Below are 57671 nucleotides of genomic sequence, written 5' to 3' on the forward strand. Positions count from 1 at the left end.
TCAGGTTGGCGTCCAAATGACGGCGCCTTTAGATCAGGTTCAGGTTCGTAATGCCTACCGGCAGTCACTGGTCAGTTATCAGCAGCAACGACGCGCCTACATGTTGCTGGAAGATCAAGTCAAATATGACATTCGGACCAGTTGGCGACAATTAAAAGTGAACGCGCAGAATTTTGAGACCACCCGGAAAATCCTGCGCCAAGCAGCGCTTCAGTTGGACATTAACGTTGCCAACAACCTGAATCCGAAATCAGTAACAGCGGGTCAAGGTGGTACCACGAACTTGGGAACAACCGGTTTGAACCTGCTCAATGCGGTCAGCGCAGTCTTAAATGCACAGAACAATTTGATCCAAATCTGGGCTTCATACGAGCGAAACAGGATTAACATCTACCGCGATATGGATATCATGGAGATCGACGAACGCGGAGTCTGGGTTGACCCATTGTACCAGAACATGGATCCCCCTGACCCTCCATCAAACTCCAGCGAGTCCGACAATGCCATCCCTCCCCAACCAGCTCCCGCCAAAAACGACAGTGCCGCAACACCCCGCGGAAAACGAAGTTCATTCCCCGGCATCGTCCGCCTCAACAGCACCGCGCCAGTTGGGACGGCGAAAGCCGACGTGGAAGAGCGGCGCAGTGATCGCCGGTCTGGCCCTGGGGGGCGTGCTGGCGTGGCCTCATCTCAGATACGGTTGGTCTCAGATTTCGACGGCGCTGACGAGGACTCCGGATCAGACGGAGGGTCTGGTGACGGAGACCGCGAAGAGGGGGACGTTCCAGATTACGGTCGTCGAGAGGGGGGCTCTCGACAGTATGCGAAACGCCGTCTTGACGAGTAAGGTCGAAGGGTCCACGACGATCATTTCGATCGTGCCCGAAGGGACCAGCGTCAAGGAAGGTGATCTTGTCTGCGAACTCGATTCGTCACTCCTCAGTGACCGTGAGACCCAGCAAGAGATCCTCGCCGCAAAAGCCGAGACTGCTTACAACCAGGGGCGCGAAGATCTGTTGATTCAAGAGATCTTGAATAAGAGCGAAACCGAAGCCGCTGATCTGCGACTGGTACTCGCCGAGATCGACCTAGAGAAGTTCGAACTCGGTGACCTCGTTCAACAAAAGGACGAGTTGCAAAACCAGAAGAAGCTCGCCGAAGTCAATCTCTCGCGCGCTCAAGAAAGCTATGACTACGTCAAACGACTCGCGCGAAATGGATACCGCACGCAGAACGATCTGGAATCAGAACGCATCGCCGTCGAAACCCAGGTCATCGCCATGAAACTGGTCGAAGGCCAGATCAAGGTTCTGAAGGATTACACCGAGAATCGGACGTTGGTGGAACTGAGAGCCAAAGTCGACGAGTGCAAACGGGAAATTCAACGGACCGAAAGCCGAACGCGATCCGCTCTGATTCAGAAGAAAGACGAGCTGCACGCACGTAAGCTGACTTACGAAGTCGAGCACAACAAGCACGAACGGCTGCAGGCTCAAATCAAGGCTTGCAAGATCTTCGCAACTCAGGATGGTCAAGTCGTCTACGCGAACACGCGCGATGGCCGTTCCTCTGAGCAAGTGTTGATCGAAGTGGGGTCCGCCGTTCGGGAACGGCAACCAATCATCAACCTGCCTGACCTCGATCAAATGAAGGTCAACGCCAAGATTCATGAATCCCGGATCAGCATGGTCCGCCCGGGCATGACGGCCGTCATCCGCGTCGATGCCTATTCCGATGAAACGTTTCACGGCCGTGTCGATTCGGTCGCCTCCGTCCCCAGCTCAACCGGTGGCTTCAGCAGCAATATCAAGGAGTACGATGCGGTCATCAAGATCATGGATGAATCCGACAAGGTGAATAAGCTTCGCCCTGGTCTAACGGCCAGTACGGAAATCCTGGTTGAACGCCGCGAAGACGTGTTGCAGATCCCTCTGCAAGCCAATGTTACGATTGGCAGCAAGCAGTTTGTCTTTGTCGTCATTGGAAAACAGGTCGAAGCACGCGCGATCAAAGTTGGCAAAACCAACGCAAACTTCATCGAGATTCTCGAAGGGCTCGTCGATGGCGACGAAGTCGTCATGAATCCACATTCGCGCTTCCAGAAGGAAATTTCAGACCTGGAAGAAGCTCAGGCGAAGGAACAGGCGAAAGAAGCACCAAAGTCACCAGACGTCGTGCCGCTCAGTTCGCCCGCCGCTGTGACAAATGAATTGGCGGCGGTGAAACCCGGCGAGGGGAACCCTGCGGGTGGACCTGGTGGTCGCCGTCGTCGTTCGGGTGGTGAAGACGGCGCTGCGGGCGGTCCCGCGGGCGAAGGCCGTCCACAGGGTGGATTTGATCCTGAAGCTCGATTTACGCAGATGGACAAAGATCACGATGGCAAGGTCACCAAAGACGAGGCCGATGAACGCATCGCGCAAAACTTTGAACGCTTCGACACCGATTCGGACGGAAGCGTCACGAAGGAAGAGTTCCTGGCGGCCATTGCCAAGTTTCGTGGAAACGGCGGACGCCCACGCCCCCCCGCAGCGGATGGCGGAAACTAGCACGTGTCACGGATCAGCGTCAGCGGCTCGTCGCGGTTGATCGAAGGCCCCAGCCTGCCACTGGCGTTCCCGAAAACCCGATGCCAGTGGCTCCAGAACAATTCGCCGACAAACCACACTGAAGCATCGAGCATCCGCGAGGGAGGCGTCTTTGACCTCCGTCGCTCACTGGTATGGGTAGACTTCGCATGGGAATGGCGGCGCAACTGATTAATCTGACTAAGTTTTACCAACTGGGTGAAAACACGGTCCGTGCTCTTCGGGGCGTGTCGGCAGACTTCCCGCTGGGTGATTTCGTCGCAATTATGGGGTCGTCTGGAAGCGGCAAGAGTACGCTCTTGAACCTGCTGGGAGCTCTCGATCGTCCTACCAGTGGGCAGTATATCCTCTCGAATTACGACGTCAGTACTCTGAATGACGATCAATTGTCAGAGATTCGCAACCGCCTGATCGGCTTTATATTTCAGTCGTACAATCTGATTGCTCAGTATACGGTGCTCGAGAATATCCAAGTGCCGTTTCATTATCGCTCGGATCGCCGGACGATTGGATCGGTGGAAATGAATCGCACCATCGACTTGGCCGCCAAAGTTGGGTTGTCGGATCGACTCGACCACCGCCCGTTTCAGCTGTCGGGCGGTCAGCAGCAACGTGTCGCAATCGCCCGTGCCCTGGTCAATGACCCCGAGATCATCCTGGCGGACGAACCCACGGGGAATCTCGATTCGACGACGGAAAAAGAGATCATGGAACTTTTAACCGGCCTGAATCGCGAAGGCCGGACCATTATCATGGTGACTCACGAAAATTCCGTCGCCCGTCGTGCGCGTCGACAGATCGTCATGAAAGACGGTGTGATCGCCAGCGAAGGCTTGTTTTCACAAGAAGCCGATTCGAAGTAAGGCCTCGGCCAGCGGCACAAAAGCAACAAGGCCCGCTGAAACGGGCCTTTGAAGTCGCATCGAGTTGGTTGTCCGGTCGCTGGCTGTCTGGGCCACGCGACCGAAGAACGTTCAGTGCCTTACGCACTCGCGGGTGGTACTGGCAGATGCTCGAGAATGTGATCGATCAGCCCATATCCCTTGGCCTCTTCGGCCGACATGAAGTTGTCGCGATCAGTGTCTTCCTCGATCTTTTCCAGGGTCTGGCCAGTGTGCTTCAGCATCAATTCGTTCATACGACGCTTCGTACGAAGAACTTCCTTGGCGTGAATCTCAAGCTCCACTGCCGTTCCCTGCATCCCGGCCAGCGGCTGGTGAATCATGATCCGGCTGTTCGGCAACGCATATCGCTTGCCCTTGGTCCCGGCGGTCAACAACATTGCGCCCATGCTGGCACACTGTCCGAGGCAATAGGTGGCCACGTCACAGGCGATGAACTGCATGGTGTCGTAGATCGCCATCCCTGATGTGATCGATCCACCAGGGCTATTGATGTACATGTGGATGTCGGCTTTGCTGTCTTCGAACTGAAGATACAGCAACTGAGCCACAATGCTGTTGGAAACGTCGTCGTTGATCGCGCTTCCCAGCAGAATGATCCGGTCACGCAGTAACCGACTGTAAATATCCATCGCCCGCTCATCGCGGCCGTTTTTTTCGATGACGTAGGGCACGAGTGAAGTCATGGCAGAAACTCGCTGAACGAAGGTGACTGATCGAAACAGACGGCGCGGGTTACGTCGCGCTCGCGAAGGGGACGAATCAGGTCGTCGCGGCAGCTTTCAACTTGGGATTCATCAGAATCTCGTCGATCAGACCGTACTCTTTGGCCGCGGTGGCGGTCAGGTAGCGATCGCGACCGGTGTCCTTGGCAATCCGTTCCACGGGTTGTCCCGTGTGGCTGGCCAGAATCTCGTTCAGGACGTGTCGTGTGACAAGAATCTCTTCAGCTTGAATCTCGATATCCGAGACTTGTCCCGACACTTCGCCATAAGGCTGATGAATCATCATTTTCGCGTGCGGCAGGATGAAGCGCTTGCCCTTCGTTCCGCCGGCAACGAGGATGGCGCCACCACTGGCCGCAAGTCCGACGCAATACGTCGCGACACTACACTGCAGGAACTGCATCGTGTCGTAAATGGCCATTGTCGCCGTGACCGAACCACCTGGCGAATTGATGTAGAAGTGCACGTCCTGATGCTTGTTTTCGGACTGCAAGTACAACAGTTTCATGACAATGAGATTGGCGCTGGCATCATGAATCGGACCGTCCAGGAAGACGATGCGATTTTCCAGCAACAGATCGCCAATCCCCATTTGACGCTGCCGCGAATAATCGCGAGCGGCGTTCAACTGCGGAGAGACTGAGCCACGAAACGAGTCGAGCATGCGACACCCTTCCAGAAATTGAGACGAACCGGGGGAGACCGTCGTTTACTCCCCTCTGTGTATTGCTCTTCGCTGGAAGAGTAGGAAGCAACCCGCTCTCAGGCAAGGCTGGTCCTCGCGAATTTTGCCCCGTGGGTGTGCAGAGTGGCAGCAAATTCGCTGTGAAACGGAATCGCGGCAAATCTTGGTCGATTTGCCGCGCACCGCGATCCAGAAGTTGATCATCAGCCCAGGTTGACCAGCAACGGCTTACTCTTCGTCGTCGGCAGGATTGACCACGACGGTGGATGTACCGCAAACCGAAATCGACAATGCCTGGACATCGTCCGCCTTGGCAACGGGAGCTGGCACGTCTTCGAAGACGGCCGACTTCAGCACAACGTCGACGGCCTTGCGTTCGCGAATCTGTGCTTCGAGATTCTCGATCACACCGCTCTTGACCAGACGAGCTCGCACGCGCCGTGGGTTTTCGCCGCGTTGAATCGCCATCATATGGATTTCGGCATCGATATCCGTTGGCGTCACTTCCACTTTTTCTTGTTCGGCAATCTTGTCGAGCACAAAGTGCTCTTTCAGGGCCTGACGCGTAGAAGTAATGGCGTTCTGTCGGAGTTCGTTTTCGCGTGCCATGATCTGCTGAGTGGTGAAGCCGGCTTGCTCCATCTCCAGGATTTCACGACGCAAAGCGTTCTCAGTTTGCTTGCGAACGAGTTGTTCCGGCAAATCCCATGTCGCTGATTCGGTGATCTTTTCGATCACTTGCTTACGAACCGCTTGTCGCTGTTCGTAGACAACTTGACGTTCGAGCATTCCGCGAACTTCGGTTCGCAGGGCTTCAACGTCGGAGTATCCGATTCGATCGAGGAATCCGCCGCCAAGGTCTGGCATCTTGACTCGCAGGACTTCGCCGACCAGGATCGTGGCGTTCAGCTTTTCGCCGCGCATTTCGACCTGTTCCGCTTCCTGCGAAATCGTCACTTCGACCTGCTTTTCCGTTCCCGGAACTGCGCCGGCCATCAGCTTGTCAAAGCCTTGCACTTCTGCATCGCGGAATCGGACGATTGGCTTCAGTTGAAGCTCGATGGACGAAATCTTGCGGAACGGTTGGCCGTCGCGGGTGAATTCGACCGAAGCAACCACGAAATCGTTGGCTTCGGCTGGGCCATCGTGCGATTCATTGGTGGCATACTGAGCGCGGAATTTTTCGAGGTACGCGTCGACGTCGGCGTCGGTGACTTCTCGCGAAGGACGCTCGATCTTCAATCCATCGTACTTGGGCAGATCGAACGAGGGGCGAACTTCGACGTCGAACTCGTATTCGAAATCACCCTGTTCTGGGATCGCCAGGCTCTCGACATCGAAGTCCGGTTCGTTGATCGGGTCGAGCGTGTTTTCGTCGGCGAGCTGTTCCAGGCTCTGCATCAACACGCGCTGACGGACCGAATTCGAGATTTCGGTCTTGAAGCGCTTCTGAGCGAGGCTGGCTGGAACGCGACCCTTACGGAATCCGGGGACAGCCGCCGTGTCGACGATCTCTTTGACCGCTTCTTCCGAGAAGTGATCGATGTCCGCGCGCGGAACGGTCACGCGAACATGCTTACGGCACGGGCCGACGTTCTCGATATCCACCTTGAGGGACAGCTTGTATTTCTGTTCCGAATCCGCCTCTGCAACAGCATCCGAGACAGTGTTTGCGGCTTCACTCACAGATAGTCGTCCTTACCTTGGAACCGAAGAGTTTAAAACCGATATGTGTCGTGATGGCTCGCGATTTACCAATTCGACACAATCACACGGGAACATTCGACGTCGTTTCGCCTGCTATCTTGCGGCCTGATCATTGACCGCGACGAAACGTGGAACAATCCCCATCTTTCCGCCGCGGCAAGAGTCTGGCTCCAGACAACAGACTGCGGGCGGCCTCAACATCTTATTGAGAGCGGGTGATGGGACTCGAACCCACGACAACCACGTTGGCAACGTGGTACTCTACCAACTGAGTTACACCCGCCAGCCTTGCTAGCAGGGACGAATTATCCAAGTTCGCCCCGCCCCGTCAAGCGAAACGAATCGTCACTAACGATCGTTCTGCTCGACTTCTCTTACTTTTCGACGCCCGGTCGGCGTTGCCGCCTTCCGTTGCCGTAGATCAACATCGCATCCCCGTGATGAAGGTGCGCCCATAAGTTGTGTGTGTTAAACATCTTACAGCAACGTTTTCTCGGTGGGTCTCTGCCGCGTGTTGTTATCGGTCAACATCGTCGTTGGCTCGCGAAATCCCCCGACGGCGTTCAAAACATTTTTGAAAATAATCCCTAAGCCTCTGAATCGTCGACAGTTGGGACCTTTGCATCGACAGAAGTGTCAAGAAACTTGAACAGTTCGTCACATTTGGCATTCAGGCTGCTTTACACCTGACCATCATCCGAAACGCAACGTTCAGCAAACTGAACGCTGGGCCAAACAACACAGCAGTCTCCAGAAAGGACCGCGAAACATGTCAGCTCTCTTCAACAGCCTGATGAACGACGAAGCCGGTTTCATTATCTCTGCCGAATTGGTTCTTGTCGCCAGTATTGCGGTCCTCGCCATGATCGTCGGCCTTTCCGAAGTCGCCTTGAACGTGGCCAATGAACTCGAAGACGTCGGTTCCTCGTTCGGTTCGGTGACTCAAAGTTATTACGTCAACGGTCTGACCGGACACATGGGAAACACTGGTGGTAGCTGCTTCACCGACAAGGTCGACTTCTGCGACAACACCTGTGACGTCTGTGGCAGCAACGATCGCACCGGTGAAGGTGCACTGGCTCACTGATCTCAAGCCTTGAATCACCCGGCACTGAGCTCCCTGTTTCTGATTTCAAGCGGCTGTTCGCCGCTTCGCAATGAATTCTTGATTCGACACTGACAAACACAACTTCCAAAACGCTGATAACACAACATAAGAAAGACCTAACATGAACGCACTTTTCGCCAACCTGATGAACGATGAAGCCGGTTTCATTATCTCTGCCGAATTGGTCCTGGTCGCCAGCATCGCCGTCCTCGCCATGATCGTTGGACTCTCGGAAGTCGCCTTGAATGTTGCCAACGAGCTTGAAGACGTCGGTTCCTCGTTCGGTTCAGTGACGCAAAGCTACTACGTCAACGGACTGACCGGACACATGGGAAACACCGGTGGTAGCAGCTTCACCGACAAGGTCGACTTCTGTGACAACACCTGCGACGTCTGTGCCAACAACGATCGCACCGGTGAAGGTGCTCTGGCTCACTAAGCCGAACTCGATCAGCAACGCTGAACTTGAATGATCACCAGACAGCCCGGCTCAACCCGGGCTGATTTTTTTCTTTGACCCGTTTTCTGTGTTTCCGTGCCTCCCTCACCACCACTGGACCCACATGGACGTCTTGCGTACATCGGGTGCATGCTGGTAGCAAGGGAGGCACAGAGGCACGGAGACACAGAGTTAAAACAATTGCAATTTTTGTTAGTGCTTGCGGGCCGGCAATACGGACTTTGGTAGCTTGCATACCATGGTGTAGGCGGGGTCGAACATATTGCCCAGGTCGTAACGCACACACTGGCTCAACAGCAGATTTGCGCCGACGGCGTCCAGGCCATAGTCCTGTTCCAGCCACCGTAGCATCTCGGTGGTCGCATGTTGCAGGCACTGATCCAGCGGACGTGCATTACCGACCGTAAAAATGAAATCCTGATTCTCGCCCCGCGGCCAGCCGATCGTCTTTGTCTTCAACACGCTCAGCGTCACGGTGACAGACATCGAGATTTCGATCCCTGTTCCGGCAATCTCCCCGTCTCCCTGTGCCGCATGTCCGTCGCCCAGGAAGAACAAGGCGCCCGGTTCGAAGACTGGAAAGTAGACCGTCGTCCCGGCAACGAAACCCCGGTAATCCATGTTGCCGCCATGTTCACCCGACGTCGCGGTGAAGATCGCCTGCTGACGAAATGGAGCCACCCCGAAGCAGCCGAGCATCGGTTCGAGCGGAATTGTCAGTCGTCCGATTGTCGAAGTTGGTGCGATCAGTGTTGCCGTGCCGTCGTCGTGGTTGATGGCCCATTCGGCCAGAGGCGTTTCTGGCAACTGTTTGACGTAGGTCGGATCAACGACATTCGGAGCCACCACCGAACGTGCCCATCCCGTCGGGCGATTGGGGCGGATTTGATCGAGCCGCACCACCAGCGTGTCGCCCGGTTCCGCCCCCTCAACATGGAACGGCCCTGTTTGCGGATTGCCGCGCGGAGTTACGGTTACGCCGTGCTCATCACCCCCGGCCGCATCGACCGTGGTGGTGGTGAGTGTGTCACCGCTTTTCAGCCGCAGCACCGGTTCATAAGGGCCCAGTGCCCGGTAATACTGAGTTGGCACAAACTGGTGATGCATGATCCCTCACGCGGTCAGTCGGTCGAGGCGTCCTGTGCTGTCACCGATCTGCTCAATTCCCTCGCCCACGCCCATGCGATCGAGCATTGACAGGAACAGGTTATTCATCGGGGTATTCTCGGGGTAAACGAGATGTCGGTTCGCGACAATCGAGCCCGAACCGGTCCCCGCGAGCAGAATCGGTAGTTCGTTGTGGTTGTGCGCATCTCCATCGGAAATGGCGGAACCGTAAACGATCATCGAATGATCGAGAATGCTGCCATCGCCTTCGGGCGTGTTCTTCAATCGCTCGAGGAATCGCGCGAAGTGCGAGACCAAATAGGCATCGATCTTTCTGAGTCCCGCGAGCCAGTCTTCCTTTTTCTGATGATGCGACAGATGGTGATGCCCGTCGTTGACGCCGACCATCGGATAGCTGCGATTGCTGCCTTCATTGGCAAGCATGAATGTGGCGACGCGCGTCGTATCCGTCTCAAACGCGAGCGCCAGCAGGTCAAACATCAGCCGGATATGTTCGTCGAGATCCTTCGGAACGCTGGTGGGCAGGGCGATCTGAGGCACCTTTTGTTCGGTCTGATCGGCACGAGACCGAGCGATCCGGACTTCGATTTCACGCACGCTGGTGAAGTACTCATCCAGCTTGCGGCGATCGGTCTGACCCAACTTCGTTGACAGTTTTGCCGCGTCATCGCCGACTGCGTCGAGGATGCTTTTGCGATAGAAATCTCGCTTCTGCTGGTTCTTGACCGACTCGCGATCACGGGCGGAACCAAACAAGCGCTCGAACACCAGCTTGGGGTTGATCTCTTTCGACATCGGCGTGGTCGGCGTCTTCCAAGAAATGTTGTTGGAGTACGCGCAGCTATAGCCCGAATCGCATTGTCCTGCGTTCCGGCCGCCTTCCGTGCCGATTTCCAGCGACGGCAACTTTGTCATCGCTCCGATGCGTTCAGCGGCAACCTGATCGATCGAGATCCCCGCGCGAATGTCCGCTCCGTCGGTTTTCACCGGATGAGCGCCCGTCAGAAACGCGGCCGCGGATCGTGCGTGGTCGCCGGGGCCATCGCCCTTCGGGTGTGCGTTGTCCTGAGCCAGGCCGCTCATCACACACAAGCGATCTTTGACATTTTCCAGCGATTGCAGTGTGGGCGAAAGCTGCCAGTCCGTTCCGTCACTCGTCGGTTTCCAATCGGGGATGACCACCCCGTTCGGAACGAACACAAACGCCATGCGAGTCGGAGCATTCGTGGCCCCCGCAGCCCAGCCGTTGGAGGGCATCATGCCATTCAGCAGCGGCAAGCCAAGCGTGACACCAGTGCCTTTGAGAAACAGACGTCGTGGAAGTTTGGGTTGATCGCTCAAAGTATCCCTCTGCATCACAAGTACGCTCAAACGGTGAAACGCTCTATCACATCAAAGATAATCGATTTAACAACTTCTGGAAATCAGTAGGAATGACACACGGACCTGAATTCTTGGACAATTCGGAAGGCCGACGGGGACTCGATGTCAAAAAACGAAAAGCGAATCAGCGGTTAGTTCTACCGAATGCCGTGGCAGGAAAAACAGGCGGATCTTATTTGCCGAAAATAGTTTACGTAATTCATTGCCAACGACCGTTCTCCCTGAGAAGGGGGCTGTCGTTGCGCATTCCGGCCTGGTCTTATGAAGCAGATGTTCAGGTTCGCGTGTTGCCGGCGGTGCCAACAGCACGCGAGTCCTGAATTCCGGATGATTAATTACTCGGCAACGTCACCATCTTTGCGGCGATCAAGGCGCTTTCCGCGTTGGTCGTCGAAGACTTGGCGTTTGTTCTTTCGCTTTGCACCGCCACTTGCTGCACCGCCGAAGCGTTGCCCGCCACCGGCACCACCGCCGTAGCCGCCACCACTGAACTGGCCGCCTTGAGCACCGCCACCATAGCCACCACCACCGGCGGCGTCGCGATTGCCGTAGCCGCCGCCACCGGTATTGCCACCTTCAGTCGAACCGAATTGGCGTCGTGGGGGTCGGCTGTAGCTACCGTACTGGCCGCCGCCACCGCCGCCTCCGCCATATTGGCCTTGGCCACCGCCACCATATTGTCCGCCACCACCACCGCCGTACTGGCCACCCTGTTGTCCGCCATACTGACCCCCGCCTTCGGGGAATCGTTGACGAGGACGGTATTCCGTTGGACCACCCTGTTGATCGGCCTGGAAAGGCCGACGAGGTGGTCGCGAGTACTGTTCGCGCTGGCCAGCGTCTTCTGCGGGGGCAGGGGCCGGGGCCGGTACTTTGGCGAACTCCGTCCGTGCCTTCTGCTGCTGCACGGCAGGGGCGTCTTGTCCGCGCAGCCAGTTTGCCACGGCGTCACGCAGGAAACGCCATTCCCCGCCGATATTCTTCCCGGGCAGGTTCTGTTCCTTGATGACACGGCGAGCCGCTGCCGGAGAAACCTTCAGGTATTCCGCAAGCTCTTCCAGCGTCAAAACGTCCAAGGGGTCGAGTCCGAAAATGTCGTTCGGCGTCAGATCCCCATCGAGCGACTCTTCATCGTCGTCGCTGTCGACGAATTCTTCCGAGCTCATTCCCTCGCCATCATCCATCAGTTCATCATCGCTCTCGCCTTCGTACGACGCTTCTTCGAGCGCCGCGTTGACCACAGCGGAATCATCTTCAATCAGGTTGTCGTTTTCTTCTGTCACTCGAAATCCTTCGTGTTTGCAGCGGATTGCTGCGAGTTCGCGCGGCCCGGATCGAGCCGGCTTGAGCGCTGTAAAGGCTGTACATTTCTGTCGTTCCATCATGGACGCGGATGTCGCATCAATGATGGAAACAGGAGACAGCGCGGCCTGTGTACGATGCCCTTGTGCGATGTCTGTCCAGTCCGATCGCGATCATGCAATCGATACGCGTTACTTGGCGTCCTCGCCCCGTCGCATGCGGAACGGTTCACTCTTGGCAATTTCTGTGACCAGCACAGAAAATTTGAAGTCGCGTCCTTTCAGAGATTCCACAATCTTAGCCGTCGTGCAGCGATCATAATACTCAAGACCCCGACCTAATGCGTACGTCAACATTTTTTCCGTCAGAGAATCTGCAAATTCGGCCTGTTTCCCACGTAAAACGTGCGTCAGCTCGAGGGGCCCTTGAAAGGTACGGCCCCCCGGCAATTCACCGCGGGTGTCCAATGCCTGGTTGCCATCTGTGTCCCGCCAGCGACCAATTGCATCAAAGTTCTCGATTCCGAACCCCAACTGATCCATCACGCGATGGCATGACGCACACGAAGCATTGCTGCGATGCAGTTCCAATTGCTGCCGTAATGTCAAATCAGGCTGTGCCTGAGCCGTCGCCTTCAATTCCGGCACATTTGGTGGTGGTGGCGGTGGTGGCTGGTTCAATAGAACCTCCATCACCCATTTGCCTCGTTTCACGGGGGAAGTTCGGTCCGGGTTGGATGTCAGTGTCAGCACACTGGCCTGCGTCAACAGACCTGCACGATTTTTCCCCGCAAGTGGCACCTGCCGGAATTCTGCACCCGATACGCCGTCGATCCCATAGTGCTTCGCCAGGCGATCGTTCACGAAGGTGTAGCTTGCATCGAGAAAATCGAGAATCGAAAGATCTTCACGCATGATGTGTGCGAAGAAATGGCTCGTTTCGCGCTTCATGTCCTCCCGCAGTTCCCCGTTGAATTCGGGAAACGCTTTGGGGTCGGGCGTGATCTCATTCAAGATTCGCAGTTGCAACCATTGTTCTGCAAAGTTGTCGACCAGCGCCTGCGACTTCGGATCTTTCAACATTCGCCGAATCTGCGTTTCAATGACCGCGTCGGTATGCAGATCTCCCGCGTCGGCGTGGGTCATCAATTCTTGATCTGGCAGACTGCTCCATAAGAAATACGACAGACGCGTAGCCAGTTCATGATCGTTGATGGCGTGTCGCTCGCTGGCGTCGTTCGGATTCTTGTCGGTTTCCACGCGAAATAGAAATTCGGGCGAGACCAGCACGCCGGTGACGGCGACCTGCATCGCGGTCACAAACGATTCACCGGTGGCGGCAACTCGTTCGGCGAGGCCCACAAACCGATTGACTTCGTCGTCGGTGACCGGACGGCGAAACGCGCGGCGCAGGAATGGCTTTAAGTCATCGCGTGCCGCGTCAGCCACGGACTTCCCTTCGCCGGGCATCGATGTCAGGAACGCATGTTGAAACGCAGGATACTCGTTCTGGTCAACGGCCGTGGGGCCGACGATCTGCAGGTCACGGACGATCAGATTGCGATCACGGCGATTCTTGTCTTCGGCCGTCTCGTTGAAGAAGTCATTGAGAAACGCGATCGAAAATTTGTGGCGACCGCGATCGACGTGCAACGCGAATTGATAATGCTCAAACTTCGGATCGACGTCCTTCACGATAAACTGTTGCACCGGTTTGTCGTCCAGGCGAAACTCCATTTTCGAGTGTTCGTCGCCCGCGGGCTGCTCGCCGGCCGAAACCTTCAGAATGTACTGGCCGGATCGTGGGAAATCGTATTCGACAAACACGTCGCCATACGACACCAGGATGATCAGGTCCTCGCGCAGGGGATGCGCCACGTTGCTGCGATGCAGTTGCTCGCGAGGAAACTCTTGAACCGGTGCGCTGGCGGGATCGATCACCAACAACGCCTCGTGAGCGACCTTTTCGGCAGCGCTCAGATACTTCTCCATCAGCAGCGGCGGCAGTGACAGCACGTCGCCAATGTTGTCGAATCCATACCCCACGTCGTCCGACGGAAAGTCTTCTGCTGGTTTGAACGTGATCCCAAACAAGTCGCGGACCGTGTTGTTGTATTCGGCGCGATTCAAGCGGCGGATCGTCACGCGCCCCGGGTCGGACATCGTCGTGCAATCGATCCGGTGCAGTTTGTCATCCAGGTAACCAATCAGCTTCGCTTTCTCATCGGGTGTCGGCTGCGCCTCATCGGCTGGCGGCATGCTTCCCGCCTTCAGCACGTTGAAGATTTTTTCCCAGGTTCGTCGATCCTTGAGCATCGATTTCTCGTCGGCATATTTGGCAAACGAGACTCCTGCCTGTGCGTCATCCCCTTCATGGCACTGCGCACAGTACTTCTTGGCGAACGGAGTGACCTCCGCGGGATAACGATCGTCGTCCGCACGCAATTGCCCGGTGAAACTGGCGAGCGACAGAATCAAAGCGGCAAACCAGGTGAAGTGGCTGTGGTGGCGACGAGCCGGAATACAGGCAATGCACTTCGCGCCGCGGCGGCAAGACATAGGACAGACCAGCATGGCAGACTCGCGGATACGTTGGCGGGATCGGTCAACAAGGCGGGCAAGAGCGAGGCATCCGGCAGACTTTTTCGTCGGCGCGAGTATAAACCGCTGAAATCACTGAAGTCCAATCCTGATTGTTTACCGTTTGATGCGGGGACTTTCATCTTGAGTTTTTGGATCTGGTGAACAACGAGCACACCTTGCTTCGTTCTGAAATTTTTTGATCGCCTTGATTCTCTTGACCGACTTGCCTTGCAATCGGTTGTTGCGAATGGAGTTGCGGAAATTCGTTGAATTGAGCATGTTGAGTGAATTGAACATCTTGGATCCTGCGTCAATCAGGCGTTTCGTCGCGTTTCGGCTGGCTTGATGCATCTCTCGATCCTCCGGGGATGTGTCGCACACGTCGAGCACGCTCCTCTCCATGCAGTGCAGTTCAGTCTTGTTTTCGGACAGCGCCCTGTCAGCGCCGCGTGACCTGGAAACAGGATACGAATTCCTGCCGATCTGTCTTGATGAATCTCGTGTTTGTTTCCAAAGGTTTGGAAGGTGGGTGTTTTGCGACGCGTGCGGAATTGCGGACTCTTGCTCGATCACAGGACGGTGACCGATGCTGGACCGGAAAAACTCAAGGCATTCGCGAGTCTGAGTTCTCTGTGGTCGACAAATTCAGAACGACCTCTGAAGGTCGCGGGAAGGAAATGTCGCGACTTAATCGCCTCAGTCTGGCGGATACGGATATTACTGACAGATCCGGTGTCTCGCGGGCCGTCAAAAGCGGATTGACAAGCCGCTGCCAGTGAAGAGCGTGTTGATGTCGCCCCCCAGTCGTTCGCCGATCCGCGCGTCGAGTTGCACGTTGGGAGTGAGGTAGATGAACACCCCCATATCGCCAAAGTTTGATGCGCGATTATCCGATGCGTTGTTGCTGAAGAATGCGAACCACTCAACGAACGCCCCAACGCGTTTGGTGGCCTGAATCAACAGTGATGCGGACTGGTGCCATTGCGAACTGGAGTCTTCCCCGAGCACCGCCAACGGTCCTTCTTGAAGTGATCCGTCGATAATCCGCGTGGCGTCACGGGATTTGACGAAATCGACTCCGGTACTCGCCTTCAGATAGAGCCAGCGGCGAAAGCCCCATCCGACGACCAGGTTGGCGGATGGTTGCACTGCATTGGCCGAGATCCCTCCCGTTCCCGTGGGAAGTGCTGCTCCGCCGACGAATGTGAGCATCGGCCGCCAATCGTCCTGCTGTAGCAGTTCATACTTGAAGCCCAGTTGCAGATCATCGCCGCCGAATGTGGACGTCTTCAGGTTGGTTGACACGTCCGAAATATCGGTCATCACGTAGCCGTTCCACTTGATGCGAAACTCAAGTTCGTCCGTGATTCCAATGCGGGTCAACACTTCCGGAAGTTGGCGACGGGTGAGATGCAGGTCGTCAGCCGAAGTTTGTCGGAATGTGTACCCGCTTTCGATCACCGTCACGCCCTTGCCAACCGAATAGGCGGCATCGGTAAAGTCGGGACGATCGGTGTTGACCAGATTGTAAAAATCCCATTCATCTGGGACCTCTTGTCCGAACAAGTTCGGTCGCATGTTGTCCCACAGGCTGCCCGGCTGATGATAATCGAGCACGCGAATCCGTGGAAAATCGGCGGGATCACTGATGACGATTTGCCCATTTCCGTCAGGAAAATACCGGATCGGCTTCTCGGCCCCGGAAGCACCTTCGCCCGATGCGTACGAACTGACCTTGTCGCTGTATCCAGGCGTGGAGATCAGATTGTATTGAACGTCTTGGATCACAGGACTCGATGACATCGCGAACGACGGAAAGTCCTGATCAGCTGAGTGAGCAATCCCCGTCAGAATCACGAAAGCGATGACGATCATCCCAATCTGGAACGATCGAATGACAACGAACAAAGTCGGCATGGTAGACTCGCAATGAGACGGGCGCATGTCGTGCGCGGAATGAAACGAACTCGACGTGAGTTTGTGACATCCGTCTAGATGCGGAACAGGCAGGCCGACTTGTGCAACGAGGGTATCCCGGCGACGGTGCGACTTCTCTGCGGGGTGACACGCGTCCCACGAACCGCAAGGCATGAGGAAACGTGCCGCGATGCCAGCGCGACGTATGTGCCTGCGTGCGAGATTCGAGTGGCGGATTGGCTGCGTAGAACGAACGTGCCTTCATCGGATTGATCCAGCATCCGAATCGACGTGGCGGAATCGGGTTCGTGGACGTCGAGCGTGAGTTTCATGCCAGACGTCGCCAACAGCAGCAGAACGGCGATGACGCTCAAAACAGCGCGATACGCACGAATGAATCTGCTGATGGAAGACATGACTGGGCGACCTTCGTCGTTCGCAATGAAGCTGTTTGGACCTGTTGAAAGAATTGGGGCTGGCACCCTCGCTATTCAAGTTGCCACAACGCGTTTGGATCGACGCAGCGACCGTCTTCGCGATTTCAACAGGTGTTCGACGCACGGACGGTACTAAGGGGGCTATTGTCTGCCAAGACCAGTTTGAGAATCGCGTGAGACAGAAAATGCCCCATCAAGTGAGAAGAGAGGTCCATCGGCAAACCCCGCCGCAGCAGCGAACGTTGCGAAATTTGACGTCGTGCAGGCCGCCATATCAAAAGACACGTGCGGGCGGGAAAGGATGTCGAATTCCACGCGCTGATTGACGTTTCTCACGCAGCCCGATTCGGCTGTGTCATCGCGTGCAAAGACCAAGCACGCGATGCGTCAGAATTTGTGTCTCTTAAGGACGGACGGGTGATTGCATCACCGTTGAGATCACTTGATCAGCGCTCGCAAGTGTCTTCACACTCATTACATTCTGAGTGTGAATCATATCACGTTCGTAACACATCGAGCAGTCAGTCGAGCCTGTTGAAGTCAGGGGGACAGGCACTTTGGCGTTGACGATGTCATGGCATTTTTTAATCTGGCCGGAGCCAGTCCCCGTTGCTTCAACAGACTGCTCGGGTTCGCACGCAATTCAGTGTGTTGAGAGGCTCTCACAGGACTCGGTATGCTGCCCGACTATTGAAACAGGGTGGACATATCACCGCAAAGCGGGCGTGTTCATGGGTTCACTGTGGCGTGTGAGTTCGTGAGAGTTGAGTGGGTATGTCAATCTCGCAATGACGATAAATCCTTGCGGATTACCACAGCAATTATCACATAAATCTTTACTTCTCTATTGCATCCGAGTCAGGAGGATGTAAATATTGTTCAGGTGTTATTCATGTGTGTATCGCGTGAGCAATTTAGCATCCTGTTAATTCCAAGGTGTCATGCACCTGGTCACAAGCGGGCTTATCAGCCATGTTGAATTCATGGGGATTGGCTCCGTGGTACCGCAATATCACGATGATTATAGATCTGGTCGGACCAAGTCTCCGTTACTTCAAAAGGCCGATGAGGAGTTCCTGACCTTCGTAGCCGCTCCTTCCATGAGGCGCCGTCGGTCTAAATTCTATAGGGAATCCGCAGTGCGAGGCGGCGATCCGTTCAAATGGAAGCCGCAATTAGCGCGCTGAGATAGGATCATGTTCCGCTCGTAACGGCGTTCATGAGTTGTCGCAATCCAGGCGACCGGAACGCTGACGTAAATGTTTCTGGTCCACGATACTGAGAAAAAAAGCACCTTACGTTGGTAACGATACGTCCAACATCAATATCTGCCAGAAGCGATTCAACATGATTGCACTGGTGGCATGCAAAAACGTCTCAATTTCCCGCCTTCAATCCCTCCCTCCATCCTTGTCAAAGGAGCCTCTCTCTATGACGTCACCATCATCGGGTCGTCGATCTTCACAGCGTGGATTCACACTGATTGAACTGCTGGTCGTCATCGCGATCATCGCCGTGCTCATCGCTCTTTTGCTTCCAGCCGTGCAACAGGCCCGCGAGGCCGCTCGTCGCACGCAATGTCGCAACAATCTCAAGCAGTTGGCTTTGGCGCTGCACAACTACTATGACATCAGTCAGGTGTTTCCGCCGGGTCACATGTGGGCGAGCCAGTCTCTCGATCTGGCTTCGGCAACGTTCTACGGTGCGGGAACCGGTTTCTCGTGGGGTGCCTTCATCCTGCCTCAGATCGATGCGGCGAACGTTTATAATCAACTCGATTTTAACTCAAACTGCTGCATGCAGACTCCCACCACGCCCGGCGAAACGGCCAACACGGCGACTGTCAAGATGCCGCTGTCTTTCGTGCGATGTCCGTCCGATCTGGGGCCGAATGCCGCAGCAACGCTCGCACTTGATGGAATCGTCCAGATGGCCGTGACCAGTTACGCGGGCAATGGTGGCTCATTCGACAACAGCCACAACAATGATCTGGGCGCGCAGGGATCGAACGGGATCTTCATGCGAGCCCGTCATCCGTCGATTACGACCGCGACGAAGACCACCCGACGCATCGAAGATATCACCGACGGCACCACGAACACCGTCCTGTTGATGGAGACCGCCTGGGAGATTTCGAAAAGCGATGAAGGGGGCGGTGTCGGCATCGTGGGTCGCAAACGCTGGTATGGATCACAAACCGGCTCGAACCGGTTGATCAACGAAGCGGTCGCGGGTCTCAATCCGCCGAATACGGCGACTGCGGCCACGATTCGCCGGTCGGCGTCGAGTATGCACGAAGGAGGCGTGATGTTTGCCATGGCCGATGGCAGCGTTCGGTTTATCAGTGAGACGATCCAGCACACGGGACGTCTGTGGGCCGATCGCAATTCGCCGAACCCCAACGACCCGTTCGACAACGTTCGCGGGGGGCAGGCGTATGGCCTGTATCAACGGCTGTGGTCGATCGCCGATGGATTGCCGCTGGGTGACTTCTGACGGAGTGGGGGACGCCCAGACGCAAGTCGAGAGCCCTGCGCGTGGACTTTGGGGGACTGAATGTTTCTCGATTCTCATTCGCTCGTACCGCGTCTCCAAGCTCCCGCTTGGTAACGCCACTTGCATGCTCGATTTTTGCCGAGCCGCAAAGTGGCCTGGGAACCTTGTACCCATTTCTGAGATGTCGGAAGCGTTACCAAGCGGGAGCTTGGTAACGAGGATCGTAAGGACGAGCTTCGCAAGAACGAGGGCCTTCCCGTCACTTTCATCCGCTCGGTTGTTAACGCCGCCCGACTTGCCTGGGGCGGTTTTGTTCTGTGTCTCAACATGTTTCAAACAGCATTGTTTTTCTGCTCGGGAGAGCGGTTCATGGTTTCGAGAAACGAATTTTCATTGGTTTGCCATTCCGTACGCACTGGGTTGATGCTTGTCGTCGGCGGTTTCGGATTGGCCGCCATCGGCTGCGGTGCAAAGTCCACCAAGGAAGGGTTTGTTCCCGCCTTCGGAACGGTGAAGCTGGACGATAAGCCACTTCAAAACGCGGAGATTGTGTTCGAGACCGACAAGGGACGCAGTACCGGTCGGACAGACTGTTATGGAAAGTATCATGCTGAATACAGCCGTACGCTGCATGGGGTCGGCACGGGCACTGCCCGGGTGAAGATCAGCACCAAGGTGATTTTCCCGGACGAGAATCTGGCTGACTATCAGTTTGATCCGAAAACGGGCGAACATTCGAAGCCGGAGCTTGTCCCTCCGAAGTACAATACGAAAACCGAATTGAAGGTCGAAATCAAAGACGGTGGTGCGCCGTATGACTTCGCGCTCGATTCAAAAGATTCCAAATGAGGTGTGAAGGACGCTCGACGTTTCTTGCCTCAACGGCACGTCCCTGCTGAATCCCCGTCTCGTGATTCACACAAATCGCGCAGTTCTGGAGATTGCGGAGAAAGTTGAGTGATGACGACGATGACGCCGATTGACGTTGTTGGACTGTTTCCAGAGATCACACTCAGGTTGCTCGAGCTTTTGCGGTCGCTGACTTCTGAAGAGTGGCAGCTGCCGACGGTGAGTTCTCGCCGTACGGTCAAAGACATTGCGAGCCACTTGCTGGATGGAAGCCTGAGGCGACTGTCGATGCAGCGGGATGGCTATTATCCGGCAGACGGCAATAGCCAACCACGAGTTGGCGAGCTTCTGATGGAGTTTCTGAATCGGTTGAATGACGAGTGGGAAGTTGCGACCCGGCGACTTAGCCCGACGGTGTTGATCACACTGATCGAGTGGGCCGATGACGGCCTTGCGACGCTCTTTCGATCGCTCGATCCTGCAGGGCCTGCCATTTTTTCCGTCGCGTGGGCCGGTGAACAGAAATCGAAAAACTGGATGGATGTCGCTCGGGACTACACCGAGAAATGGCATCACACGCAGCAGATCTTCATCGCCACAAAACGCCCCAGCACCATCCTGACGCGGGAACTGGCATACCCGTGCCTCGACATTTTCATGCGTGCGCTGCCCTACACCTTTCGCGATGTTCAAGCGGATGTCGGCAGTCTGATCGAAGTTGTGGTGACCGACGACGCAGGCGGCCGCTGGTTTGTGGAGCGAACAGAATCCGGCTGGGAACAGATTGCGAAGACATCCCGCCGACCCACGTCCACCGTCACGATGAATCTCGACACGGCGTGGAGGCTGCTGACAAAGCGCCGCACACTCGAAGCTGTCCAGCAGCAGTTTCCCGACATTAACATCACCGGAGATACACCACTTGGGCGACATGCCCTGACGATGGTGTCGGTGATGGCGTAAGTCCGTGCCCGGCGATGCAGGGATCTTTCTCACAGCGTCTTGAGGGTGCCTTCTCAGCAGTCGTTTCGATTGACGATTCAGACAGTTGATGCCAAAGCCCCGTCACCCGTGCGCGATGCAATTGCATCCCATGGCGTACCACCCTTTCACGACAGTGACGTTTCCCCATGTCGCAAAGACGAGGATCAGCACGAAGGGAATGGCGTCAAGGAGATTGAGTGCAGTCCAATTTTCCTAGCATCCGCAGGCCTACCGCAACCGGGATCGTTGTAATGAGTGAGACCCCGATTGCGGGCAATATGCCGAAAGTAACCGCCACGAACAACAGTTCGAGCATACAAATCACAATGTAGCCGACGATGGCATACCCAAAATATTGCGCGTTCCGCTTCATCCGAGTTCACCTTCTGGAAAAGGAGAGGCGTGCCATTTTGACTATGTAAAACGTCCGCTTTCAATCGTTCTTCATCGCTTGTTCATTCGGCATACACATCGATGCTCAGAATCTCTTGAATCACGGGGACTCGCCCCGAAGGTGCCTGCCCCCGTGATTTCAACAGGTTGCGAATGCGTGCTCAACCCTTGTGGCGTCGGTCGCGAGCCGATTTGCTTGTGACCCTTTAACCGGGGCGGCTGCCGGATGAGGCGCATGGAGATTCTTCAGGGAGACCGAAAATGCGTTGGGTGATGATGATCGTGTGTGTCGTGTCGTTCACCTCTCCCTGTTCCGCCTGGTGGGAAAGTGGGCATCATCTGATTTCGCTCTTGGCGTACGAGCAGTTGTCCGATGAAGAACAAGAAACATTCCGGACAGTGCTTGCCGCACACCCGCGGTTTGCGGTCGATTTTGTGCTGCCCGCCAACGTGAATGGCGAATTTGAAGCGATGGAATGGCGAATCGGCCGGGCAGGGTACTGGCCGGATGTTGCACGTTCACAACCCGCCTTTGATCGACCGTCCTGGCACTATCAACTCGGCGCGACGCTGGTTGTCGGGACGGTTGAGAACGTGCCGCCCAATCCGGGACCCCTTCCCGAAGGGGCGACATTGGACTCGGCGAATCTGCATCTTGCACAAGCGGTTGCCTTATCGCGAAACGTCTTACACGACAAGACCCAACCGGCGGCGGATCGAGCCGTTGCTCTGTGTTGGTTGATTCACCTGGCGGGTGACGCACATCAGCCGTGTCACGCCGGTAGTCTTTATCGACCGGTCGTGTTTCCCAATGGCGACCGCGGGGCAAATTGGATTCCGACCAAACAAGTCGGCAACCTGCATGCTCTTTGGGATTCACTGCTCGGGCAGCAGTTCGATGCGGGCGATATTCGGCGGCGAGTTCGAGAGATTCAGATTGATCAGCCGTTGGTGGAAAGCGCTCAGATTGCGACGAATGATCCCGATGGATTGGATCCATTGCGATGGCTGAAAGAGAGTGCGGAATTTGGTCGCAGCCATGTCTATACGGAGGAAGTCCTGGCGGCAGTGGAAGCCGCGGTGACGCGCGAAGGTCATCGTCTGGAGATGATTGATCTTCCCGAACAGTACCTGAAGGCGGCGGGGCGTGTCGCACGGCAGCGCGCCGCGTTCGCGGGGTTTCGGTTGGCCGCGATGTTGAAGAAAGACCTGTGAGGCACACGTGGTGAAGGATTTTGAGACGAGCAAAGTTTTTGTCCTTCGTTCCCGCATCTTCCCTCGTTACCAAGCTCCCGCTTGGCAACGCCTCTTGCGATCTCGATTTCTGCCGCACAGGAACATGTCCTCGGATCGACGGACACATTTCTGATGTGTCGGAATCGTTGTCAAGCGGGAGCTTGGCAACGAGGGGAATTGGAAACCCACCGCGTTGTGACGCGAATCCGGACGGAGATCGCGCGTACAACTCGCTTCCTGCGGGGTGTACCGTTCAACTCTTAATGTCGATCGTAATCGGGTCGCTCTCGTCGCTGACGTTCACCGAAAGTCCGTCGGGGCGAGCGACATTGTAGCGCGGGGGAAGTCGTTGGCGGACTTGATTGATCTGGCCCTGGTCGGTGGGACGGACTTCTTCCAGATCGACGAGCACCACCTTGCACGTTCCGACGACCGCACCATTTCGGCCGTCGGAGGTCTTCAGAGTGAAGAAACCGCTTTCGTCGCTGACGCCCGAGGAGGTGGGAGAATTCGGGCCCGACGTCAAATCAGGATAGAATTGGACGAGGATATTCTCGGCGGGTTGACCGTTAATAGTCACGACTCCCGCTGCTGCCGCCAGCTTGAGTGGCTTCGCGCGCTGACATCCTACATCGGCGGTCAGCGTGATCAAGCCGCTCGCCAGTACGAAGGCCGTTTGAAATCGTGGAATCATTGGATCAGGTTCCTGGCGAATGGTGTGCGATGGGCGCTGCCTGGTGCTTCCTTCGTTTTCCTCATGCCCCTCGTTCCCTCGTGACCAAGCTTCCGCTTTCCCCTCGTTACCAAGCTCCCGCTTGGTAACGTCTCTTGCGGTCAGGTTCTCGATTGCGAAGGACGTGGCCCGGGCCCTATGTGCACACTTCCGATGTGGAGGAAGCGTTACCAAGCGGGAGCTTGGTCACGAGGGATCTAACGAGAGAAATCCGGGCTAGAACCGGACATCCTCAAGCTCGCGATGCTTCCCGGTTCAGTTCCCGCCGTCAATGACCTGGCCGTCTTGTGTCTGACACATGTAGCCCAGCACGATCTGCGACATGTTGCTGGAGAGAAATCGGACCGATCCGTCACAGAAGACCAGATTGGCGCCACCCGTGTGACCGCTGCCAAAGGCACTCAGTCGCATGTCCTGATAGGTATAGTAGGTCGCACAACTCGCTGGTGCGCCGGCGTCTCCGTAGGCCCATGGCAGCTTGTAGCCAATGGGTGCAAACGAGCCGCCGAAGATGTTGCTTGAGCCGTTTCCGCCGCTTGCAGGATACCAGCGGGACCAGGTGGCAATCGTGCTGCCGGAATTGCAGTTCGGTGGCGTGACGGTGAAGGTGTCGAAATTCTTGTCGACATGATGCATTTCACCGAACATCACAGTGTTACTCGTCCCGTCGGTGATGAACGGAATGGAGACACAGATCCCGTTGGGGGCCGTCGCCGCCTTCCCCGCGTTCGGTCCGACTTCCATGAACACGCCGTCGTTCAAGCAGCTTGTATAGAACACGGGTCTTGAACCGGCATTCGCGCGGTAGCTGGTGGCTCCATAATATTGAACGGCTGGTGCGCTGCCGGAGTTGTAACGATACGAGCCAGAACTGCTGTCGCCGAAATCAGAGGGGCAGAGAAACGCGGGAATGACAGCGCCCGATAACTGCCCCGCTTGAGTACCGATATTGGCACGTGGAATATTGGTATCGAACGAGTTGTAGAGATTGCCTTGTTCCATATAGGGCAGCAGAAAGTAAAGTGCCGGGTGTCCTTGATAACCGTTGTAGGACGCAGTGGCATTCCCAAGCAGTCGTGTCTGCGTATAGCCGGGCGGAAACGTTAACGCGACATCGTGATAGTTGTGTGCGGCCAGGCCGATTTGCTTGAGGTTATTCTTGCATTGCGTGCGTCGAGCGGCTTCTCGGGCCTGTTGTACGGCAGGTAAGAGCAGCGCGATCAGCACGGCGATGATCGCAATGACGACCAAGAGTTCAATCAGTGTGAATCCGCGAGGTTTTGGACGAACCGATGCTTGCAAAGAAACAGGCATGACGAAAAGGTCCTTTCGGTGAAGAGGCGCGGCGATCTCGCCGTGAAAAAGAGCGGCAACTCAGATTGTCATTCGCGCGAAGGGCCCAGATCAGCGGAGATCTTATTGCGACAGATCAAGACGCGATGAGCGGTTCCTTAAAACTCCATGAAGTCAGGAAACTTCTGATGGGCGTAGCGCGAGAGCGGAAATGAGAGAATCGCCGTTGCCCTTGTTTGCAAAGCGCCGGTGGGTGAGTTGCTCGCGCGATCTTTGCTGAGACGTTGCCAAAGTCGTCAGCGGCGGTCTGGCGTCCCGGACGCACGCAAGGGTGTCCAAGGGTATGAACGTCTCAGCAGATTTCAGTCGACCAGGATTTCGAGGGGAGGAATCACACGCGGTGGTCCTTCGACAATATAGCGCGAGACAATCTCGGCCAGCGACAGTGGCGTCAGTCGCTCGGTGGCTTGCCAGAGTGATGAAGCGGACCACCACCGCGATTCGACAACTGTGCTCATCGCGAGATCCGCAGCGGGCGTCGGTTCAAAACGAGCAACATGGATGACGAAATAGTCCTCGCGCTGACAGAATCGTTTGCCGTCCCAGCTGAATGTGTGCTGTCGACGCCAGACTGCGTGTCCCATCTCAAACTGCGTGAGCTGAAGTTCTTCCTGCAATTCACGACGCAGTGCCGCTTCGGCGGTTTCGCCCGGTTCGAGGCCGCCGCCGGGGGTGATCCAGAATGATTCGTTGAGTTCGGGAAGTTGAATGCGGAAGAGCAGGACGTCGTGGTCTGGTGTCAGCAGAATGGCGCGTGCGGAGTGACGATCGATGATCGGCACTGACGGGGATGGCATGCCGGAGTTCCAAAAGGGAATTCGGTGATCAGAGGGCACTGTTTTGAAACCCTGAGAGCGTACCGACTTGCTGACCGAATCGCCGAGCGTGGATGGTGACGACGGAAAATTTTCTGGTTCTCAAGCTCTGCTTGAGGGTGTCCGGGAATTCAAAGTGCAATTTCTCGGGCTTCTGCGAGAAACCTAAAATAACGAGTTATGTCGATATTCGATTTCGAGATGGATTTGACGAAAACCCTTATTTTGATTGTGTTTTCCAAGAATGAATTCCCGGACACCTTCAAGCGGGAGCTTGGTAACGAGGCGGCCAACGACCGAATCCATGAACGTGTTGCCTGCACGGTGATGATGTGGACCTTGCCGCGTGCTTACAGCAGTTCGGAGATCACTTGTCGGTTTTCGAGCAGGTATTGAGGGCGGCCGTTGGGGTCGTTCAGGACGACCGTGTTCGGGTCGATGCCCAGTTGCTGGTAGACGGTGTGGAAGACGTGCTGGAGATGGACGGGGCGTTCGATCGGTTCTTCACCGTTCTTGCTCGTGGCTCCGATCGCCTGTCCATGCCGGAGGCCTCCACCTGCCAGGAAGAAGAATGACGCGCGTGGCCAATGGTCGCGGCCCGCTGTCTTGTTGACACGCGGAGTTCGACCAAATTCGCCCGACATCATGATGATCGTGTTGTCGAGAGCTCCGTGTGCCTCGAGATCGTTGATCAGTGCCGACATTCCTTGATCCAGTGCCGGAACCAACCGGCGCATTTGCACGAAATTGTTGCCGTGTGTATCCCAGCCGCCCCACGAAAACGAGACACAACGCACACCCGCTTGAATCAGGCGGCTGGCTAGCAGGAATCGATCGTTACCCAGATTATTCTTGGCGGCAAATCGATCGACGACGCGCGGGTCTTCCTGGCGGATATCCAGGGCTTTGGCGAGTTGCCCCGATGTGACAATTCCGACCGCGCGTTCGGTGTAACTGTCGATCGCGGACAGCATGCCCGAATTGTCGACGCTTCGCTGCATCCGATCGAGTCCTTCCAGCAGGGCTCGGCGATCGTCGAGGCGTTCGAGCGACACGTTCTGGTTCAAGCTGAGGTTCTGGCGTCCTTGTGCATCCGGACGATATCCGGCATTGATCTGCCCGGTGAATCCGGAACGGGTCCATCCGGTGAGATCGACGAAGGTCGGCGCCGTGCCGTGTTCCGTCGTTTGTGATGGGCCCCACAGTCTAGACATGACAGAACCAATGCCCGGTCGTCCACCCAGATTTTTCAGGGACAGTTCGCTCCAACCGGAATCACTTTGGAACGGGGCATGTTCATTTCGCAAACCGGTGATCGACCGGACCACGGAGAACTGATTTCCAATTCGCGCGAGGCGTGGCATCAGTTCACAGATGTCGAGACCGGGAACGTTCGTGGCGATCGGCGAAAGCTCTCCACGGAATTCGCGGGGCGCCTTCGGCTTGAGGTCGAACAAGTCCAGATGTGTGGGGCCGCCAGGCAGATAGATATTGATGATCGACTTGCCGGTGGCGAGACTGCCCGAGGCATGTTCTGCTCGCAGCAAGCCGGGCAGGGTAAGACCACCGAAGGCCAGTCCGCCGATTCGCAGAAAATCGCGTCGCGCGAACCGATCACAGAACTGGTGCGCCGCTCCATGGAACGTGAGCATGATGTCTCTCCCGAGAACGAATGCTGCGACTGGCCCATGCGCGCAGTGTATCCATCGAGAAAGACAAATCAATATTTTCTCGCGCCAGCCGCACCCGTCTTAAACGGAATTCAGCTTGCGAGTCTTCGTTCTCTTCCTCCGTGTCTCTGCGCCTCTGTGTCTCAAATACCCCCACTGGATCCACTTGTACGTTTCGTGTACTTCGGGAACACACGGGTGGGTGTGGAGACACGGAGGCGCGGAGACACAGAGAAAGTCAGAAGCGAAGACTAAGAGATTAGCCGACGAATTCGTTGCCGACTTTGCGGGCGCGTTCGGGTTTGTCGATGTTGATATTCAGTTTCAGGCCTGCTTCGACCAGCAGGTTCCAACCGGCCGCAAGCTGGACGAAGACCGAGAGGTCGCCGGCGTCGGGAATTTGAATCGTGGGGAACAGTGTCTTGCGAGTGGAGATCGCAATGACGGTCAGGCCGACACCTTTCACGAGGACATCGTGGAACTTCTGTTCGGACTCTTCGAACGGATCGATCCAGACCACCACGTCGTCGGCCTGCATCGCTTCTTCGATTCCGTGGACGGCGTAGGTTCCTTCGAGATAGTCACCCCGTTTGCGGGCGATTTCGTTGGTTTTCAGTGTCAGTTCCTCGGCGACACCATCGTTTCGTCCCGCGAAGTAGATCGAGGTGGCCTTGGCCATCTTCTGGGAAATCTCGGCATCGATCGGCAGTGCGAGTGCCGCCAGGAATTGGTCGGCGAGCGTCGACAAGCGGCCGGCGAGCGTTTCCTGTCCGGCGATACTTTCGACCAGTGCACGGCAGTAGAGCGCCTGCTCGACGACGCTTTTCGTCGCCGCCACGGCCCCCTCTTTGCCGCAGGTCAGCACACGGCCGCTGGTGGACAGGGCCTCCAGCGGTGATTGAGGCATCGCCGTCAGGCTGTACAGCCAGGGGCTGTTGGCGGCTTTCAGGCCATTGAACAGCCGAATCACTTCGGCGGTGCGGCCCGAGTTCGACATGCCGAGCACGGCCCAGCCGTTCAGATCGTACTCTTGCGACTGACGTCCCGCTTCGGTGATCAGCGTGCAGGGCCAGCCCTTGCGGCGCGAATGGGCGATGGCACTCTTCGCGGGGAACATCCGGCTCGAGCCTTCGCCGGTCATCAGCAATTTTCCCGCCTTGGCGATCTGTGTCGCGGCGGCTTTGACCACCGTCGGATCAAATGTCCGAATGACATTCGCGGCGGTGACCATGTCGGTAATCAGGTTGAATTGCGAATAGGGAGGTTTGCCTTCGATCACGTCGACGTTCCTTTGCTGTCGCCAAATTGAATCATTGTCGAAACCAAGCTCAGGCGTGGGCATGAGGTCGATTTCGGTTCGAAAATGCGGTCCGTTCTGGACGGGAGGGTGTAAGGGAGCACGGGGACGATTTTGCCACGGTGCCGCAGTGATTACAGTGCCGCAGTGACCATGGTGTGACTGCGGCACCGTTCGTGAAATCCATCGGTTACGGCTTGGCGCGTTTGGCAGCCAGGCTGGCGTAGGTCGGCAGTGGCCCCATGAGCGGTGTGACATAATCGAGGAACGCCTTGGTCACGCCAAAACCATCTTTGGTAATAAAATGATTGGGCATTGGTCGCTCGTGGTTCGCGACTTCACTCAGTGAAATGGTACCAAACCCCATCTGGTACTTTTCGCTCGGTTTGTTCAATCGGTTCATCGTAACCATGACGCCACCGACACCGCTGGCGGCCAGCTTAACGGCCTGCTGCCCGCAGGCGAACGCTTCGTCGAAGTCGAGCTTCACGCCCCGATCGGCACCGCACATCGGCAGCGACTCGGTGACCTGGAATTCACCGCGCCAGCCGAATTCGTCCGCGATGATCCGATGCAGGACCATTGCCGCGCTGGTACCGCCCATCGCACCGAATTCGGTGTTGCCGAATTTGTCCTTGGTGGTCGAAACGCTGACGGGCGTGCCGTCGGCATTGGTGATTCCTTCGCCGCAGACGATGCTGACGAAGCCGTGGCTCTTGTGTGCTTTGGCGACCGCCGCCAGGAACGCCGCTCGGTCGAAAGGCCGTTCGGGCAGCAGCAAGACATGAGGAGCCGATTCGCCGCCGATTCGGGCACAGGCGGCGGCGGCAGGCAGCCATCCGGCGCTGCGACCGATCGACTGAAAGACCACGAACTGATCGACTTTCTGCATGTCGCGAGCGAGGATTCCGGCCTGCAGGACGCTGAGAGCGACATAGCGTGCGGCGCTGGGGTAGCCGGGCGTGTGGTCGGTACCGTGTAGATCGTTGTCGACCGTCTTTGGGACGCCGACACCGACCATTTCATGACCGTTCTCGTTGGCGTATTTGGTGACGCGATGGATCGTGTCCATCGTGTCGTTACCGCCAATCATGAAGTAATAGCGGATGTCGTACTTCTTAAGTTGTTTCAGCACGGCGGGAAAATGTTCGTCCTTCAGCTTGAGTCGGCTGGAACCGAGCGCGCTGCCGGGCGTCGAACGCAGACCTTTCAGGACATCTGGGGATTCGCTGCCCAGGTCGATCAGGAAATCGTTTAGAACGCCTTCGATGCCGTAGCGCATCCCGAAGACACGGTCGATTTTCTTGGACTTGAGCGCGCCGTCAACGACACCTGCAAGTGATGAGTTAATGACCGAAGTCGGGCCACCCGATTGACCGACCAACACGTTACCCTTCGCCATTTGCAATCTGCTTCCTCATGAGAAGGCTGCGTTCTGCAGCGCTACGTCGCTAATTCTGTTGCGCCACAGCCGGTTCTGGGCGCCTCTTTAACTCGTCTTGCCAGGGTCACTCGACTGTGGTCGGAAGACGTAAGTTGTAGATGGATCGACCGGAATCCAACAGAGGATTAGGTAGATTAGCGGAGCTTGCGCGAAGTTGGAAACGAAGCGGGTGATGGGGAATTCCGAACCGGTCTGGTGTCGACGGCAAAGGAACGTTCGAGTCTTTCAGAAATCTCCCGGCATGTCTGGGTGTCTCAGTCTGCCCCCACTCGATCCACTGGAACGTTTCGCGGACTTTTGGAGCATACGGGTGCGGACGACACCGAGGACGTTCGTGGTCGTGATGGATCGACGTGTGGCGTGGTTTCTTGGCGACAGGTGTTGTTTTCCGTCAACGCGACTGTATGTCGTCGTGTACGAAATGTTGCTGCGGATGCGCGATCGTAGCGATTGAGCGTTCGATTTCAGGGTTCAAACGGAATGGCATTCGGTTTGCCTCATCAGTCGGAGATCATCTCTTCCGCACCTACGAGGTCCTTATGGATTCTTCCCACCGTGGAGTCTCGGCCAGAACTGTTGCTGAACTGGCCCTGGTGATTTCGAAAGCCGCTCGAACTCATCTCAACCATTCCCACAAACCTTCCGCCGCGTCGTTGAAGCTTTTCTGGCAAAGCAGCCGCTCGCTTGAGAAACGCTGGGCGACGGCGCTCGACGAATGGACGGTTGCCGGATCACGCGACCTCGCGATCCTCGAGCAACTGGCGATGCGTCTGCTGACGTCCGAGATGGTCGTTCGCATCTGGGGAACGATCCTCGGCAGCATTGATCGAATTGGGCAGGACGACGACCTGATTCGAGTCGCTCAAAGCGCGGTCGGCTGTTTCACTCGTTCGCGAAACAGTCTGTTGACGTTGCTGGTCGCGGTGCCTGAGCGAGATCAGCAGCATGCACAACGAATCGATCGGTTGCGCCGTCGCTGTGAGCGTTGGACGGACCTGCTGTTGGGGCCGATCGCGGTGAAGAGCGGTTGTTTCGAGTTCGCCTTCAGTCCTGAGCGGGCGCTCGATTTTGGCGAAGAACTGCTGGCCAGTGATGTGGCGACGGGGCCGAATCCCGCCGAACATCTGGTGCTTGCCAGTATGCAGCTCACGTTTGGTCCTCATCTTTCGGCGGACGGCGACAATGATGATGTGGAACTGGTTTCGCTCATTCAGTCGGTGATCTCGCACCTTCCCACCGCTGCGTTTCAGCGCAATGGTTCGCTGCGAAGTCTACTCGAACAACGGTTGATCCTGGGGGCGAAGCGTTCCGAACGCCAGCCAGAACGGGACGTGGGGCCCGATTCCATCGTGCCGCTGTTTCCGCATTCTTGACCGAAGCGTTTCTTACGTGGCCCCTCGGCGGTAGCAGCCAAAGGCCAGGATGCTGCACAGCCCGAAGCCAACGTACAGTAGCGTCCAGTCCGATTGCCGTTCCGGTTCTTCGTCATCGGTGGCGGCGGGGCGAGATCGAATCAATTGCGGCGCGGCTTGATGGCGGACGGCCGTGACAGGTTCGACGACATCAAAGTCGGGTGGAGCGACGTCCGCGTCATCCGAATCGAACGTGGATTGTGATGCCGTCGACCTCAACCCCTCCGGGGCCCTGCGGCGGGATTCTGATTCCGTTGTCTCACCTTCGACCGGTTCGGGAAATGTGGATGAGGTTGGGGCGGCGATCATTGCATGTTCGTCGCGATGGCGGCGCGCGGATGTGGATACAGTCAGATCGTCCGGCTCTAATCCTTCCAACGAGACACTCCGATTCGCTTGAACCACCGCGTCGGGTGCCTCGGTATCCGCAGAACGACTGGCCTGGCGGTTTGACGAAGCGGATTTCGTTTTCGAGGGCGGTTGCGGCGAACTGGGTGGAATCACTTGTTTGGCGGCAGATCCCGCATCGGCCGATGATCCCCTTTTTTTCTGGCGGAACATCGTCGACCAATCTCGCCTGATCCTGGCGAGTCCCGTCGTGTCGGGCTCGGGGCGTGTCGCCTTTGAGTCGGCCGACAGGGCACCCGCAGGCGGTTCGTCTGAGAACTTGGGTTCGTCGAATTCCGAGGCGTCCGCCGTTTCCACTGGAGTGCTCTCAAACTGCGGGGTGAGTTTCAGGCGAATCGCTTCCAGCTGACCTTCAATCTGTCGGACCAGATCGATCGGTCGATCTTCGTCTGGTGCATACTCGATTTGAGCCGTGTCGCCGATCTGTTGCGCCTGCAGCGCCGTGTTGTGTGCCTGGTCCACCTGGCCAATTTCCAGCAACTTCTTGGCTCGTACCAGCAGTGCGTCGACGTGCAGGCGTTCGTTCAGGGTTGTCAGACTTCGTTGCGGCAATGATCCCGACTCGAAATCACTGTTGTTCAAGGCCGCATTCAGGCGATCCATCGACGAGACGGTGCGGACGGTCTGGTCCGCCGATTCGTCGTCTTCCACATCATCGCCATCGCGCTCGGTGTCTGAATCACTGTCCAACAGTGGAGCTTCTGGAGCGAGGGCGAGCGAATCCGTCGTGTTCGCAGGCAGTTTTCGTCGTTTTTCCGGCTGAGCCGTCCGAGCCGACGTCGGCTGCGAGTCGTCAACTGGATCTGGTTTCAGCGCGACGTTGGCCGCCATGGCTGGTTCGGCCAGCGGTTCCGGCTTTTCGGGCGTTCGAACGGCGACATGGGTGAGAGCATGACGGCGCGTCGATGTGCATCCCATGGGGTGACACAGCGCAAGCGCCAGTACGACAGTGAGCCACACCCTTCGCTGATGCGTCGCCGCGCAAGTCACACAAGATCGGAATAGACGCCGCAAGACAGTTTGCCCCGAGAGACTGACCGGGAATTGACCCTATCAGTTCTATCGGCCTTGCGGACTTTTCGGTTTACGCAAAGGGGGCTCAGGGAGCTGTGATCGGCAGGTTTTGCCGATGCGGACTCGTCTGCGGCGAATAGCGGGCGTGCGTTTGTTCAGTCGACCGACCAGAAATCGTCTTCGTCAACGACGTGATGTCGCGCGATCGGCGGAGGAAGTTCGCTGACATGCTTGATGGTGCGCTTCTTCTCGACGGGGTCGATGCCCGTCAGGGGGTAGGCGTTCAGCATCTGGTTGATCCGGATTTCGACATTGGTCAACTGCTGACCTTCATCCGGAGCGACGAACGTGATCGCAGCGCCTTGGCCTTCCGTCGACGAGAGTCGCCCCGTGCGTCCGATACGGTGCACGTAGTCGTCGCAATCCTCGGGGATGTCGTAGTTGATGATGTGCGAGATTCCGCTGACGTCGATTCCGCGGCCCATCACATCGGTCGCGATCAACAGGCGAATTTCCCCTTCGCGAAACTCACGCATGACGCGATCGCGGGCACTTTGGGCGAGGTCGCCGTGGATAAATGCCATCTTGGGAAGTCGACCGGCAAACCGTCGGTGAACTTCTTCTGCTCCGCGTTTGGTGCGTGTGAAGACGATTGCCTGTTGCGGCCGTTCTTGAACGAGCAACCGCACGAGTGCCCCGAACTTGCGGTGATGATCGACCGTCACGTAGTACTGGTCAATCGTGTCGTGCGAGACGCTGGCAATCGAGACATCGATCCGCTGGGGATCTTTCATGTAGCGGCGGGCCAGCCGTTCGACGGGTGACGGCAGTGTCGCGGAGAGTAGCAGCGTCTGACGCTCTTCCGGACATTGACGCAGGATCTTTTCGATGTCGGGTCGGAACCCGATGTCCAGCATCCGGTCAGCTTCATCGAGAACCACAATTTTCAGGTCGGGCATCTTCAGCAGCCGTCGACCCATCAGGTCGATGACGCGACCGGGTGTGCCGATGACGACTTGGGCTCCCTCTTCCAACTGCTTCATCTGTTGCCGAATGGGTCGGCCACCGACAAGGCACGCGGTCGTGACGGCGCTTTTGAACGCCAGTCGTTCGACTTCGTTGGAAACCTGCTGGCTGAGTTCGCGTGTTGGCGTCAGGACAAGGGCCTGGGTGCGCGGATCATCCAGATCGATGAGATCGAGAATAGGCAGCACAAATGCCGCCGTTTTTCCGGTACCAGTGCGTGCCTGGCCAATGCAATCGCGACCCGTCAGCGCGACGGGAACAAATGCTGATTGAATGGGGCTGGGCAGGGTGAAACCCGCTCGCTTGATCGAGACCAGCAGGTCCTGACTAAGTCCCAAATCTTCAAAACAGGGAGGAGCTTGCTCCATATCTGAGATCAACCGATCAATAACTTGGATAATCCATCCGCCTTCAACGCCAAATGCGTCGTGTGTTTACAACCGACCTGCAAAGCCGTCGGGGAACAGGTCACTCGATCTCAACAGCCACCAATGACCGAGGAGAGAACCGTTACGCGTGGCAAATTGCTTACATTTCAACATCCATAGCGTATGTCGCAAATCGACCCTGGTCAATCGTGCGGGCAGAATCAGACAATTTCTTGTCGAAACGACGAAGAAATCGAACCTTGATCGAGCTCGAACGCGGATCACCGATCACAGCCCAAAGGAAAGGGGCAGGCACATTTTCCCGGTTCAATTGGAATTCACAATGCATCGACTAGAGTAACTCTTCCCTTTAACGCGGGAAAATGAGCGATTCCCCGCGGCCTGTGAACGGTGACCGAATGCGGTGTGAGCCAGCGGACTCCGTTCGCATATTCACAAAGTCTGGTTCCGGTTTCGAATGCAAACGATGAGGTCGGCGATGCGGCTGGGTTACAATACCAACGGGACGACAGGACATCGCTGGGATCAGGCCATCGAACTGATGGCCGAGTGTGGATACCGGTCCGTCGCGATTACCGTTGACCACCACTGCCTCGATCCGTTTTCAGAAAAACTTGCGAACGAACTGGATCGAATGCGTCGCTTGCTCGACCGCTTTCAAATGACGTCCGTCATCGAAACGGGGGCTCGCTTTTTGCTTGATCCCTGCCACAAGCACGAACCGACGTTGGTCAGTCCCGCGGCCGATGCCCGGGCCGTTCGCGTCGATTTCCTCAGGCGCTGCATTCAGCTTGCGAAAGAGCTCAATTCGGACGCGGTGTCGTTCTGGGCTGGCATCCTGCGTGACGACGCCCCTGATCAGGTGGCGTATCAGCGTCTGGCCGATGGTTGCCAGGCGGTACTGGATACGGCGGTGGCGGCCGGGGTGCGCCTCGCCTTCGAACCGGAACCGGGGATGCTCGTTCAGACCTTTGACGATTACCGACGGCTGCTCGCGATGGTCGACGGACCCGGTTTCGGACTGGCCGTCGATATCGGGCACGTCCATTGTCTTGAGTCACAATCGATCTCGGCGGGGCTGAGCGAATGGCGGGATCGGCTGTATACATTGCACATCGAAGACATGCATCGCGGCGTTCATGACCATTTGCGTTTCGGAGAAGGGACGATCGATTTTCCGCCCGTGTTCCGCACTCTGAAAGAGATCGGCTACACCGGCAGTGTGAATGTCGAACTGAGTCGCCACAGTCACGTGGCCCCCGAAGTCATGCGTGAATCCTTCGAGTTCCTTTCGCCGCTCGTTTCCTGACGAACCTTAATCCAATTTCGGCAGACCCAGCTTGCGCCGTTCTTCGTTCAGCCAGAGGAACGCGCGAGGTTCCTTCTTGAGAAACTTGATGAGCTGTGATGAGGTGCAGCTCAGTTGTTCGGCGCTGCCGGGCAGATGGCATTGCCGCGCATGAACGACATCCATTGCTTCGGCCAGCATCGTCGGATAGTCCTCGTGCTCGGCATTCACCCCGATTTTGCCCTCGTGGCATCGTGAACGCCAAAGCGGTGTCGGTGCGGCGTCTGCCAGGTGAGCGGTACGAACGTCGACGGCCAGATTCAGTCGCAAGCGTTTCACGGCGTTCCGATGATTGTCGAATTGGCTTCGTCGCTCGGCTGCCTGTCCTTCGATTCCGGTCGGCAGGTGACGGATGACCACGGCGGATTCGGTCTTATTGCGATGCTGACCACCCGGTCCGCGTCGGCGTTCGTGGCGAATCTCACAATCGCGTAAGAGCAGTTCGACTGGCTGGGCGGCGGGGTGTGTGATTTGTTCAGTCATCGGTTCAGCTTGTCGGCGATTGGCCAATCGGTCAACAGAATGAAAGCGAGCAGACATAGCTCCGTGACCGCATCATACGATATAACGTCGCGAACCGTTCCATTCGGTCGCGGACTTCGCGCACGGTGATTGGGATTGAACGGGTTTGGCGTCGGATCTCTCAAGCTTCCCCGTGAATTGGCCGGACGATGACACAACCTTGTACAACATTAGGAATGACACCCAGTTTTGGGTTTGGCGATCGAATCGGCCTGGCGACTCCAGGACATGTGGCGGCGATGAAAGAAGCCGGTGCAGGGATTGCGGGGATTTTCCCACAGCAGTCAATTCGTGAAATGACACGGACCTCGCGGACGCCGGCTCAGGTGATGGGCGATGCGATGCAGGCGGTTGAGGCCTGTGGTTGGGACGGCCCGGTGGGCGCCGATGCCGACCATTTGAAAACCCCCGCCGACGTCGATGCCACGTCGGCCGTCGGGTTCACGTTCTTCACCATCGATCCGTCGGGATACGTCGATCAGAAGGCCGATGATTACAGCGAGAATCTGGTCCGCGAAAAGTTCTCGGCTTTGACGACGGAAGTCTCGTGGATTGATGGGTACAAAGGTCGCAACGTCACGCTGTCGACGGGAACCACATTCGAATTGACTGACGAGGCCTGTCTGCGTGCGGGCGTGAAGTACGGACGAGCCATCAATCAGGCGGTGGCATTGGCCGACTACATCCGCACGGTTCAGACCGCAGCGAATCGCGACTACGAAATTGAATTGAGCGTCGACGAAACCGATCAGCCGACGACGCTGGCCGAGCACTACATCATCGCGGATCAGTGTCTGTCGCGTGGGATGAAGCTGGTCAGCCTGGCGCCGCGATTCATCGGGCATTTTGAAAAAGGCGTTGATTTCAAAGGCGATCTGGCTGCGCTCGATCGATCACTGGCTGATCACGCCGCGATTGCCAAGTCGCTGGGGCCTTATAAGCTGAGCCTTCATTCCGGGTCGGACAAGCTGTCGATGTACGCCTCTTTGGCGAAGGCCACGGGTGGATGCTTTCATGTCAAAACTGCCGGCACCAGTTATCTGGAAGCACTGCGAGTCGTCGCGAAGCACGACGCCCCTCTCTTTCGTCGTTTGATCGACTTCGCGCGCGACCGCTACAACATCGATCGCGCGACGTATCACGTCTCGGCCACCTTGCATTCGGCCCCGACGACGGCAGAGTGTCCGGTGATCAGCGAACTCGAAAAGCACTACCTTGAGTGCTGGAAGGGTGTTCCCGAAGGTCGCGGATTCACGAAACCCGGACGCCAGATCCTGCACTGCACGTTCGGTTCAACACTAACTGATCCGACGCTTGGAGCGGCAGTGAAAAGTCTGCTTGCCGCACACACGGAAAGTTATACCGCCGTCCTTCGCGAGCACTTCGTGCGGCACCTGCGAAGTTTGAAGGCCGGAATGTAAAGTCTGGTTCGTTCAGGGTGTTGACGTTTCCCTCGTAACCAAGCTCCCGCTGGGTAACGCGTCCGCCACCTCAGAAATGTGGACGACGGTTCCTGGCCACTTTCCGGCTCGACGGCCGACAAGATCACAAGAGGCGTTACCCTGCAGGAGCTTGGTAACGAGGCGGCGAAACGAGGGAACGCGCCCCAACTGACCGGCTTGATTGAAACAAAGGGGGCTGGCTCCACCAGGTGCCTGTCCCCTTTGTTTCAATCATGGGATTCACTGCGCGACGTTGTGGACGACCAGTACCCTCATTACTTCGTGGACGAGGTCGTCGTCGTGGCCGGCGGGACGGCGATGCCCGAGTGATCACAGGCACGCATTTGGAACGTCCAAGCTTGAGCCCATTCTTCCGTCTGCTCGTTCTGGCAGATCTTCAGCAGGATTACGTTTGGTCCTGGTTTCAGGCGTGCTGTCACCTTGTACTGATCGAGAAACGTGCCGCGGTGATACTCGTCACGGGCGAAGATCAGTTCGCCATTGACCCACAACTTCCAGGCGTTCGGCGTCCCTAGACGAAGTTCGATCTCGCGGGCCTTGTCGGCGACGAAGGTGGTTGTCGCGTACGTGACAGCACCTTTATGAGGAGCCGTCTTTTTCGCGATGTCGAACGTGCCGTACTCGTCGTCCGTCGCAAATGGCTGCCATTCGACGTCACCTGATTTTCCGGGGTACTTGGCTTTGAGATCGCGTTCTTTTTCGGGCGGATAGACGGTGTCAAATCCCTTCAGGCCGACATTGTCAAAGGGGCCGATCAGGTGCCATTCGGTCAAAAAACCGAAATGCTTTTGCAAGTCGATCGTTTCGCCCAGTTCTCGTAATGGTTTGACGATCGCTTTCACTTGATCGTCGTCGCTCGCACCGCTCAGCGCTTCCTTCAGGAGTGCGATTTCCGCAGGTTTCTCATTTGCTTCATGCGCTTTCGTGGCCTGAGCGATCAGGCGGTCGATGGCATCTCGGCGGAATTCGGGGCAGGCGTCGTGCAGCATGCCGGGGATCAATCGATCGGAAGCCGACGCGTCGACTTTGACGAGCCATTCGTAGGCCAACCGCCGTGCGTCGGGAGCCTGCGCCGTGTCTTTGACGAGTTCTTCCAGTGCGGCGGCGGGCAGCTTTCCCGTCTTTTTCAGTTCGTGATCGGCGATTGTGTCGATTACGCCTCGCAGCCAGTTCACGGCCAGCGGGTTCGCGCCCTGGAAACTCTTGAGCAAGGTCGGAAGGGTCGTGGCGGGGGCTTGCGATAGCTCTTTGGCGGCCCGAATGGCGTCGGCGTGATTCTTGCCATCTTTGTCGACCGACTTGATCGCTCGAATATTGTCTTCGGTCGACGCAGATTGGGCCAAATTCGGAATTGCCAGCAGACCGACACCCATCAGGGCACCGCAAAGCATCTTGGCGAAACGTCGCATCAACAAGTCTCCTTCAGGTCAACCACGTCGTGAAATCAACCTGCGCTGCGGCCTCGGAATGGAAATGAGGGCATTCGAACGGCTCGCTTCCTTTCGCGACTTTGAAACGGAATGGCCGCGTCGAATTTTAGCACGGGACTGACAGAAATGACCATTCAACGCGAAAACGTTACGATGATCTCTCCTGTTTTGAATTGGCTGCAGTTGTGAGCGGTGGGTCAATCGCCCGGTGTACCGCAGTGGCCTTCCTTAACGGTGTTCATCGCCATTTGTTCCCGAGGTCGTTTATGAAGTTCGCGATTTGCCACGAATTGTTTGAGAACTGGGATTGGAAGCGGCAATGTGAATTCATTGCCGAGCTGGGATATACGGGAATCGAGCTGGCTCCGTTTACGCAGGCCCCGCGTATCACCGATGTCTCTGGCGAGCGACGTCGGGAACTGCGGGCTCAGGCGGAAGATTACGGACTACAGATTTGCGGTCTGCACTGGCTGCTGGCAAAGACCGAAGGCCTGCATCTCACCACGAACGATAAGGCCACGCGGGATGCGACGGCGAAATATCTGATCGCTCTGGGGCAGGCCTGTGCGGATTTTGGAGGCACCTTCATGGTGTTCGGATCACCCGCGCAGCGGAACCTGCAGCCTGGCGTCACGCGTGAACAGGCGTATGAGAACGCTGCGGAAGTGTTCCGAACCGCACTGCCGGCCTTCGCGGATCGTGGCGTCAAAATCGCCATGGAACCGCTGACGCCATTGGAAACAAATTTCGTCAATACCTGCGGCGAAGCGGTCGAATTGATCGAACGCGTCGGGCACCCGAACTTTGTGCTGCATCAAGATGTCAAAGCGATGCTCAGTGAACCGACGCCGATTCCAGAACTAATCAAGAAGTACGCGCCGATCACCGGCCATTTTCACGTGAACGACGACAATCTGCTCGGGCCTGGAATGGGCCGCACCGATTATCATCCGATCGTAAAGGCCCTGCTGGAAACCAACTATTCCGGCTGGGTCAGCGTGGAAGTGTTCGACTACAAGCCGGGTGCGGAATTGATCGCACGGGAAAGTATCAACTACATGCGTCGTATTCTGGACGAAGTCAGCCGAGGCGAGTGACAAAGAGGACCATTGTCGTGAATCAGAACAACGACGCGATCCAGGTGGATCTCGGACCGCGCAGCTACGAGATCCCGATCGTCAGTCATCAGCTGGCCGATTGCGCCAAGACCTTCTACGACTGGTGGTACGTTCGCGACGGCATGTCGTCGGCATTCTGCAGCGAGCGGCCACCGCTGGGGAGCGCCTGGACCCAAGAGAAGCGTCGCGTCGATCCTCCGTTTGCCCTGCTGATCACCGATGCCAATGTGGCGGAACTGCATGGGAAGACGGTCCAGAAGGCTCTGATTGCGGCAGGGTGGCGCTGCGAAACAGAGATTCTTCCGGCCGGGGAAACGTCCAAATCGTTAGAGAAGATTTCGCAAGTCTATAACCGCCTGATCGACCTGAATGCCGATCGTCGCACCGTGATCGTGGCGGTCGGCGGCGGTGTCGTCGGCGATGCCGCGGGCTTCGTTGCAGCGACGTACATGCGGGGTCTGCCGTTTATTCAGGTCCCGACGACGTTGTTGTCGGCCGTTGACAGCTCTGTCGGTGGAAAGACAGGAGTCAATCACACGAAGGCCAAAAACATGATCGGGGCCTTCTATCAGCCGATCGGCGTCTTCATCGATACCACCACGATGGAATCGCTGCCGGATCGGGAATACCGCGCGGGACTGGCCGAAGTCGTCAAATATGGCGTAATCCTTGATGCCGGCTTTTTCGCGTATCTCGAACAGAACGTCGAGGCGATCAACGCGCGTCAGCCTGATGCCGTTCGACACATGATTGCCCGAAGTTGTCGCCTGAAAGCGGATGTTGTGGAACAGGACGAGCATGAAAAAACGGGGCTGCGCGCGTCGCTGAATTATGGCCACACGTTCGGTCACGCGTTCGAAGCGCTGGCGGGATATGGTGAACTGCTGCATGGTGAGGCCGTCGCGATCGGCATGATCTACGCCAGCCGACTTGCGGAACGTCGCGGCCTGATCGACGCGAGCGTCACTCAGCGGCAGATCGCACTGCTAAAGGCGTTGCATCTTCCGACTCAGCTTCCGTGTGCGATCCATTTCGGCACGGAAGAAATCCTGGGGCGAATGCGACTCGACAAAAAATCGGTCTCTGGCCGCCTGCGATTCATCCTGCCATCGGAAATCGGAAAAGTTCAGGTGTATGCCGATATTCCGGAATCTGATGTCAAATTGGTGCTGGAATCGTGAACTATAAGCAGCGCCAGCAGATACGATGAACATGCTGCTCGGCCCGATCCGGTAGTTTTCTTCGGGACGGCTGCATAAACTACGAACTGGACGGGCCGCTGGCGGCATGCGTCTGCGTTCAACGAAAACCATTCGACTTCTACAAGGCTTCTCGCATGTCCGGGAAGGACAATACCCCGGTCGATCTTTCCGGGACTTCGATTCGTGTTCTGATCGTCGACGACGATGAGGCCCACGCACAGGCGGTGGCCGAATCGTTGCAACGGGTCGGTTACGACTGCACCGTCGCTGCGTCGGGAAAGCGGGCGGTCGCACTGATCGAAAGTCAGACCTATGACGTCGTCGTGACTGATCTGATGATGGACGAGGTCGACGGACTTGAGATCCTGCGCAAGTCGAAAGAAGAACTTCCCGATGCGGAAGTGATTTTGCTGACCGGGCACGCCTCGATCAAAACGGCGGTGTCGGCCGGACAGCATGGTGTACACACCTACCTGACCAAGCCGCTCGACATCACAGAACTTCGTCACGCGGTCGAAAAAGCCTCCAGCCGTGTCCGCCTGCTGCGGAACAACGCCGAACTGAGCCGTCGGCTCGACGAGAAATTCGGTTACGAAGGGGTGATCGGCAACAGTCCGGCGATGCATCGCGTGATGGAGAAATTACGTAGCGTCGCACCGACGGACAGCACCGTGTTGATCCTCGGGGAAAGCGGAACAGGCAAAGAACTGGCCGCCCGGGCGCTCCACCAAAACAGCGAACGAAAAAATAAGCCGTTCGTTCCGCTGAATATTTCCGCCCTTCCAGAAAGCCTGCTCGAAGGTGAACTGTTTGGACACGAGCCAGGCGCCTTCACCGGCGCGGTCGGTCGCCGCATCGGAAAGTTCGAGCATGCGAACGGGGGCACGCTGTTTCTCGACGAAGTCGGCGAAATGCCAATGCCGACGCAGATCAAACTGCTACGAGTGCTCGAAGACCGCAAGCTGTCTCGTATCGGCATGAACGAAGAAATGGACGTCAACGTCCGCGTCGTCGCTGCCACGAACGCCGACATGCAAGAGGGGATCCGCAAAGGAACCTTTCGTAAGGACCTGTACTTTCGTCTGGCCGTGGTCACAATCGAATTGCCTCCGCTTCGTGAACGACGCAGCGATATTCCGCTGCTGATGGATTCGTTCCTGAAGCAGCTGTCCACAAAGAACCATCGGCCCATTCCCATCATCACGCGCCAGGCACAACAAGCTCTGATTGCCTACGATTGGCCTGGCAACGTCCGTGAACTGCGAAACACGATGGAAGGGATGATGATCCTCGATCGCGATGGTCGACTTGATGTCGACGATCTCCCACCTGATATCGCCCCTGTCGGACCGGGTGCCGAGAACAACGACGGTCAGGCGATTCTCCTGGGGGCTGATTCGCTCGTGGGGCGACCGCTGGTTGAGGTGGAAAAGTACTACATTCAACGTGCACTCGAGCTGACCGGCGGCAAACGGGAAGAAGCCGCGCATCTGCTCGAAATCGGCGAGCGGACAATGTATCGCAAGATCAAGGAATACGACATTAAGGGATGACGGCCTGCATCGCCTGACCCCATCGAAGGAGGTTTGCACCGTTTCCTTCGCGATGACGCGGCGATGCCGGTTGCGAATCCGTTCCGCCACGGTGCTTCTTGCTTCCTTTTCGATTGGCTCTTATTTCGACGGAGTTTGTTTAACGTGGAGTCGCCTGCTTCTTTGACGCCGTCACTTCGGTTCACCCCCGACGAGTTGGATCGCTTCTGGCAAGGGGGATTTCTGGTCGTTCGCAATCTGGCGAGTCCCGAAGATATTGCACAGATGCGGCAGATCACCGAGAACGGCGTCCGCGATCGAATTGAACCGCTCGAGTATGAAGCCGAGCTCTCCTATCCCGGCGCACCGGTGTCGAAAGACGCGGAAGGCGGACACACCATTCGTCGCCTGAAGCAGGCTCACAGTCGCGGATTTCTGTTCACCGAATGGATGTTGCGGCCGCCGGTGATGAACCGTCTGCAGCAGTTGCTGGGGCAGCGGATTGTTTGTCCGCTGGCTCATCACAACTGCATCATGACCAAGCAACCCAAGTACAGCAGCGAAACCGGCTGGCACCAGGACATTCGCTATTGGTCGTTCCAACGGCCCGAACTGATCAACGCGTGGATTGCTCTGGGAAGTGAACGTCCCGAGAATGGCTGCTTGCAGGTCATTCCCGGCTCTCACCGGCTCGTTCTTGATCCCAGCCGTCTCGACGAGGCGCTCTTTTTCCGTAGCGATCTGCCCGAGAATCAGAATCTGATCGATTCGAAGCAGTTCGTTTCGCTGAACCCCGGTGACGTCCTCTTCTTTCATTGCCGGACGTTGCATTCTGCCAGCCGCAATACGACCAACGAGACAAAGTACTCGGCCGTCTTCACGTTTCGTGCGGCCGACAATCCTCCCGTCGTTGGAACGCGTTCGGCCGCATTGCCGGAGCTGCTGCTGACGCCTGGAATTTAGTTGGAGTTACCAGGCCCGGGGGACCTCCACCGGTTGTCGCAGCTCTTTTCCTCCTTTGTCGCGAGCCCATCCAAGGCCGCCTTGGTTGGCCATCAGTTCCCACTGATGACGCTCGCAATAGCGGCGCAGTTCCGCTTCGTCGGGAAATCGGGCCAACAACGTGGATTCGCGGCGGTCGAGCACAAGAACGGCGGGGACCGCTGCAAACTGGGTGGAATAAAAATCACGAGTCCCCAGATCGTAGGACACGTACGAGATCACGGGCTCAGGCGGAAGTTCGATCGCGCGGAGCGCCTCGGCATTCACCGGTGGCAGCTTGCCGAGATTCCAGTGTCCTTGAAGTGCGACGTAAAGCGTTCCAACCGAGACTGCGATCAGATAGACCGCGGCACTGCGTGGAACAAACGCATTCTCTTGGACCACGACCTGTTGAGATTTCCGTCGAATCACCGGAGGTGGGTTCGTGTCGAACGCCATGAGGCACAAGGCGGCTGGTATGACATGCGCCAGAATTCGGCTGAGCGAATTGGAGATGTGCCACCAGGGCAGATAAGGAGTGATCAGGTAGACGCCGTAATACATCGCGAGTTGGAAGCCGATTGCAACCAGCAACGGTGCCGCAGGACCCGGGCGGCGGAATCGAGTGATCAAGAGGTAGAAACTCCACCACAGCGCGATGCCCCAATCTCGATAGTCCCACAATAGGCCATAAAGATTGGACCAGATCGGCCAGTGGTAAAGGAAAAACTCAGTCTGATCGAGACGGACGATCAGCGGGCCGGGGCTGATCAGGATGCCTGGCTGAACAATGTTGCCAATCTCAAAACATCGTGTCGGATTGATCAGATCGCTCGGGGGGGCCAGCATGACTTTGAACGCGATGCACAAACTCAGAGGAATTGCCGCACCGGTGATTGTGTTCAATGCCAATCTGCGACGAAAGGGGAGCCGCGACAACAGGCTGACGCTGACGATGACCGCCATGAATGCGACGAACCACACCGCGCCCTCGTTCTTGATCAAGCCGCACCATGCCGCCAGAAATCCGCTCATAGAAGACGCGTGTTTGTCTTCCTTGGCCACCGCGTAGGCGTAATAGGCACAGCTACCCAGAATCGCGTAGCTCAGGGCAAAGTCGGCTAGAAGGGTGACCGCCAGTTTCCACAGAATCGGCATTGCCAACACGACGGCCGTCGAAAGGCCGAGCCGAAGACGCTCTGTTGAAATCGCCTGGAACCCAAATACCAGCGAGACGAACGCCAGGCAGATCGGGTCAAACAAGGCGATGACGGCGAGCGATGAGATCTGACCATCAACGCGCCACAAGGCGTGCAGTGCCCAGCTCAGCATCGGTGGATAATCGGGATGCAACAATGCGAGGTCATTCGAGAAGGTATTGTTCCACTGGCTGCCGCCAAGCGAGAAAAATCGCGCCCGCATGATCCAGGTAAACAGGGTGTCCCAGCCGCCCCAGGGATCGGTCGAATGCGCGTAGGCGGCGAGTGCGATGAAACAGACTCCCGCAACTACCAAGGCGGCGCATGACAGCCAGTTGAATGCGGACACCGACGGTTTGGCGGTCACGCTCGTGGTCTTGGCGGATTTCACGATGCTTGCCACGACGACCAGGCCGAGTGTCAGCCACGGTGGCAGGCCCAGCAGCGTATCCAGAAGTCCGGCGCTTGCGCAGATCGAGATCCACACAGCGGGCAATCCACCAATTGCGAGAAGTCGTGTGGACCAGGCCGAGGATCGCTTCATCAGCAGCAGGCATCCCGCCGCGTAAAAAATGAGCGTCAGCGCACAAGAAAACATTCCCAACTTCCCATCCCAGTTATCAGGCGCGTCTCGTCTTCGATCGCGAAGGCGATGTCAATCACGAGACACGAACGTACAACCGTGACGCGTCGAATTTCAACGGCCAGCACGTCGGCGAGTGACATCAGATCGCTTGTGTCGGCTTTCGGCCAAGCCATTGGCTGATCGCGAACAGCGGTAGTCCCGCCAGGAAGGGGACCGCAATCAGAGGTAGGAGTGGTGCTGCATAGTTGACTGACGAGTACAGTCCGAACGCGCACGTCGCGCAGAACAGGATCGGGCACAGCGGAAACCATGGCGCCGAAAAGGGCCGCAGCCGATTATGGTCTTTCACGCGCAGGACGAAGTAGGCGATCCCGGTGCTCAAGAAGAACAGCCAGAAGATCGGTGCCGAGGCGGCGTACAGGGTTTCGAACCCACTGTTGAAGTAACGATCCCAGGGAACGGCGGGGATCGAGCCGCGGCGAAAGAGTTCATCGATGAGGCGGCGACCCGCCTCGGTACCGATTCCAGCGATCATCAGGACCGTGACGGCACCTTGCACAAACAGGGACCAGACAGGAGTGTGCGTGCGTGGTGACCAGTACCCCAGTCGCGCGAACAGCGCATGGTCGGCCCCCACGGTCGCATGCACACGGGAAACCGCCAGGATCAAACCATTTAATCCGCCGAGTGCCGAAATCATGACCAGAAGGCTCATGATGCGACCAGCATTTCCACCGAACGTGGCCGACAAGGCGTCTGCCGCTGGACGGGATGAATTGCGAAGCCCTTCGAAACCCAATGCTCGCAGATAGGCGAAGTTGATGAGCAGATAGACGATCGAAATCAGCCCCATTCCGAGCAGCAACGCGCGGGGAATGTTCCGGCTGCGATTTTTGACTTCGGCCGTCACAAAGGCTGCATCGTTCCAGCCGCCATACGCGTAGAGAACGAGAATCATTGCGAGTGGCCAACCTGGTCCATTGACGGGGGTCTTGACCGCGAAGCCCGCTTCCGCGCGGCTTGATAATCCCGCGATGATTGTCAGGACCAGCCCCAGTAATTTGGCGACAACCAGCGCTTTCTGGACATGTCGGCCCGCATGAAGGCCAATCATGTTGAGCGCCGTCAACCCGATCACCGCTGCGAGCGCGAACCAGACCACCGTATCCGGTTTGGCATTGAAAACCTCGGCCGCATATTCCGCGAACACATACGACAAGGCGCCGATGCTTCCGGTCTGAATAATCGCGAGCTGCGACCAGCCAAACAGAAAGCCCGCCCAGGAACCGTAGGCACGTGACAAGTAATTGTACTCACCGCCCGAGCGTGGATAGGTCGTGGCCAGTTCCGCATAGCAGAGCGCTCCGACGAACGACAGAAATCCGCACAGAACCCACAGGCCGAGTCCCGCCCAGGGATTGGGAACATTGCTGAAAATCAGCCCGGGCGTTTTGTAGATCGTGCTGCCGATCACGATCCCGATGATCAAGCTAACCGCGTCCCAAAGCGACAAAGGGCCGGATTCTTCTTCGTCTGTCGCGAGTTTCTCAGACAACGTACATCCTTTGGCAAGCGACAAGCGGCATCGACCTTTTCAGATGGTGTGAACTCACGGAGCCTGGCGCCGTTCAGATTGGCAAAACTCCCGACCTCGTGACGGTCAAAATACCTTGGCGCTTCCGTTCAACAGGTGGTTACCGGCCTGTTGGAAAAACGGGACGGGCTCCGTACCGATTCGAAAATGCCATGACATCGTGAACGCGAGGCGTTTGTCCCTCTTTTTTCAATAGACTTTTAAACGGCACTCAGTTCCAGTCCCAGCGAATTGAATTTCGGTGATTCTTGTTTGACCAGTTGATACTGGTAGGCGACCAGCCAGGTCCCCAACGTACTACCGGTGGCCGTGGTGTCGACGTCGTCAAACTTCTTGTAGGGGACGGCGCTGACTCGCAGTTTCGGCCCATGTTCCGTCCAGCCGGCTGATGTAGAGGCGGCTCCAAATTGTTTGCCGAGTTGCTTGCCCAGGTCGAACGTCTCCCCGGCGTAAAGCGGTTGATGATTTGCCGCATAGACCATGTAGAGCCCGGGTTCCCCCTGCAAGGCGGTCAGCTTGGCGTGATCGGTACTCGACCAGCTTTTCGGCAGTTTGATCTGCGCCAGTCGACTGGAACGCGTGCTGGCGGTGTTCTGGACTTTACGCAGCTTGAGCGCCGCCCAGCGATATTCGAGCGACGTGTGGCCAGGGGCGAACTTGGCGGCGATTTCGTCAAATTGCTTGGCCAGGGCAGGGTCGCACAGAATGTCGTCGATCGTGGCCTGCGTTTGGTCGTGAATCTGTCGCCAGGCAATCTCACTGGCGAACAGATATTCGTCCGTGTCTTCCCAGCGGAATTCGGTTCGATGCAACGTGGGAACAGATTGCAGCTTGCCCGCTTTTCGCAGCCGAAACAAGGTTCGATTGAGGTCCGCGGGACGATCTTTCAGCCCCTGTTTTGCACAGGCCTTCAGGAATGCCGCATCCAATTTGGGATCGGCAACCACTCGGTCAGCGGAATAGCCGCCGGAACTTTGCTTGAACGCTTCGATGATCGGTGCGGCGATCGGTTTCTGTTCGACGGCTACTGGCAGGGGATCAAATAGCAGCCCTTTGGGGATGGCAGGCGCTGCGGACGCCATCGCCTTCTTCGCTTTGCCTTTCGCGCCCGGTGCCGTCGGCGTGGCCGGGGCGCTCACGCGCGGTTCAGGTGAACCGTCCAGGCGATCTCCGACTTCGCAATTTGCCAATCGTGACAGGCCGCGGGCGATATAGTCTTCGCTGATGTCGAAGCCGATGAATTGACGACCCAGTTTTTTCGCGACGGTTAACGTCGTCGAGCTGCCGCTGAACGGATCCAGGACCAGGTCCCCCGGGGACGAGCTGACTTTGATGATGCGCCCCAGCAGTTGCTCGGGCATCTGACAGCCGTGAAAGCCTTCTCGTTCTTTGAAGGTCCCTGCGACGCGAGGAAAGTACCAGGTGTCTTCGTCGGGGTTGAATCCGTCCGTTAAATCCTGTGGACGCAAGATCCAGGTGTCATCCGGCATTCGTCCGCCCTTGGCCGCACGGGCGTCGGCATAGACCGTTTGCCGGGCGGAAGGGACCACAACGTCAACAGCATTGAACTGATAGTTCTTTGGGTCTTTGACAAAGTGGAAAATGTGCACGTGCGACCGGCTGAATTTCTTGGTGCAATGCACGCCGAAGGTGTAGTACCAGATCACCCAGCTGCGACAATGAAATCCGACTTGCTGACTGAGAATCTTCAGCTCGGCGGCATATTCATCGCCGATGGCCAGCCAAAAACCACCCGTCGGCTTCAGGACGCGGTGCACGCCGGTGATCCATTCGCGCGACCAGTCGATGTACGAGTCGGCATCTTTGCGGTCTTTGTAGACGTCGTACGAATAGCCAATGTTGAAGGGGGGATCGGCAAACGCCAGGTCGACACTGCCCGCATCCAGCGAATTCATCGCCTGAATACAATCGAGGTGATGGATCGTGTTGAGTTCCAGCATGTTTCATGCAGCTCCGTGCAGTAAAAAAACCGGAAGGCAAATAGGTCTGGCAATCCGTTTGAATTGATCAAATCAATCGGGCAGAAATGTCTGGTTGTGGATGATGGCTGAGGTTCAATTCTGAATCGACACCTTGATGAATTCTCGGTGAACCTGCTGGCGACGCTCGCGAATCTGACCACCAATGCCACTTCATGGGAAACATCGAATGGCCGGGTTTGGAGAGCTTTGCCGAAACCTTGGGTCGTCCGTCGCTTTGCTCGTCTAGCTCCCCCATCCGATCCGCACTGTTCGTCGTAACAACGCACTACCCTACGATAAACACGGTCATCGAGCGAGGTCCGTGAGCACCAATCACTAGCGACTGTTCAATATCCGCAGTCTTCGATGGACCGGCGATAAATCCGCCAAAAGGTGACGCTGTGACGGTGATCCGCTCATACGCCTCGTGCATATTGTTGACCAATTGCGATGCAGGCACGACCAGCGCCAGGTGCTGGCACAGAAAATAGATCACGCGATGTCGAACTTTGAGTTCGTTAACCCAGACGGCGGCGTTCTCGGCGACCGCGACTTCTCCCGGCAGGATCGCGAAATCGATGTCCGCTAGCTCGTGGGGATCGTTGATTGCTTCCATCGATGTCGTCCCGGTCAGCGCCGCGGGAACCAGCGACAACGTCAGTTTGGCCGACGTGAACTGCGGTAACGAATTCAATTCGTGGGTGATGTCCGCTTCGTGCGCGACGCGGATCGCACGGCCGCCGATCATTTCCAGGACGCTCGCAAATTGTGCGAACGGGTCGGGATAGGTGATCCAGGGACCATCGAAGCCAGGGAGATCAGACGATTGCGGCAAATGTTGTCGCACTGAGGCGAGAATGCGTTCACGAGCAGACATGAAAGACTGAATTCTCCGCGGACCCGAATCCAAACGAGGTCATTGACAACAAGGTTTCAACCGTCGCAATAGTGTAAATCGCCTCGTGCCGCATTGCGACCCAGACGCCTCAAACACAGGTTCGGTCGTGACGTTGAAATCCGAGGGGGAAGAAAACTGAACGCAAAGGCGCCAAGGCGCAAAGAATTGAGGAAGCGGGTGGTGATCTTTGCCTTAACTTTGCGTCCTTGCGCCGTAGCGCCTTTGCGTTCAGTTTCTTCTCAATTCCATTCGCAACGTTTCGCGGGGCGTTTTGCTGGCGTTGATGTGAAGTAGCCTGATTTGGCGTTTGAAAATCGTTCACGACGTTGCTCCGTGGGGCGACGATCCTTTGCGAGTGTCGCTTGATCGGGCTATGCTGGCCGTTAGACGTGGCCCGTTCCTTCGTCGCCGGGCTGCAATCGATCCCCTATGGCAGATCAGACCCCATGGCCGACTACACCAAGTACGATCCTCGCGTCGATTCACTGGTCATTGAGTCGCGGACTCATTGGGACCCGTCGGTCGGCAAGTTGACGGACGAGGACAAGAAGTTCCTGTCCATGATGGTTCATCGCAGCCCTGCCAAGGCCGCCAAGATCGAGTACAACCGATCGCATACCGGCTTCACCCGTGAAATCACCGTCACCGCGGATGACATCGCCCGAATCTACGACGAACAGATGCAGGCACACTGACGCCGAGTCCGCTTGATCCCTTGTCCTCGTCTCCAAGCTCCTGCATGGTGACGCCTCACGCCATCTTGTGTTCTGTCGAGGTGGAAAGTGGATCAGGGATCCTCGCACACACGTCTCGATGAGGAGGGCATTCCGGAATCGAGATCACAAGGAGCGTTAACAAGCGGGAGCTTTGTAACGAGAGGCTATCCGTCAGCGCCCTCAAATGAAACAAACCGGGCCGTCCTTCGAAAAAGGACGGCCCGGCGGCGTTTTCACTGTGCGAAGTTGACCGATTGATCTCAGATCAATCCGAATAAGCGCGGGTGACTTCTTCAAGGACGATTTCGTCCTGGACTTCCGCACCGGTGAGTCGCGCTTTCAGGCGATGGCTGCCTTCTTTCTTGACCTTCATCATCACGCGGTACGTGACTTGTGCTCCCGGGGCAATCTGCTCGAGCGGTTTGAAGGACAACGTCCGACCTTCGAGGTCTTGTGGAACGGGAGCTTTCGCGGACAGGAATTCCATCCCGGCCGGAAGTTCGCAGACCAGGCTGACGTCGGTCGCGGCTTTCGATCCATCGTTCTTCACGCGGATCTCGTAACCGGTTTCCGCACCATTCTCCACCGGATCATCCAGATCGACCAGTTCCATCGTCAGAGACGCAATTCCGTCGACGCGTGTTTCGATGCGAGCATCGGCTTGGACGCCTGATTCGGAAACCACCTGCACCGTGTGAGCGAACTCACCGATCTGCAACGAACGCAGTTCGCACGCCACTTGCGTCGATTCACCCGGTTCCAGGTGATCGATGAACCAAGAGATCGTGCTGACCGATGGATCAAACTTCCCGCTGTTGTCGGCCGAGACGAATTTGAACCCCGACGCGACCAGTTGTGAGATGTGGATGTTGTTGTTCGCCAGGCTGCCATCGTTGGTGACAGTCAGGACGTACTTTGCATTCCGGCCCTTGTATCGCAAAGAGGGGCCTTCGACGGCGACTTTGATACTCGGCGCGACAACGTCGAAATCGACGGTGTCGGTGCTGGTGGCATCCGAACTTGACGTGGCCACCACGCTGACCGACTGCGGTCCGCCTTTGGCTGCGGTCAAACCCAGGCGATAGCTACGTGTTTCGCCTGGTCCGATCGAACCCACATCGATGACCAGGCGGTCTTCGCGGGTGGGGTGTTCCAGTCCATCGGACAGCTTCGCTTCGATTTTCACGTCCTGGGCCGTACCCGTTCCCGGGTTCGTCACGGTAATCATTTGCGAGGCGGGGTCGCCTAGCATGACTTCCTTGGTTGGCGACTTGATCGCGATCTTCAGCATCGGTTCGCAAACCGCAAACGCGGCCGCGCTGACGCCCGTGAATCGGACTTGTGCTGTCGCGCCGATTTCACCCCGAACGCTGGGAATCAGCGTGACGGTGATCTTTTTCTCGCTGGCCGGGGCCAGACTTTCAAATGTCCAGGTCAGGCGATCGGTCGCAGATGCCGGCCGCGGTTCGGCGGCGGTCAGCCGCACATTTGTCGGGAAGACGGCGTCCACGGCCAGTTCGGAAACGGGTGTTTCGCCCGCATTCTTGACGATCAAATCCACAAGGCACTCTTGGCCCACGTTGAATTCGCCGCGTTTGACCCACTCGACCGTGACTTGAGGTGTCTGTGGTCCAGCGGCGGCAACGGTGCTGGGGTCGGAGTGAGAATCACCACCCGTCTGGACAATGTCATCGAACGGGCTACGTTCACTGGCGGGTTTCTTGGAATCCGCTTTGCGAACCGGCTTCTCGGCCGTTTCTTCAAGCCCTTGGATGGGGGGAGCGCTGCGTGGGCGGCCATCACCGCGAATCTGCTGAATCGGGTTTTTCTTGCCTGCACTGCGGTCATATTTGGCATACGAGATCCGTGCAGAGGGACGGCCGGTTGGAGGTGCGGCTTCTTTGGCGGCGGCGTCCTGCTCAGCTCCTGCCGAAAGTTCGCTCGTCGCACTGTCATCTTGTGCGACCGGCTTCGATGCGGTTTTGGGAGTCTTCTTGGCCCAGGTCTCGGGGCGATCGACATCAACTTCGTCGCTCCAGTCGACCACTTTCACTTTCGACGCCGGGCTTGCGTCGGCCGCAGCCGCACGCTTGGCCGAAACGGAAGGGATTCGTTCGTCTTCGGCGAACAAATCTTTGTAGTAGTTCTTCGGGGTTCCGCTCGCCGGCTTTTTGGTAGAGCTGCTTCCAGAGACGCGCGTCGTTCCGACGGCGCTTCGGCGAGATGGCAATTCGGAGGCGGGGTCAGCAGCGTTACCGTTCTGGCAAAGCGCCATCATTCCCGAGATGGCGAGCATCCAAGTCCCGCGTTTCATGATCGGTTCCTTCCGAACAGTTCGTGGCGAATTCCAATTATCTCGTGCGGCGGAATGGAGCGAAACGAGGCTGTTCAATACTCACGCAAGTTCCACTTCAACGAGTGTCCAACGTCAGTTATCGGCGAAGCAGGGGATTTTGATTCAGTGGAAGTTGTCGCCTGCGGTGAGTTTTATGCGCATTCCGTCTTTGAGGCTTGGGTTGGTCTTGCGGCGGCGTCAATCCGGTCTCCGCGACCGCCCTCAGCTTCGGCGTACGTTGTAACAGTGCTTCTTTTCGGTAGTTGTGATCGCAGGTCATTCGCCGGACCGTCTTGCTCGCGTTCATCGAACGGCAGTTCCGACTCGAATTGAAGTTGCGGACAGGTTTGGTTGGAACCGTTTTAAACGGCAGTTTCTGCCGATCTCGGTGCGAAGTCGGTTCTGAAGAGCAGAAGGTCCGATGCCCGATTGGTCGATGGGGATATCATGGATCGATGATCCTCGTTTCGTCGCCTTGAGCATCCTCTCGTTCCCCTCGTTACCAAGCTCCCGCTTGGTAACGTCTCCTACACACACGCACACACAGAAATGTGTACGTCGGTCCCAGGCCACGTTGCGGCTCGACAGAAAATTGAATCGCAAGAGGCGTTACCAAGCAGGAGCTTGGTAACGAGGAAAGCCGAGGAATTTGGTCGCGAGGGAAAAGAGGCGAAAATCCTGCTTGGGATCGAGGGGAGTTGGAGATGAGAAGCACGAAATGAGCTGGATCGGATATCATCGAATGACGGTGGTGTCCTGTACCGTCCAGGTCTCCGCTGGTTTGCAGCTACAAAGGGAACCGCATGCCACCACGTCGCAAACCGAATCAGGTTGTCCCGGCTGCTGCTGTCCGGCCGAGCGATCCTTCGCAGTACATGTCGGGCTTCGCGCACTATCTGAAGGCCGAGTGTGGTCTGTCGGACAATACGTTGATGGCTTACCGGCGCGATCTGGTCCGGTTCATGACGTGGTATCGCGATCATGGTCCTGCGCGGATTCAGCAGGTCGATCTCGCTCTGTTGTCGCAATACCTGCAGGACTTGCACTCGAATTCGTACGCCGCCACATCCATGGCGCGGCACCTTGTCTCGCTCAAGATGTTCTTTCGATATCTGGTGCTCGAAGCGATTTTGCCCGAGAGCGTAGTGGAACTCGTCAATTCACCGAAGCTCTGGCAACACCTGCCCAAGGTGCTAAGTCCCGAGAAGGTGGATGAATTGATCGCATCGCCCTCGCGGATGGACCGCACCCCGCTTCGCGACCGATCGCTGCTGGCGTTGATGTATGCCACGGGCTGCCGAGCGTCCGAGGTTTGTGGCGTCACCATGCGCGACATCCAGCTTGAAGAGGGATATTGCCGATGCGTCGGTAAAGGAAACAAAGAGCGAATCGTCTCTCTGAATCCGGTGGCCCGGGCTTCGATTGAAGCGTATCTCAAGCATGAACGACCAAATCTGGTCAAGCTGGAAGACGCGTCAACGCCGCTATTGGTCTCGCGCACGGGCAAACGATTGTCACGGATCACGGTCTGGAAACTGGTCAAACGCTACGCCGCACGAATTGGGGCCAGCCGCGAAGTGAGCCCGCACACGCTGCGGCATAGCTTTGCCACGCACATGCTGGCGGGCGGCGCAGAAATTCGCGCGCTACAGGAACTGCTCGGCCATGCCAGCATTCGTACGACACAGATCTACACCCATGTCGATCACAGCCGCCTGAAATCGATCCACGAGAAATGCCATCCTCGCGGATAGACGGAGCCATCTCATACCAATCCCACAAATTCAATGGGCGATCTCCAAATGAGTGGGCACGATTGCTGAATCGATTTTCAACAATCGCTCGCGCGCAATGAATCGTTCGGAGTTGGCGCGAGAGCAGATCGCGTCTTGTTCTTCATTGCGACTTTGCGGCCTGGCGTCGTTGCGATGAGTTCTTCTTGAGCGGATGCCAGGAGATGAAGGGAATGCCAAGGCGAAAAGAAGCTGGTTTTAATCGTCGCGTCGCTGCCGAAGCACTTCATAAAAGAGAATTCCTGCCGAGACAGCTGCATTCAATGAGTTGACCTGTCCCAGGACGGGAATCTTCACGAACTGAGTGCAGCGCTGTTCCAATGCGGGCTGGATGCCTCGCCCTTCGTTTCCGATCACCAGCACCGTGGCTCGTTGATAATCGGGGTCGAAGATCAGCTCGTCAGCATGATCCGATGTGCCGATGATCTGGAAGCCTCGACCTTGCAACATCTCGACTGTCGTGATCAGGTCGTCGGTCTCCGCAATCGGAACATGATTGACGGCTCCGACGGAACTTCGCGCCGCCAGGCTATTGACTGCCGCCTGTTCGCGAGTTCCGACGATGACGCCGTGGATCCCCAGCACATCGGCTGAACGAATGATCGCTCCGAAGTTGTACGGATCGTGCAGCCGATCGAGCAGCACCAGGACCGGGTTGGGCGGAAGTCCGTCGATCAGTTCGTCGACACGGCGGTAAGGAAAGGGCGGCATGCGGGCGGCCAGCCCCTGATGTTCTTCCGAACGACAGGATTTCGTGATCTGGCTATCGCTGACGGCGTGGGTGGGGATACCCAATTGCATGGCCAGCGAAACCACCTCGTCACGCGCTTGCGGCTCGCAACGATCGCTGTGCAGCATTTCAAGCACGGGCCAATAGGCGGCGCGCACGGTTTCCAGCACCAGGTTGCGGCCCCAGATCCAACATCGATTGTGGTTCGCCATCAGTGGACGACGTGAAGCAGTCATCTCGGGTCGTCTAATTCCAGCGGAGTCGCGAACGGAAACGGGTCGCCAATAGCGCCAGGCACGCGATGATCACCACGATCATCAGCATTCCGGCAACAGAATTCAGGCGAAGCAGATTCCAGGTGAGTGTCAACGAGGCAAAGGCCAGCAGCAGGCTGACCCCACCGACAAAATTCCAGGCCATGAGTTGTTCAACCAGTAGCAAGGCGATCGCTGCCAGCAACAGTGCGCGTGAGAATCCGGTTCCGGTTGAGATCGTTCGCACAGTCTGGCCTTCACCCCTGGTCTCTTCTTCCCATTCGGTGAGGTAAGTGAAGTCGAGTCCCGGGAACAGATCTTCGCGCATGTCCTCGACACGCAAGGCCGTCAGGTCGCTTTCCGCGGTGTCGACATTGACGGCGAACCAGTCGGTCCGACTGGCCGGTGGTCCCAGCACCACTTGATGAAAGCCGCTGACGGCCGTGGGTTCGGTGACGACCATTCGGCCATCGCTCGATGGTTGCACCGTTTTGGTTTCACCGTTGGGAGGTCGATGAGTCGCCGCGGTATCGGTGGCACGCAGGCCGACATGCGCTTGAAGCGGCTGTCCCACGAGGGTGTCCCGATCTTTCCAGCGACCGGCGATCGCGTAATGAACGGTTTCGTGCATCAGGGGGATCAAGCTGTGTCCCCAGACCGCCCAGGTGCTCCACTCGCGATCGATCGAGGTCGTCATCAGGATGACTCGCCCGCGGCCGAATGGGGCATCGACGATCGCGGGGTCGCCCGTCCGGAACCGCAAGGCGATGTTCGCGCCGCGATCCTGATCGACGTTCGCCTTGATGTACACAAACGTTTTCGTGCGTTCCAGACCGGCCCCGGGGTTGCCTTGGAACGGGGCGACGATCGGATGGCTGAAGTCTCCCGCGTCGAATTCGAAGGAGTCGCCTTTGGTCTTGATGTCACCGACCCGCTCGACAAGGCTGGCGGGTAGTAACGGCTGCTTGCCGCTGTGCAGGACCTGATTGTAGTTGTCGATCCGGACCTGATCGCCAAGACAGAAGACGACGCCCCCGCCAGCTTCAAGATAGCCTCGCAGGACTTCGGCCTCACGCTCGGTGAACAGACCGACGTTGCAGACGAAGACGCAGTCGAAGCGACTCAGGTCTGTTCCCAGCAGTTCGCCTTCGCGAATCACAGTCGGGCGAATGGGGCTGGTCAGTGCTCGGTTGGGGAGTTCGGGTGCGAGTGCCAGCTTCAGAAAGTCGGTCGCGTTTCCCATCGGTTCGCCGGAAGGCTTGCCGTTGATCAGCAGGACTTGCAGTTCGTCCCGAACAGGGATGGCCAGGCGGCGCGTATCGTCGACGGACAATGCGTCGGCCGTCAGGCGGACCTCGACACGGTGTTCTCCCCCGCTGAACGTCGGAGCAAAGTCGGTTTGAATCTCTTGTCCGGCCGGCACGTCGACCCGCTTTGTGTCGGCGAGGCGTCCGTCCAGGACCAATTCCACGAGTTGTCCTGAGACCGGCGCGGCACTGAAATTCTTAATGTTTGCAGCGATCCGAGCGGCACGGTTCGAGAGCACGA

The 57671-nt window shown here is 57.1% G+C and carries 45 protein-coding genes and 1 tRNA gene (2 of these 46 only partly in view); 18 read left to right on the forward strand and 28 right to left on the reverse strand.

What is annotated here, in order from left to right:
* The 3 genes from OSO_RS0139495 to OSO_RS0139510 form a co-directional block, all read left to right on the forward strand.
* A protein-coding gene (locus tag OSO_RS0139495) for a TolC family protein (protein WP_157606200.1) crosses the window boundary here: on the forward strand, positions 1-847 show its 3' end. 2339 nt of this gene lie to the left of the window's left edge; 847 of the gene's 3186 nt are visible here — the last part of the coding sequence; the start codon falls outside the window, past its left edge; it ends in the stop codon at positions 845-847.
* Positions 822-2546, forward strand: coding sequence for an efflux RND transporter periplasmic adaptor subunit (locus OSO_RS0139500; protein ID WP_010588225.1), 1725 nt, complete (start codon positions 822-824; stop codon positions 2544-2546). The genes OSO_RS0139495 and OSO_RS0139500 overlap by 26 nt, the downstream gene beginning before the upstream one ends.
* Before the next feature lie 188 nt (positions 2547-2734).
* Entirely contained in the window at positions 2735-3448 is a 714-nt protein-coding gene (locus OSO_RS0139510) for an ABC transporter ATP-binding protein (RefSeq protein WP_010588226.1), read from the forward strand.
* Positions 3449-3567: 119 nt separating this feature from the next.
* Here the strand turns inward: OSO_RS0139510 and clpP are convergent, their stop codons facing one another.
* The 4 genes from clpP to OSO_RS0139530 form a co-directional block, all read right to left on the reverse strand.
* Positions 3568-4173 carry an ATP-dependent Clp endopeptidase proteolytic subunit ClpP gene (clpP, locus tag OSO_RS0139515; RefSeq protein ID WP_010588227.1) on the reverse strand — a complete coding sequence of 202 codons (606 nt, stop codon included), beginning with the start codon at positions 4171-4173 and terminating at the stop codon, positions 3568-3570.
* A gap of 76 nt (positions 4174-4249) precedes the next feature.
* The gene (locus OSO_RS0139520; protein ID WP_010588228.1) at positions 4250-4876 is read right to left on the reverse strand and encodes a ClpP family protease; all 627 of its coding nucleotides are present in this window, start codon (positions 4874-4876) and stop codon (positions 4250-4252) included.
* A gap of 249 nt (positions 4877-5125) precedes the next feature.
* Positions 5126-6583, reverse strand: a complete 1458-nt coding sequence (gene tig / locus OSO_RS0139525) for a trigger factor (protein WP_010588229.1) — start codon at positions 6581-6583, stop codon at positions 5126-5128.
* A 231-nt stretch (positions 6584-6814) separates the two neighbouring features.
* Positions 6815-6887, reverse strand: a tRNA-Gly gene (locus OSO_RS0139530).
* A gap of 486 nt (positions 6888-7373) precedes the next feature.
* On the opposite strand from OSO_RS0139530, the gene OSO_RS0139535 reads away from it, so the two are divergent.
* Together OSO_RS0139535 and OSO_RS0139540 are read left to right on the forward strand one after the other, a co-directional pair.
* A complete protein-coding gene (locus OSO_RS0139535) occupies positions 7374-7691 on the forward strand; it encodes a hypothetical protein (protein WP_010588230.1) in 318 nt (105 codons plus the stop codon).
* Between the two features lie 142 nt (positions 7692-7833).
* On the forward strand, positions 7834-8151 hold the full coding sequence (locus OSO_RS0139540; RefSeq protein ID WP_010588231.1) for a hypothetical protein: 318 nt from the start codon (positions 7834-7836) through the stop codon (positions 8149-8151).
* 213 nt (positions 8152-8364) lie between these two features.
* Here OSO_RS0139540 and OSO_RS0139545 read toward each other — a convergent pair whose 3' ends face one another.
* The 6 genes from OSO_RS0139545 to OSO_RS51460 all read right to left on the reverse strand — a co-directional run bounded on the left by OSO_RS0139545 (position 8365) and on the right by OSO_RS51460 (position 16900).
* Positions 8365-9279: an acetamidase/formamidase family protein gene (locus OSO_RS0139545; protein ID WP_010588232.1), complete on the reverse strand. Its 915-nt coding sequence runs from the start codon at positions 9277-9279 to the stop codon at positions 8365-8367.
* A gap of 6 nt (positions 9280-9285) precedes the next feature.
* Positions 9286-10656 (reverse strand): DUF1552 domain-containing protein, encoded by a 1371-nt coding sequence (locus OSO_RS0139550; protein WP_010588233.1) that lies wholly within the window; start codon positions 10654-10656, stop codon positions 9286-9288.
* A 362-nt stretch (positions 10657-11018) separates the two neighbouring features.
* Entirely contained in the window at positions 11019-11966 is a 948-nt protein-coding gene (locus OSO_RS51660; RefSeq protein WP_193378366.1) for a helix-turn-helix domain-containing protein, read from the reverse strand.
* Between the two features lie 210 nt (positions 11967-12176).
* The gene (locus OSO_RS0139565) at positions 12177-14558 is read right to left on the reverse strand and encodes a DUF1592 domain-containing protein (protein WP_157606203.1); all 2382 of its coding nucleotides are present in this window, start codon (positions 14556-14558) and stop codon (positions 12177-12179) included.
* Between the two features lie 756 nt (positions 14559-15314).
* Positions 15315-16484: a transporter gene (locus tag OSO_RS0139575; protein ID WP_010588238.1), complete on the reverse strand. Its 1170-nt coding sequence runs from the start codon at positions 16482-16484 to the stop codon at positions 15315-15317.
* A gap of 74 nt (positions 16485-16558) precedes the next feature.
* Complete coding sequence (locus OSO_RS51460) at positions 16559-16900, reverse strand: hypothetical protein (protein WP_162130589.1); 342 nt, start codon at positions 16898-16900, stop codon at positions 16559-16561.
* A 1452-nt stretch (positions 16901-18352) separates the two neighbouring features.
* Here OSO_RS51460 and OSO_RS46930 point away from each other — a divergent pair.
* From OSO_RS46930 to OSO_RS0139605, 3 genes are all read left to right on the forward strand, one after another.
* Positions 18353-19417 (forward strand): DUF1559 domain-containing protein, encoded by a 1065-nt coding sequence (locus tag OSO_RS46930; RefSeq protein ID WP_010588241.1) that lies wholly within the window; start codon positions 18353-18355, stop codon positions 19415-19417.
* 369 nt (positions 19418-19786) lie between these two features.
* On the forward strand, positions 19787-20266 hold the full coding sequence (locus OSO_RS46935; RefSeq protein WP_010588242.1) for a hypothetical protein: 480 nt from the start codon (positions 19787-19789) through the stop codon (positions 20264-20266).
* A gap of 111 nt (positions 20267-20377) precedes the next feature.
* Complete coding sequence (locus tag OSO_RS0139605; RefSeq protein WP_010588243.1) at positions 20378-21229, forward strand: maleylpyruvate isomerase N-terminal domain-containing protein; 852 nt, start codon at positions 20378-20380, stop codon at positions 21227-21229.
* 205 nt (positions 21230-21434) lie between these two features.
* Here OSO_RS0139605 and OSO_RS0139610 read toward each other — a convergent pair whose 3' ends face one another.
* Positions 21435-21623, reverse strand: a complete 189-nt coding sequence (locus tag OSO_RS0139610) for a hypothetical protein (RefSeq protein WP_010588244.1) — start codon at positions 21621-21623, stop codon at positions 21435-21437.
* A gap of 281 nt (positions 21624-21904) precedes the next feature.
* Here OSO_RS0139610 and OSO_RS51465 point away from each other — a divergent pair, with 281 nt between their 5' ends.
* Positions 21905-22858 (forward strand): S1/P1 nuclease, encoded by a 954-nt coding sequence (locus tag OSO_RS51465; protein ID WP_010588245.1) that lies wholly within the window; start codon positions 21905-21907, stop codon positions 22856-22858.
* A 274-nt stretch (positions 22859-23132) separates the two neighbouring features.
* On the opposite strand, the gene OSO_RS46940 is transcribed toward OSO_RS51465, so the two are convergent.
* From OSO_RS46940 to OSO_RS0139655, 6 genes are all read right to left on the reverse strand, one after another.
* Positions 23133-23573, reverse strand: a complete 441-nt coding sequence (locus tag OSO_RS46940) for a transthyretin-like family protein (RefSeq protein WP_010588246.1) — start codon at positions 23571-23573, stop codon at positions 23133-23135.
* Between the two features lie 294 nt (positions 23574-23867).
* Positions 23868-24926 carry a DUF1559 domain-containing protein gene (locus OSO_RS0139625; RefSeq protein WP_010588247.1) on the reverse strand — a complete coding sequence of 353 codons (1059 nt, stop codon included), beginning with the start codon at positions 24924-24926 and terminating at the stop codon, positions 23868-23870.
* 341 nt (positions 24927-25267) lie between these two features.
* The gene (locus tag OSO_RS0139630; protein WP_010588248.1) at positions 25268-25762 is read right to left on the reverse strand and encodes an NUDIX hydrolase; all 495 of its coding nucleotides are present in this window, start codon (positions 25760-25762) and stop codon (positions 25268-25270) included.
* A gap of 368 nt (positions 25763-26130) precedes the next feature.
* Complete coding sequence (locus OSO_RS0139645; protein ID WP_010588249.1) at positions 26131-27432, reverse strand: DUF1501 domain-containing protein; 1302 nt, start codon at positions 27430-27432, stop codon at positions 26131-26133.
* A gap of 277 nt (positions 27433-27709) precedes the next feature.
* Entirely contained in the window at positions 27710-28729 is a 1020-nt protein-coding gene (locus tag OSO_RS0139650) for an SIS domain-containing protein (RefSeq protein WP_157606207.1), read from the reverse strand.
* A 208-nt stretch (positions 28730-28937) separates the two neighbouring features.
* Positions 28938-30149 (reverse strand): diphosphate--fructose-6-phosphate 1-phosphotransferase, encoded by a 1212-nt coding sequence (locus OSO_RS0139655; protein WP_010588251.1) that lies wholly within the window; start codon positions 30147-30149, stop codon positions 28938-28940.
* 581 nt (positions 30150-30730) lie between these two features.
* Here OSO_RS0139655 and OSO_RS0139665 point away from each other — a divergent pair.
* On the forward strand, positions 30731-31564 hold the full coding sequence (locus OSO_RS0139665) for a hypothetical protein (RefSeq protein WP_010588253.1): 834 nt from the start codon (positions 30731-30733) through the stop codon (positions 31562-31564).
* A gap of 12 nt (positions 31565-31576) precedes the next feature.
* Here OSO_RS0139665 and OSO_RS0139670 read toward each other — a convergent pair whose 3' ends face one another.
* Together OSO_RS0139670 and OSO_RS0139675 are read right to left on the reverse strand one after the other, a co-directional pair.
* Complete coding sequence (locus OSO_RS0139670) at positions 31577-32971, reverse strand: hypothetical protein (protein WP_010588254.1); 1395 nt, start codon at positions 32969-32971, stop codon at positions 31577-31579.
* A 209-nt stretch (positions 32972-33180) separates the two neighbouring features.
* A complete protein-coding gene (locus OSO_RS0139675) occupies positions 33181-34419 on the reverse strand; it encodes a DEAD/DEAH box helicase (protein ID WP_010588255.1) in 1239 nt (412 codons plus the stop codon).
* A 487-nt stretch (positions 34420-34906) separates the two neighbouring features.
* Here OSO_RS0139675 and OSO_RS0139685 point away from each other — a divergent pair, with 487 nt between their 5' ends.
* Positions 34907-35749 (forward strand): sugar phosphate isomerase/epimerase family protein, encoded by an 843-nt coding sequence (locus OSO_RS0139685; protein WP_040594006.1) that lies wholly within the window; start codon positions 34907-34909, stop codon positions 35747-35749.
* Positions 35750-35755: 6 nt separating this feature from the next.
* Here OSO_RS0139685 and OSO_RS52360 read toward each other — a convergent pair whose 3' ends face one another.
* Positions 35756-36271, reverse strand: a complete 516-nt coding sequence (locus tag OSO_RS52360; RefSeq protein WP_040594007.1) for a peptide chain release factor-like protein — start codon at positions 36269-36271, stop codon at positions 35756-35758.
* Between the two features lie 188 nt (positions 36272-36459).
* Here OSO_RS52360 and OSO_RS0139695 point away from each other — a divergent pair, with 188 nt between their 5' ends.
* Positions 36460-37731: a tagaturonate epimerase family protein gene (locus OSO_RS0139695; RefSeq protein ID WP_029247955.1), complete on the forward strand. Its 1272-nt coding sequence runs from the start codon at positions 36460-36462 to the stop codon at positions 37729-37731.
* Between the two features lie 296 nt (positions 37732-38027).
* Here OSO_RS0139695 and OSO_RS0139700 read toward each other — a convergent pair whose 3' ends face one another.
* A complete protein-coding gene (locus OSO_RS0139700) occupies positions 38028-39182 on the reverse strand; it encodes a hypothetical protein (protein ID WP_010588260.1) in 1155 nt (384 codons plus the stop codon).
* A gap of 287 nt (positions 39183-39469) precedes the next feature.
* On the opposite strand from OSO_RS0139700, the gene OSO_RS0139710 reads away from it, so the two are divergent.
* From OSO_RS0139710 to OSO_RS0139725, 4 genes are all read left to right on the forward strand, one after another.
* Positions 39470-40300 (forward strand): sugar phosphate isomerase/epimerase family protein, encoded by an 831-nt coding sequence (locus tag OSO_RS0139710; RefSeq protein WP_010588261.1) that lies wholly within the window; start codon positions 39470-39472, stop codon positions 40298-40300.
* 17 nt (positions 40301-40317) lie between these two features.
* Positions 40318-41502, forward strand: coding sequence for a 3-dehydroquinate synthase (gene aroB, locus OSO_RS0139715; RefSeq protein WP_040594010.1), 1185 nt, complete (start codon positions 40318-40320; stop codon positions 41500-41502).
* 155 nt (positions 41503-41657) lie between these two features.
* Positions 41658-43076 carry a sigma-54-dependent transcriptional regulator gene (locus OSO_RS0139720; RefSeq protein WP_010588263.1) on the forward strand — a complete coding sequence of 473 codons (1419 nt, stop codon included), beginning with the start codon at positions 41658-41660 and terminating at the stop codon, positions 43074-43076.
* A gap of 144 nt (positions 43077-43220) precedes the next feature.
* Positions 43221-44018: a phytanoyl-CoA dioxygenase family protein gene (locus OSO_RS0139725; RefSeq protein ID WP_050986312.1), complete on the forward strand. Its 798-nt coding sequence runs from the start codon at positions 43221-43223 to the stop codon at positions 44016-44018.
* A 6-nt stretch (positions 44019-44024) separates the two neighbouring features.
* Here the strand turns inward: OSO_RS0139725 and OSO_RS0139730 are convergent, their stop codons facing one another.
* The 4 genes from OSO_RS0139730 to OSO_RS0139755 form a co-directional block, all read right to left on the reverse strand.
* Complete coding sequence (locus tag OSO_RS0139730; RefSeq protein WP_010588265.1) at positions 44025-45833, reverse strand: hypothetical protein; 1809 nt, start codon at positions 45831-45833, stop codon at positions 44025-44027.
* Between the two features lie 127 nt (positions 45834-45960).
* The gene (locus tag OSO_RS0139740) at positions 45961-47376 is read right to left on the reverse strand and encodes an APC family permease (RefSeq protein ID WP_010588266.1); all 1416 of its coding nucleotides are present in this window, start codon (positions 47374-47376) and stop codon (positions 45961-45963) included.
* Positions 47377-47615: 239 nt separating this feature from the next.
* Positions 47616-49376: a DNA methyltransferase gene (locus tag OSO_RS49570; RefSeq protein WP_010588267.1), complete on the reverse strand. Its 1761-nt coding sequence runs from the start codon at positions 49374-49376 to the stop codon at positions 47616-47618.
* Between the two features lie 307 nt (positions 49377-49683).
* Positions 49684-50274, reverse strand: coding sequence for a LutC/YkgG family protein (locus OSO_RS0139755; protein WP_010588269.1), 591 nt, complete (start codon positions 50272-50274; stop codon positions 49684-49686).
* 410 nt (positions 50275-50684) lie between these two features.
* On the opposite strand from OSO_RS0139755, the gene OSO_RS0139765 reads away from it, so the two are divergent.
* Complete coding sequence (locus OSO_RS0139765; protein ID WP_157606211.1) at positions 50685-50990, forward strand: hypothetical protein; 306 nt, start codon at positions 50685-50687, stop codon at positions 50988-50990.
* A 286-nt stretch (positions 50991-51276) separates the two neighbouring features.
* Here OSO_RS0139765 and OSO_RS0139770 read toward each other — a convergent pair whose 3' ends face one another.
* The gene (locus tag OSO_RS0139770) at positions 51277-53325 is read right to left on the reverse strand and encodes a COG1361 family protein (RefSeq protein ID WP_010588271.1); all 2049 of its coding nucleotides are present in this window, start codon (positions 53323-53325) and stop codon (positions 51277-51279) included.
* Positions 53326-54149: 824 nt separating this feature from the next.
* On the opposite strand from OSO_RS0139770, the gene xerD reads away from it, so the two are divergent.
* Positions 54150-55100 carry a site-specific tyrosine recombinase XerD gene (gene xerD / locus OSO_RS0139785; protein WP_010588273.1) on the forward strand — a complete coding sequence of 317 codons (951 nt, stop codon included), beginning with the start codon at positions 54150-54152 and terminating at the stop codon, positions 55098-55100.
* Between the two features lie 237 nt (positions 55101-55337).
* Here xerD and rlmB read toward each other — a convergent pair whose 3' ends face one another.
* Together rlmB and OSO_RS0139800 are read right to left on the reverse strand one after the other, a co-directional pair.
* Entirely contained in the window at positions 55338-56105 is a 768-nt protein-coding gene (rlmB, locus tag OSO_RS0139795; RefSeq protein ID WP_010588275.1) for a 23S rRNA (guanosine(2251)-2'-O)-methyltransferase RlmB, read from the reverse strand.
* 10 nt (positions 56106-56115) lie between these two features.
* Positions 56116-57671, reverse strand: partial view of an N-terminal double-transmembrane domain-containing protein gene (locus OSO_RS0139800; protein ID WP_010588276.1) — the 3' portion only. 787 nt of this gene lie beyond the right edge of the window; only the last 1556 of its 2343 coding nucleotides appear in the window; its start codon lies beyond the right edge, outside the window; it ends in the stop codon at positions 56116-56118.

The organism is Schlesneria paludicola DSM 18645 (assembly GCF_000255655.1).
GTDB classification, from domain to species: domain Bacteria; phylum Planctomycetota; class Planctomycetia; order Planctomycetales; family Planctomycetaceae; genus Schlesneria; species Schlesneria paludicola.

What these genes read in the sequence shown, in the direction of transcription:
- OSO_RS0139770 (WP_010588271.1), bottom strand. Translation starts at nt 53,325, where the DNA reads ATGAAACGCGGGACTTGGATGCTCGCCATCTCGGGAATGATGGCGCTT.
- OSO_RS46935 (WP_010588242.1), top strand. Translation starts at nt 19,787, where the DNA reads ATGGTTTCGAGAAACGAATTTTCATTGGTTTGCCATTCCGTACGCACT.
- OSO_RS0139500 (WP_010588225.1), top strand. Translation starts at nt 822, where the DNA reads ATGCGAAACGCCGTCTTGACGAGTAAGGTCGAAGGGTCCACGACGATC.
- OSO_RS0139510 (WP_010588226.1), top strand. Translation starts at nt 2,735, where the DNA reads ATGGGAATGGCGGCGCAACTGATTAATCTGACTAAGTTTTACCAACTG.
- OSO_RS0139730 (WP_010588265.1), bottom strand. Translation starts at nt 45,833, where the DNA reads ATGTTTTCTTGTGCGCTGACGCTCATTTTTTACGCGGCGGGATGCCTG.
- OSO_RS0139605 (WP_010588243.1), top strand. Translation starts at nt 20,378, where the DNA reads ATGACGACGATGACGCCGATTGACGTTGTTGGACTGTTTCCAGAGATC.
- OSO_RS0139665 (WP_010588253.1), top strand. Translation starts at nt 30,731, where the DNA reads ATGGATTCTTCCCACCGTGGAGTCTCGGCCAGAACTGTTGCTGAACTG.
- rlmB (WP_010588275.1), bottom strand. Translation starts at nt 56,105, where the DNA reads ATGACTGCTTCACGTCGTCCACTGATGGCGAACCACAATCGATGTTGG.
- OSO_RS52360 (WP_040594007.1), bottom strand. Translation starts at nt 36,271, where the DNA reads ATGACTGAACAAATCACACACCCCGCCGCCCAGCCAGTCGAACTGCTC.
- OSO_RS51465 (WP_010588245.1), top strand. Translation starts at nt 21,905, where the DNA reads ATGCGTTGGGTGATGATGATCGTGTGTGTCGTGTCGTTCACCTCTCCC.
- OSO_RS46930 (WP_010588241.1), top strand. Translation starts at nt 18,353, where the DNA reads ATGACGTCACCATCATCGGGTCGTCGATCTTCACAGCGTGGATTCACA.
- OSO_RS49570 (WP_010588267.1), bottom strand. Translation starts at nt 49,376, where the DNA reads ATGCTGGAACTCAACACGATCCATCACCTCGATTGTATTCAGGCGATG.
- OSO_RS51460 (WP_162130589.1), bottom strand. Translation starts at nt 16,900, where the DNA reads ATGTCTTCCATCAGCAGATTCATTCGTGCGTATCGCGCTGTTTTGAGC.
- OSO_RS0139700 (WP_010588260.1), bottom strand. Translation starts at nt 39,182, where the DNA reads ATGCGACGTTTCGCCAAGATGCTTTGCGGTGCCCTGATGGGTGTCGGT.
- OSO_RS0139535 (WP_010588230.1), top strand. Translation starts at nt 7,374, where the DNA reads ATGTCAGCTCTCTTCAACAGCCTGATGAACGACGAAGCCGGTTTCATT.
- OSO_RS0139695 (WP_029247955.1), top strand. Translation starts at nt 36,460, where the DNA reads ATGACACAACCTTGTACAACATTAGGAATGACACCCAGTTTTGGGTTT.
- OSO_RS0139755 (WP_010588269.1), bottom strand. Translation starts at nt 50,274, where the DNA reads ATGTCTGCTCGTGAACGCATTCTCGCCTCAGTGCGACAACATTTGCCG.
- OSO_RS0139575 (WP_010588238.1), bottom strand. Translation starts at nt 16,484, where the DNA reads ATGCCGACTTTGTTCGTTGTCATTCGATCGTTCCAGATTGGGATGATC.
- OSO_RS0139710 (WP_010588261.1), top strand. Translation starts at nt 39,470, where the DNA reads ATGAAGTTCGCGATTTGCCACGAATTGTTTGAGAACTGGGATTGGAAG.
- OSO_RS0139625 (WP_010588247.1), bottom strand. Translation starts at nt 24,926, where the DNA reads ATGCCTGTTTCTTTGCAAGCATCGGTTCGTCCAAAACCTCGCGGATTC.
- OSO_RS0139520 (WP_010588228.1), bottom strand. Translation starts at nt 4,876, where the DNA reads ATGCTCGACTCGTTTCGTGGCTCAGTCTCTCCGCAGTTGAACGCCGCT.
- xerD (WP_010588273.1), top strand. Translation starts at nt 54,150, where the DNA reads ATGCCACCACGTCGCAAACCGAATCAGGTTGTCCCGGCTGCTGCTGTC.
- OSO_RS0139545 (WP_010588232.1), bottom strand. Translation starts at nt 9,279, where the DNA reads ATGCATCACCAGTTTGTGCCAACTCAGTATTACCGGGCACTGGGCCCT.
- OSO_RS0139655 (WP_010588251.1), bottom strand. Translation starts at nt 30,149, where the DNA reads ATGGCGAAGGGTAACGTGTTGGTCGGTCAATCGGGTGGCCCGACTTCG.
- OSO_RS0139550 (WP_010588233.1), bottom strand. Translation starts at nt 10,656, where the DNA reads ATGCAGAGGGATACTTTGAGCGATCAACCCAAACTTCCACGACGTCTG.
- OSO_RS0139540 (WP_010588231.1), top strand. Translation starts at nt 7,834, where the DNA reads ATGAACGCACTTTTCGCCAACCTGATGAACGATGAAGCCGGTTTCATT.
- OSO_RS0139645 (WP_010588249.1), bottom strand. Translation starts at nt 27,432, where the DNA reads ATGCTCACGTTCCATGGAGCGGCGCACCAGTTCTGTGATCGGTTCGCG.
- OSO_RS0139630 (WP_010588248.1), bottom strand. Translation starts at nt 25,762, where the DNA reads ATGCCATCCCCGTCAGTGCCGATCATCGATCGTCACTCCGCACGCGCC.
- OSO_RS46940 (WP_010588246.1), bottom strand. Translation starts at nt 23,573, where the DNA reads ATGATTCCACGATTTCAAACGGCCTTCGTACTGGCGAGCGGCTTGATC.
- clpP (WP_010588227.1), bottom strand. Translation starts at nt 4,173, where the DNA reads ATGACTTCACTCGTGCCCTACGTCATCGAAAAAAACGGCCGCGATGAG.
- OSO_RS0139720 (WP_010588263.1), top strand. Translation starts at nt 41,658, where the DNA reads ATGTCCGGGAAGGACAATACCCCGGTCGATCTTTCCGGGACTTCGATT.
- OSO_RS0139675 (WP_010588255.1), bottom strand. Translation starts at nt 34,419, where the DNA reads ATGGAGCAAGCTCCTCCCTGTTTTGAAGATTTGGGACTTAGTCAGGAC.
- OSO_RS0139610 (WP_010588244.1), bottom strand. Translation starts at nt 21,623, where the DNA reads ATGAAGCGGAACGCGCAATATTTTGGGTATGCCATCGTCGGCTACATT.
- OSO_RS0139565 (WP_157606203.1), bottom strand. Translation starts at nt 14,558, where the DNA reads ATGCTGGTCTGTCCTATGTCTTGCCGCCGCGGCGCGAAGTGCATTGCC.
- OSO_RS0139685 (WP_040594006.1), top strand. Translation starts at nt 34,907, where the DNA reads ATGAGGTCGGCGATGCGGCTGGGTTACAATACCAACGGGACGACAGGA.